The sequence below is a fragment of the Nostoc sp. genome, from assembly GCF_036917315.1.
Classification (GTDB): domain Bacteria; phylum Cyanobacteriota; class Cyanobacteriia; order Cyanobacteriales; family Nostocaceae; genus Nostoc.
Genome location: NZ_JBALDR010000020.1, coordinates 57,672 through 100,726, shown reverse-complemented (window position 1 = coordinate 100,726; position 43,055 = coordinate 57,672). Strand labels below are relative to the sequence as shown.

Genomic DNA, 43,055 nt, shown 5'->3' with positions numbered 1-43,055 from the left:
CCTCTGTTCGTTACTATGCAGCATCGGCATTGGGAAATCTGGGGGAGGCAGCCAAACCCTACGTCAAAGACATCGCTGACATCCTCAAGGATAAATCCGTTGACTCCTCTGTTCGTTACTATGCAGCATCGGCATTGGGAAATCTGGGGGAGGCAGCCAAACCCTACGTCAAAGACATCGCTGACATCCTCAAGGATAAAACCGTTGACAACTCTGTTCGTTCCGGTGCAGCATCGGCATTGGGAAATCTGGGTGAGGCTACCAAACCCTACGTCAAAGACATCGCTGACATTCTCAAGGATAAAACTGTTGACCCGTATGTTCGTTCCGGTGCAGCATCGGCATTGGGAAATCTGGGGGAGGCAGCCAAACCCTACGTCAAAGACATCGCTGACATCCTCAAGGATAAAACCGTTGACTCCTCTGTTCGTTACTATGCAGCATCGGCATTGGGAAATCTGGGGGAGGCAGCCAAACCCTACGTCAAAGACATCCTCGACTTCCTCAAGGATAAAACCGTTGACAACTCTGTTCGTTCCGGTGCAGCATCGGCATTGGGAAATCTGGGGGAGGCAGCCAAACCCTACGTCAAAGACATCGCTGACATTCTCAAGGATAAAACCGTTGACAATGATGTTCGTTCCGGTGCAGCAAGGGCATTGGGAAATCTGGGGGAAACAGCCAAACCCTACGTCAAAGACATCCTCGACTTCCTCAAGGATAAAACTGTTGACTTTATTGTTCGTTCCAGTGCAGCAAAGGCATTGGAAAATCTGGGGGAGGCAGCCAAACCCTACGTCAAAGACATTGCTGACATCCTCAAGGATAAAACTGTTGACCCCTATGTTCGTTCCGGTGCAGCATCGGCATTGGGAAATTTGGGGGAGGCAGCCAAACCCTACGTCAAAGACATTGCTGACTTCTTCAAGGATAAATCCCTTCGCTCCTCTGTTCGTTCCGGTGCAGCATCGGCATTGGGAAATCTGGGGGAGGCAGGCAAACCCTACCTCAAAGACATCCTCGACTTCCTGAAGGATAAAACTGTTGACTCCTATGTTCGTTCCGGTGCAGCAGAGGCATTGGGAAAGATAGAACAACTTAACCTGAATAATATTGTTGTAATTCTGGATAGCATCTATAACGATGGTCAATCAGAATTTGCACAGTGGCGATTTTTGACATATTTCCTGGGTGGCGGCACTGATGAAGTTAAAACACTGCTTACATGGCTAGGACGCCCTGACACTAAAACAATTCCTACTCAATTGAACCACGATCGCGGTGATAAAACTCTCAAAATCTTTGCCCAAGTCTGGGAACCGAGTCGAGATTTTGCACGATTACGCGAAGACTTAGCAAAGCAAATTGCTGTAGTTGCGAGAAAAGTCCATTGGAAACCGCAAGATATTGTTATTTTAGAAACCCACTACAACAACCTCAAAAATGCCGGATTCAATGAAGCTGATTCGCTGCAATCAGTAATAGTTAACCTCAAGGGTAGGCAGTGGTTTTTCAACGCCATAACTACTATTTTGATTCATGCTGCCTTTTGGCTTGCCCTCATCTTTGCCTATCCCAAATTTCCCCAAGTTCAAGCCATCTTCTTCTGGAACCCTTGGGTAAGGCGCATCTTAGGCGTGGGCTACGTCGGCTTTCTCCTCGCCTGGATTCCCTTTTTCCGCCGCAAGTTATTTGAACCCTTCAAGCCTTCCCTACTAGCCGATGCCGGGTTAGATAATTTTAACCCCCAAACATACTTTCCAGAATCTAAAGTGAAAGTTCCCAGTGCAGATGAACCCCAAGCAATTACCCAGGTGCTACCCAGCATCGCAGGGCAAATAGTCTTAGAAGGTGATTCTGGTTTTGGTAAGTCGATGTTTCTCCGCCATCTGGTGAAAACCTCACCGCGCATTGTGGTTTATTTACCCGCCCGCAAGTGTGACAAAGGGGTAATTGAAGCAATTCAAGCCAAGCTGCACGGACAAGCACAAGATGCTGATTTTCTCAAGAATTTAATTTACAGTGGTGCGTTAGATATCTGCATTGACGGACTCAACGAAGTCACAGCCGACACCAGGGCAAAAATTTGTCAGTTTGTCGAAAGCTATTTCCGGGGTAACATCATCATGACTACCCAGCCCCTAGAGTGGACACCACCCTCAACAGCCAAGATATATAAATTACAGTCCCTTGAGCCAGCCCAAATTCAGCAATTTTTGATTTCCCGTCAGCCACGACTGCCCAAAGATGCCAAAGTTCAGGGTAATAATTACGAGCAAGCCTGCACTAGCTATCTAGCAACAGCCCTCAGCAAGCAGCAATCACCAGAGGAGTTAACTCCTAACCAAAGAGTTCTCTCTAACCCAATGGATTTAACTGTTGTGGCGTTAATGATCTCCCAAGGTGAATACCCCGATTTGTTTCACCTGCAACAACAGCAATATAATTTGATGGCAGCCGAATACCTGCAAGAGTGGAACCAGGAATTTCCCTTAAAAAAATTCTCCGATGCTGTCTATCAGATGCGGCTGAACGATGAGCAGGCGCTACCTGGAGATAAATTTCAGCAGGTAGTCCAGTCTTTAGAAGATGAGAAATATAAAATGGTCGTCAGCCGTCAGTGGCAAAACGAAGAAGGTGCAGCCAAGAGAGAATGGCTTTTCCGCCACGATAAGATTATGGAATTCTTTTTAGTGCAGAACTTTCTGGGCGAGAACGATGAAGCGAAAAATCGGCTGATTGACCACATGGGCGACTCCCGTTTTCGCGGTGTCTACTTTTTGCTAGTAAACTTACTGCCTTTAGATGCTGCTAAAGAACTAAAGGAAAAATTAGTTCAATACGCCGCCGATACCAAAGACCATACTGTGAGTGATACCTTTGTGCAATTGTTGCGACCAAGGTCGTGATATTAATTCGTAATTAATAAAGAGACTTATAGTCTGAGGGAAAATTTTTGATTTAATTAAAATGAGTCTTTGATACTCGTGAATGAGTATTTGAACTGGATGAATCCACCTCTGAACTCCGTTAACGAGTCTTTGAACTGGATGAATCCACCTTTGATCTCCGTTAACGAGTCTTTGAACTGGATGAATCCACCTTTGATACTCGTGAATGAGTATTTGAACTGGATGAATCCACCTTTGAACTCCGTTAACGAGTCTTTGAACTGGATGAATCCACCTTTGATCTCCGTCAACGAGTATTTGAACTGGATGAATCCACCTTTGAACTCCGTTAACGAGTCTTTGAACCGGATGAATCCACCTTTGATCTCTGTTAACGAGTATTTGAACTAGATGAATCCACCTTTGATCTCCGTTAACGAGTCTTTGAACCGGATGAATCCACCTTTGATCTCTGTTAACGAGTATTTGATATTAAATATATTGCGATCGCAGCTTAAAACATATAAATTTAGGCAGAGCGATGTCTGATCTCAAGCCGCTCTGCATCTACGCCGACACCAGCCAAATCAACGACTACACCAATGTCTAGCGATCGCAGATGTTCTGCATTCCAATTCCAGAGAGCATCAGCACTTTAGGTGAATCAAACGCGCCAGTACTGAGAATAACTTCCTGATTTACAAAGGTTTGGTGCATCGTCATGAGCGGAAACTAGATTTCCAATTTTGGAAATAAGAGCCATTACTGCCTTTAAATGCTGCGAAATAACTGAAATAAAAATCTGACCTTTCACATCATCTAGAAAAACTAATGCTAAACCTAAACCCTGAGCAAGCTTTCTTACTAGGGAATGGAAGCGAAGTTTTCTAGATAAGAGTAAAAAGTCAGATATTAGAATGAGTGGAAAAAGAGATTGTGTTTGTCCTACTACCAGGTAGAATTAATGCTCAGTTCACCTGGAACTAAGCTTAATAAATGGGCAAAGGAATTAATCACGACCCCAGTTGCGATCGCGCTCATAGCGACGGTTATTGTCATAAATGTTGCGAAGGTTATTATCGCGGTCATCGCGACGATTGTTATCGCGGTCATAGCGACGGTTATTATCGCGGTCATAGCGACGGTTATTATCGCGGTCATAACGGCGATTATTATCGCGGTCATAGCGACGGTTATTATCGCGGTCATAACGGCGATTATTGTCACGGTCATAACGGCGATTATTATCGCGGTCATAGCGACGGTTATTGTCGCGGTCATAGCGACGGTTATTATCGTCACGAATGTTCCGAAGGTCATTCTGGCGGTCATAGTCACCATTTCTGTGGTGACGACTATGAAGTTCGTACTTCCCATCATCATTGCGTTGAGAGATGTAGCTATCTAACTCAGCAGGATAAGATGCTGGTGTATTAGCATCAGCTTTTGGAAAAATAGCCAAAGCTGAAGCAGATGCTATCAAGCCGGCGAGCAAAATAGAAGTAAAGCGGTTCATGATGTGAGTCAAAAATTATTGACAGTAATTTATGCAAGTCCAGTCTGTTTAGGAAGAGCAGATTCCACAAGTCTTTAAATCAATCCTAACAGTGTTGAATAACTCGAAAAGTTTTCTTGGGTGCGGTGATTGAGAAAAGTTTTGTCGTCTGTGATACTTTCTAACTTTCCACAGCCCGTTAAAAGTCAAAATTAAAATAAATCTTTGAACTCCATTAATAGAAATATGAGTGAAAAAAATGTAGAGACGTAGTACTGCTACGTCTCTACAAAAGTTCTGGATAACGCATATTTAATTTCTGGATTCTAATTAAGTTTTTGATTTAAATACGTTACGTAAGCGTACCCTTCGGGAAGCAAGCTACGCGTAGCGTCTCGTAGAGAAGCTCGTCGTAGACATCGCTCCTTTCCCAACACCTAGACCATCGATTCAGTAAGCCTCAATACCCTACTAGGCAAGACGCACACTAATCATAATTAGTGTGCGTCTGCGATTAGATTTTAGAAATTCTCGAACTTAGCGATCGCATCCTTCATTTTATCCACCACTTCATCGACAGGGATAACTCCCAATTCTCCAGAGGCGCGGGTACGGATGCTCAAGGTGTTGGTTTCCACTTCCTTCGCTCCCACCACAGCCATCACGGGTATTTTTTCTTTCTCTGCATTGCGAATTTGTTTACCCAAGCGATCGCCACTTGTATCAACTTCTGCACGGATGCCCAACGCTCTCATCTTCGCCACCACATCTTTAGCAAAGTCTAGCTGTGTATCACCCACTGGGAGTAATCTAGCTTGCACTGGCGCTAACCACAAAGGGAAATCGCCCGCATATTCTTCAATTAAGATCCCAATTAACCGTTCCAGCGAACCAAAAGGCGCACGGTGAATCATCACTGGACGTTTGCGAACCCCATCTTCAGCGACGTATTCCAACTCAAAGCGTTCTGGCAAATTGTAATCAACCTGCACAGTTCCTAATTGCCACTCCCGATCTAGGGCATCACTAAAGATAAAGTCAAGTTTGGGGCCATAAAAAGCCGCTTCTCCAATACCTTCAAAATGTTCCATCCCCAAAGTTTCAACTGCCCGGCGAATTGCACCTTCGGCTTTGTCCCAAACTTCATCATTGCCAATGTATTTATCACTAGCAGGATCGCGGAAACTGAGTCTAGCTTTAAAGTTCTTCAGTTGCAGCTTATTGAACACCGACAAAATCAAATCCACCACACTGAGGAACTCACTATCTAACTGTTCTGGGGTGACGAACAGGTGAGAATCATCCACAGTAAAACCGCGCACCCTTGTTAAACCGCCCAATTCCCCTGATTGTTCGTAGCGGTAAACAGTACCGAATTCTGCCAGTCGCATCGGTAGTTCTCGATAAGAGCGTAACTCACTCTTATATATTTGGATGTGAAAAGGGCAGTTCATCGGCTTCATAACGAAGCCCTGTTCCTGTGCAGCAGCTTCCTCATCATCTGCCATTAGGGGGAACATATCTTCTTTATATTTTTGCCAGTGTCCAGAAGTTTTAAATAAATCTACTCTGGCAATGTGAGGCGTTACTACAGATAAATAACCCCGTTTTACCTGTTCTTGTTTCAGGAAGTCTTCTAAAGTACTCCGTAACAAAGTACCTTTGGGTGTCCACAAAGGTAAACCTGGCCCTACTAGATCGGAAAATATAAATAATCCCAGTTCCTTACCCAGTTTCCGGTGATCTCTCCGTAGCGCTTCTTCTTTGCGTCGCTTATATTCAGCGAGTTGTTCTGGACTTTCCCAGGCGGTGGCGTAGATGCGTTGTAATTGGGCTTTAGTTTCATCCCCACGCCAATAAGCGCCAGCAACGCTTTCTAATTCAATTGCCTTAGGGTTTAATTCACTGGTATTTTCTAGATGAGGCCCCGCACACAAATCCCACCATTCATTCCCCAGGTGGTAAATCGTGATTGGTTCGTTTTTGATATCTGCCAGAATTTCTAGCTTGTAGGGTTCCTTAATTTCCTGAATCCGGCGTTCGGCTTCTTCGCGGCTGACTTCTTCCCGAATTACTGCCAATTTGCGATTGATAATCTTCACCATCTCTTTCTTGATGGCTTTGAGATCGTTTTCGCTAAATGGTTCTGGACTGTCGAAATCATAGTAAAAGCCGTTTTCTATCCAAGGGCCGATTGTAACTTGTGCCTTGGGAAACAGCTTTTGTACTGCCATTGCCATTACATGGGAAGCAGTGTGGCGAATCTTTTTTAAGTTCTCCGATTCGCTGGTACGCGGTAAATAAATTTTTTCAACTTGTTCTGACTGTTGTGACTGATTTGATGAATTTGGCGACATTGGCTGCTGAACCGTTGGCGAAGTGATTACAAAAGTTGATTTATCTGAATCTGTAGGCTTATTCAACTATAACGACTTTGGTTAAGTGGTCATTTGTCATTTGTCATTTGTCATTGGTGCATACCCCATCCCTTGCAATGCCATGAGCAGTTCAACAAAGCTCACTGTAAACTTGCTTTGATGGTGGGCAGAAAAACTTTTTCTTTCATCGGAGTAATTCAAACTATGTTACAGAGTGGGCGTGCTTTCTCTTGGACTAATGACTAATAACTAACGACTTTGCGTAGCGGTTTGATTCTGAGTCCTGGATTTTGACTCCTGAATTCTTCTTCAATCCAAAGATAAAGATAAATTTTTGATTTCTTACCTGAATGTCAAATTCAGGATTGCCCGCGATCGCTAAATTAGCTTATGAATTGCAACTCGGTGTCATATATACCTATAGTTACCTCTCCAAAGGCACTGTACAAACCAGATATCAAGACTATATAATGAATTTTGTGCCCTTTGTTACAAAATTTTACATTACGAAATTATGAGAGAAACCAAAAAAGTATTAAGAAACGTAAATAACGTTAATATTAGTAAGCAAGTTTGAAATATCTCTCTCATTTATGTCAGACTCAAATTTACCAGGGACTGAGTTGCTAAAAACGGTTTTAGATCCGCTGCTGGAAGATTTTCAGCATTGGTTTACGCGATCGCGCCATTTACTCGAAACTGAGGAACTATCATTTATGAGTGACCAAGAGCAATCTGACTTGCTCTTGCGGGTTAAGCAAGCGCAGGATGAACTAAATACGGCGAAGATGCTATTTAATGCAACTGATAAACAAGTCGGAATTGATATGGCAACGTTAATGCCTTGGCATGAATTAGTAACAGAATGCTGGAATGTCGCAATGCGCTTTCGTCAAGGACGTGAAGTCTAAGCGCTAAATTTCGGCTGACAACTTAGCGATGTCTCAAGACTAGCCAAGGAAGCGTCTACGCAAGATGGTAAATCGGTCGTTAAAAAGATAGTAGAAAATTCTTAACAATTTCTTAACATTATCTGGATTAACAAAATAATGTATCCTATGCTACCGTAAGTGGAATAACGGTTGACAAATAGCTCCATATAAATGTAAGCGCATGAAGAGTGCGTAGAATACTCGTCTTAACTGTGAGTCACAGTATCAGCGAAACAAAGCGTTACAAAATAAAGTTTAAAAATTCCTGTTCTGGAGGAAAATCCAATGTTACATCTGCTTTACATTCTTGCTTTTACAATCCTTGCATTTATAGCTGTTGGCAACTTAATTCGTAACCTGATTATGTTCAGTTTCGATCGCGAGCGAACTTACCCGACGAATTCTTCGCCAATGAATAATCAAGGCAACTATGGTTATTATTCATCAAAGAGACAATTTGTACCCCATCCAGAGTTATTAGATAGCGCTGGAAACTTAATTAAAGAGCCACTTTTGGTAATGCGTTCAATCAACGTTGAAGATGCGCGTCAACATCTTGATGCACTTTACGAAGCATCCCCAGGACATAAAAGAGATAATTCTGAAGAAGTATAACGTAGAGACGCGATTAATCGCGTCTGTTAGGAGTTTGGGTGTAAATGATTGTTGTTTTTACATCCTTAATTTTTTTAGTAGAAATTTATTCTCATATCAATCAGTCAATGTAGCTTTTTTGCATTTTGTTAAAAATACTCGCGATCGCAGGCGAATACAATTTTCATTCTATTTAACGAATTTCCAATTCTTTTTTAGCACTTTTCAACTGTCTCCAGAGAATGTGAATTTGTTTGTAAGCCTCTTCTGGGGAAAGTTTACCATTAGTTTGGAGGCTGCAAATGTAGTTTACCCGTTGAGAAAAATCTTGAAGATTAGCGTTAAATACTAGATACTCTGGTTTAAATTGCCCATAATATGGACTACGAGGATATAGAAAATCACATAGTTCGGATAGCAAATCAGATTGTCGGTTCATAAATATTTAGAGTCTTACGGATTAGAAATTATCTAATTGGAAAATTTTAACAAAGCTTTCGCGCACCCTTTTGACAAGCATTACAGAAAGAAGTTTGAGGTTCAAAGTCAAGACAGCCGAACGCTTCCTCAGAACAAGCTTTCATTGGATGTACAGTACACTTAAGGCGATAGTCGTTAGTAAAATATTCACAAGCATGACAAGGAATTTCATGTAGCTTTTTTAAATGATTTATCCCTTGTTTTAAAGTAAACCAGATACTCAAAACAAAGAAAATCAAAGTGGCCCAAGCAAATGAAGCACAAAAAATTGTAGCCAGCATAAGTCATCCTCCTAAAGATTAGAAAAAAGTGCCCGCAGTCAACTGCTTTTAACCGCAGGCATGAAATATTATTTAGCTGGTGTTGAGTGAAACTAAAATAACTAAGTCAGTAGGTAGACATAAATCAATATGTCATTGCCTAAGCAATCTAATTATTAACTTGTTGATATTGGGATTACCGTATGTATGCATTTCTCACTAGGTAGGTTTATTGATATAAATACTGATTTAATCAGTACTTAATTTCACTAGATACTTGACTGTAAAGACGTAGCATTCTACGTCTTTACATCATGGATACTAAATCGAGTTAATTGCGATTGCACCGAATAAAGCAACACTAGTCAATAGCAGATAAGCGAAGATTGCTCCACCAATTCCACCAATCAAAAAGCCCTCAGTAAATTGACTCCATTCGGCGACAGTATTGATGCTCTGTGGTACTTTGGCAACTGTTGCAACCGCAACCGATCGTGAATAGATTTCCTGTTGTCTTTCGTAGCTAGTAGTGCCATAAAGCGAAAAACCAATTGTCAGGATGATAATCAAACTGCCTGTGGCTAGTAAACCAACCAAGCTGCCCACATTAGAATTGCGTAATAAACCTAATGAACCTAACGTAGCAAAGGGGCCAACTAGCCAGTAACCATGAGCCATGCCAATTTCTAATCCCCGCCACAAAGCAGATATACCAGGGCGGTAAATTGGCAAGTATTTGAGAAACTTCAGCGTCAAATCGGAAGAATTGACTACGGTTACTTGATTACTCGTTTGGCGATATACACGTGGAGGCTGAACCATATCACCATTTTTAAAATCAAATCCGCCTGCGATCGCACGAGCGCGGAGAGCGTGCCAAATGTGACCTAACAGAAATATGAGCGCTAGGACAAAATGGAAAGTTACCAACCAACCACGAGCAGAAACTATACCAGCAGAAGTTTCTATAGCTCTAACTGGGCCATAAAAAACTTCGGGATAGACAGTGTTATTGACTGATGCAAAATATGCTGCTAAAAAGCCCATGTATGCTACAGCACCAATGCTGTAAGATAAATACGCTTCCCCTGAGTAAATCAAAACTCGGCGTGCCCAAGCAAATGGCTTAGTCAAGATGTGGAAAATACCACCGCCAATTAACATCAAACCAACCCAGATGTGACCGCCAACAACATCTTCCAAGTTATCAACAGCAGCCAATCCCTCTGAACCCCAAGCCCCAAATAGGTAGCCAAAAATGCGGAATGGGTTAAGTGTCGGATGATTGATTACCCTAACATCTCCACCGCCAGCAGCCCAAGGATCAAACAGTCCACCCCAAAACACCGCCTTAGCAACTAAAGCCAAAGCACCCAAACCTAAAAGTGTTAGGTGAATGCCCAAGATGGTTGTCATCTTGTCCTTATCTTCCCAGTCATAGCCAAAAAATCCAGCCCAAGTGGGATTATCTTGTAACACTTCTGGCCCCAGCAGAGAGTGGTAAATACCACCAGCAGCCAGAATCACTGAAGGTATCAGATGTAAAACGCTGATTACGAAGTAGGGATAGGTGCTAATAACTTGCCCACCAGCACCGACACCCAAACCTAGAGTTGCTAGATGAGGCAGTATGATTAACCCTTGCTCATACATTGGCACATTAGGGTTGAAGCGCGACAATTCAAACAGCGTCATCCCTCCAGCCCATAACAAAATCAATGCAGAATGGGCAATATGAGCGCCTAGTAATTTTCCCGATAAATTAGTGAGACGAAAGTTACCAGCCCACCAACCAACATCAGGTATCTGTTGCTTATATGGGCTATCTTCAATTACTGCTGTCATTTCCAAAACTCCTTGAGAATATTTAGCAATATTGTTGAGCTTATACTCTAGACAATTGCAAACTTATTGCATTAAAGCGAATTTAGCTAATTGGTTGCGGAATTACCGCCTCCTGACTCACCCTACCCTTGCGAAAATCGAACCCACGCGCCCGCAAGGCGTGCCAGATATGACCTTGGAGAAAGAAGAAAGCTAACCAAAAATGGGCATTAGCTAACCAAGTCCGGGCAGTTACAAGGTCAGGGTCAGGTGATGAAAAGTACGGCACGATATTCTGTCTAACCACGAGCGCCGGCCCATAAAAAATTTCAGGATATACAGTGGTGTTTACTGATACAAACAGAGTTGCAATAAAGCCCATCAGTGCCAAAGCGCCCAGACTGTAAGAAAGGTAAGCTTCTCCAGACCAAACAAATAGTGGATGCGTCCAGGTAAAGGGCTTTGTCACAATGTGGAAAAGTCCACCGAAAATCAATATCGCACCAACCCAAATGTGTCCGCCAACCACGTCTTCGAGGTTGTCAACGCCAGCAATCCAGAATTTCCTAATTGCGCCAAACAGATAACCAAAAATGATGCCTGGGTTTAATGTCGGATTTGTAATTACCCGCACATTTTCAACATTTGGGTCGTACAAACCCCCAAAGTACATTGCTTTGGCGACTAACAAGAATGCACCACAACCCAGTAAAACCAGATGTATACCAAGGATTGTGGTCATTTTACCCGTGTCTGACCAGTCGTAGCCAAAGAAAGGAATTCTACCTTCTAATTTTTCCGGGCCACGCAGGGAATGAAAGATTCCTCCGAAACCCAAAAAGGCTGAAGAAATTAGATGCAAAGCTCCAATTACAAAGTAGGGATAAGTATCCACGACTGCACCATTTGCGCCAACACCCCAACCTTCAGTAGCTAAATGAGGTAGCAAAATTAAGCCTTGCGAGTACATCGGTTCCGCTGGATTAAAATGGGCTAGCTCAAATAAAGTCATAGCTCCTGCCCAGAAAACGATTAGACCAGAATGAGCGACGTGAGCGCCTAGTAATTTCCCTGATAAGCTGGTGAGTCTGGCGTTACCAGCCCACCAAGGCGAGTCAGTAAGGTCTTGCTCTACCGACAGCGGACTTGTAGAAGTTGTCATTTTACATCTACCTTTTATTGAGAATCTTATTCAATAACTCTTAAAAAAGAGTCTACACTAAAATTTCAATTAATGAAAGAAAGTCTCATTAATAATCTTCGCTCCGTTTCTAGTGGCGGTTGATGCAAGCCGCAAGGATGAGCAGCGAGATGCTGTGATTGGCTTGGACAGACGATGAAATCTTCTTTACGTCGTCTACATTGAGCGTGAAAACGACATGATTAGGATCATTTCGGCTCGGAAAGCGACGCGCAAGGAACGTGAATACTATGAAAGCTGAAGTTTTAAAAAAGCGACTCGATAAAAATCGTCCAATGACAACAATCACAATTCGCATTCCCGAAGATGTGATTGAGGATTTGAAGCGAGTAGCACCATTGTTAGGGTTTTCTGGTTATCAGCCATTAGTTCGTGCTTACATCGGACAAGGACTTCGAGCCGATCTTGAGCGACTTGAAGGTGATACTGTTTCTACATTGATTGCCAGCCTGAAACGGCATGGTGTGAGTGATGAGATAATTCGTGAAGCACTCAGCGAAGCGACTGGCGACGCAGTAACACTTAGTAACGGCAGTATTCCTCTGTCATGAGTAGCGGGAGTTATCTGCTTGTGTTCTAGGTTACTAGTATAGAATAAACTGCGATCTATTATTTAAAAGTGCATTGACCAGATTTGAGTTCATAGTAGATGGGCCACCAGTATCACAACAGGCTCGTACTCGCGGTAAGGGCAATAGGCTTCAAGATTGGAAAAAGACAGTGCGACAAGAGGCAGAAAAATACTGGTCTTCGGAACAAAAAACAGCTACTGGGTTGGTTATGCTGCAAATAACCTATTTCTATGATTCCGATCAAATAGATGTAGACAATATAGTGAAGCCTATTCAAGATGCAATTAAAGGATTAGCCTACGTCGATGATAATCAAGTAAGCGATCTCCTAGTTAGAAAGAGAAATTTGTCAGGTAACTTTAAAATAGAAAATATGACCTCGACATTGGCGGAAGGCTTTGTTCGCGGCAATGAATTCTTACATATTGTCGTAATTGATGCTCCTAACCAGGAGGTAATTATTTAATGGAAACTTCAACCGCAAATTTAGAAAGAGAGCGATTGCTGAAACTAGCAGAGGAGTATCGCCAGAAGGGTTACGAAGTTTTTTTTCATCCAAATCCAGAAGAGTTGCCTGACTTCCTTAACCACTATCGCCCTGACATGATAGTACGTCGGGGAGAAGAAAATGTAGTTATTGAAGTCAAGTCACGCTCCTCACTGAACTCTTCTTCTAATCAATATTTAGGTAATTTAGCTCAAGCGGTAGAAAAACATGCTGGTTGGAGATTTGAATTAGTAATGACCAACCCGGAGGATACAACGTATTCTCCCAAAGCAGAGACTTCTCTTCAAGAGCATGATATAGAATCACAGTTGCAAGCAGCGAGGCAACTTACAACGCAACATCCAGAATTAGCTCTCCTATATTCCTGGTCCTTAGTAGAAGCAACTTTGAGACTTATTGCCCAAAAGGAAGAGCTAAGTTTACAAAGATTTGATCCACGCTACTTAATAAAGCAATTAGCAACTGAAGGTGTAATTTCAAAATCTGAGTATCAGTTACTAATGAATGCACTCCCATTACGTAATTCTATTGCTCATGGCTTCAAAACTACACAAATTACGCAAAATTCTGTATATGAATTGATCGAGCTTACAGAACAACTCTTGAGAACTCTACACACTGGCGATGAAGCAGGCTAACACTGCGTTGGTTGGAGTGGATGGCACTGCGCGATCGCACTAATCATAAAATAGGGAGTGAGCCATTCACCACTCCCTACTCCCTTCCTATGCTTCAATAACTACCCGAAGATTGCCCCGTTTTTTGGCAACGCGACAAGCAGTCGTAGTCCCAGAACGCTCGAATTCCAAATCAAGAATGGTAGGGCCGACTCGCAAATTATGAAATGACAGGCGATTAATCGATTCTGGCAAAGCAGGGTCGATTATTCGCAAGCAGTTATTTTGAGCATCAGGCACCAAATTTACCATCATTTGCAGTAGTTGGAAAACACTACCCGTAGCCCAAGCTTGGGGAGTGCAAGCAACCGGATACTGTACAGGAGCATTATCACCGTTTCGTTCGTAGCCGCAAAAAAGTTCTGGAGGACGTTGATAGGGTTGCTGCTGAGTCATGTCAAATAAACCTTGGAATATTTCTAAGGCTTGATCGATGAGACCGAGCGATCGCAATCCCATTGCGATCAGAGCATTATCATGGGGCCAAACCGAGCCAATGTGATAACCCATCGGATTATAAGCGGGTGACAAACTACTTAGAGTCCGAATGCCCCAACCATTGAACATATCTGGTGCCCGCAACCGTTCTGCTACACTATGAGCTTTTTCGTCTGTGAAGAGTCCCAAATGCAGACAATGACCAGGATTTGAGGTAATACTGTCTACTGGCTTACCTTCTCCATCCAAAGCCAGGGCGCAGAAATCTTGATCTTCTACCCAAAAATCTCGATTAAACCGAACCTTAAGATTTCTGGCCTCTTCTTGCCAACGATCTGCCAAATCAAGCCGCTTCTTCATCCTAGCTATTTCTGTTAGGCGCATTTTTGCAGCATAGACGTAAGCTTGTACCTCACAAAGGGCAATTGGCCCGTTGGCTAATTCTCCCTTGCGGTCTACAATACAGTCGCCAGAGTCTTTCCAACCTTGGTTAGCAAGACCGCGTTTCGATGTACGGAAGTAGCTGAGGTAACTGGTTTGTTTGGTATTGCGATCGATCCACTCCATTGCCGCTAGAGCATTGGGCCAAAGTTGCTCTAGGAGTTCTCCATCGTGAGTCCAAGCATAATGTTCGGCATAGAGCAGCAGCCACAAGGGAGTGGCATCAACAGTACCGTAGTAAGGTGTATGAGGAATTTCTTGACAACGAGCCATTTCTCCCAAACGTAACTCGTGCAAAATCTTACCCGGTTCTTCTTCGCGCCATTCGTCATCGATTTTTCCTTGATATGTCGCCAGTAATATCAGAGTTTCCTTGGCGATTTGCGAGTTTAACATCAGGCTTTGGGAAGCTGTAATCAGCGAATCTCGCCCAAATAATGTCGAAAACCAAGGCACTCCAGCGGAAACAGTCTTATGCTTACCAAAAGACTGGCGCAACAAATACATATCTTGTTCAGCACGCTCAATCACTCGATTGAAGGTACTCTTATCTGAGCTAATGCGGGTAATTTGTTGTACCCAGTGTTGCTCCTCCATCCACTCAGCAGCTTTTGCCTGTCCTAATGTCGTGGCGGCGCTGACAGTAGAACTGGACTGGTTGTTTCTCAACATATTTACTCGGTAGCCCAGCTTTTGAGTTTCGTGAGAAGCCAACTCAAGCTGCCAAACCGCAGTGTAACCCTTGAAATTGTCTGGTTGCCGATGTTGAAATAGAATCCGAGATTCCATCACTGAGCCATCCAGACCTTGATAGGCGAGTGTTAAGGATTCTTCTCTAGAGGCAGATGGCTCTTTAGGTACTGGTGCAACACCATCGACGTGAGAAAATGTTCCTTCCTCAGTCGTCGGTTCTACTAGACGTAAAAGCCGACCTCGTTTTTCTCTGTCATAGCCCCGGACTTCAAATAAATCTACAAAATCCGCATCAAAGCTGATACTTAGTTCAAAATTGACAGTGGTTGTGCTGTAGTTAGATACTTCTATTTCTTCAAATAGTGCCCCATTCAGCACGATTTCTCGGCGAATTCCGATAGTCTCGGCTTTCAGGCGATCGTCGATTCTGGGGGTAGTACACAAAACTGAGAGTGAAAAACCTTTCTCAGCAGTACTACTGAGGAGTACAGGCGATCGCCCTTCAATTTGTAACTCCAAGCGATTCAGAAATCTCGTATCACAACAAAACAGTCCCATACTGGGATTGCCATCGTTGAGGGAACAGCCAGAAATATTCCCGATAGTATCTGTCACAAAAAATAAATCATCATCTTTAACCGTCAGTGTCGGTTGCGATCTTTCAGCCACAACACAAGGCCACTCCGGGATAGGTAATTGTTCGGCAGGAATAAAAGTTTTTCCATCCAGGAAAATTTTTTCCGGGGTGATGAGTGTATCCGGTGTCATTAGTCAAAGTTCCGTATATGGGTCTATTTTTGAGTAGAAGTCTCTTACCCAAGAGGCAGAGAGGCAGAGGGGTAAAGAAGAAATACCTTCTTGCTTTGGGACAGAGCAGCTAAATTTATTTAGGTCGAAAAAAGTAAGATTTGTGTCAAAATACGCAGTGCAAAAAAATAATACCTTATCATAGAGAGACAGAAGGTGCAAAAGTCCGGTCAGTTATCTCATCCTGCTTTTACAGCCCTTTTCAAGTAATTGAACTATAGCGTTTTCTAATCATATAAATTACATCATAGTCCCCTCCTTGTTTGCGGTGAGGGGGTTCTTATACCTCTACTCAAGCGAGAACCGCCATATACTAATCGTCACTGCCTATTCCCTGTCTTAATCGTGGACTATGCAATCAATGATTCGTGATTATTAGTTAACACAGTAGTTAAAACCATACAATAATTAGTATTTTAGTATCTACTCCTGAAAGATTTTGCCTATGTAGGCATATAGCAAAGTTGGTCAAGAATGTATATTGGGCGTAGTAGGTTGTCAATCAACCAATTAAGTTGTATGTACCCCTCCTAGTTGGTAACGAAGTGTTGCGACTGCTTTGGCGAAAAGCGCTTTTTAGCGTTCTTTACATATTGCAGCTGTCTATTTAACTTGAGAGTCCCTTGGAATTTGTACAATGCAGCTGTGACGTGGATCTGATCGAGGTTGAGCGTTTAACAATAATTCATGAGCATTTCGACTTCTGTGCTGAGTGATCTGCTAAAGTCCCTACCCTACTTGCGGCCCCAGCTATATTTTAAGGCTTCATTAACGGCGCTCTCCCACGCGATGGAAGATCAAGTTTTGGCTGCGACTTTAGCGAAACCCCTTGTAATTGCTAGTTTTCAGCGAGAGAGATTTTACCGCCAAGAAGCTCATCGCTACCAGCGACTTGCTTTGCGAAGTAATCAAATATACGTATTATCTGCTCCAGAAACGGATTTCACCAACAGTTCGGAACACTACGAAAAAGTGGCTTTTGAGCCAACGGATGGCTTAAGTCACGAGTGGCATTTGGTAGTGATTGCTGACAATTATGCTACTTGTCTGGTTTGCCGAGAAAACCTTGGTTCTCTTGCCAAAAACAACCAACTACCGGAACTAAGCCCTAATCTGGATATAGACACAGCTCGAAGATTTGAGGGAATTTGGACATCGGAAAGAGGAGCTAGCCTGAAAGCCGCCGAATTGCTGTTAGATAGGATTTTGGTTTACAGACCAGAACTGACAAGTAAAATTCAAGAGGCACGTCAGAGGTTTGGCATCGGGGAGCCGCGAAACTACTCTGGAGCCGAACAGGTAAACGAGTATGCCTGTGATATTGATACAGATCCCTTTGTGCAGCGGTTAGTAACTTATTTGCAAGCTAGTCAGTACAAATTGCACAAAGCTTACCGTTCTATTGCTGCCCAAGCACGAAAAGAACGATTAGTCAACTCGATTAGTACTGCCATTCGGCGATCGCTCGATCCTCACGAAGTTCTCCAGGTAGCAGCACAAGAATTAGGGCAACACCTAGAAGCTTGTCGCTGTTTAATTTACCGCGCTCAAGCCACAGATAGCCAAGCCATAATTGAACACGAGTTTTTGAATCCCGGTGTTTTATCTGTTTGCGGGCAAACCTGGGAGTTAGAGAAAAATTCCCTATTTCGGGACATCGTAGAACAAGGCGAAGGTGTTTGTGTAAGCGATACGCTGAGTGACCCCCGCGTTACCAAATCGCCAGGACTTTCCACGATCGCCAAAAAGTTTGCCATTCGTTCTTGGCTGATGGAACCAGTATTTTATCAGGGGCGATTATTGGGAATTGTGGAGTTACATTATTGCCGGATGCCACCGCACGAGTGCCAACCTGGGGAATTGGATTTGGTAGAAGCGATCGCTACCCAAGTAGGAGCAGCTCTCATCCAAGCGGAAGCTTACGCTAACCTAGAAGAACTTAACCAGCAGCTAGAAGCCCTAGACCGCACCCGCAGCAATCTCATAGCCATAACTGGACACGAACTGCGTACTCCCCTATCCACAATTCAAGTGTGCCTGGAAAGTCTTGCTACCGAACCAGATATGCCCTTAGAGTTGCAGCAGGTCATGCTCAACACAGCTCTTTCCGACTCAGAGCGGATGCGAAAACTGGTACAAGATTTTCTTACACTTTCCAACTTGGAAAGCGGCCGGGTGGAATGGCATCCAGAATCCCTCACCTTACAAGAATGTGTGGATTTAGCACTCAGCCGAAATCGCACCCGTTCCTCAATGGAAAAGCAGCCCCAAATCAAGACTCAAATTGCCGAAAACCTACCTTTAGTCAGAGCAGATGGTGATTGGCTAGTCGAAGTACTGGCAAAACTCATGGATAATGCTTTGAAATTTACGCCACCCCAAGGAGAAATCACGATTAAAGCGATTTACAACAGCCGTCAAATGGTCGAGGTGACTGTAGCTGACACTGGACGCGGCATTGAACCAAATCGTTTAGAAGTAGTTTTTGACCGCTTCTATCAAGAAGAAGGAGCGTTGCGCCGCACCACTGGCGGGACAGGACTTGGTTTAGCAATTTGCCGTCAAATTGTTAATGGCTGGGGTGGGCAAATTTGGGCAGAGTCAACTGGCAAAGACCAGGGTAGTCAGTTTCACTTCACCATCCCGATTGTTCGGAGTAGCCAAGAGGAAAAGCGGACTAAAGTCAAGAGTAAATAGGGATTGGGCAGGGGAGCAGGGGGGCAGAGGAGAAATAATAACTCCTAACTCAGCACTCCTGAAGGCCATGAGGCATTAATTTTTAACAAATGACAAAGAACCAAGGACAAATGACTAAAAACTGTTACAGTCTATGACGCGATCGCAATATGATCCTGGTTGCGATGTTAGGATTCCCTAAAAACGTTGAGAGAATAGACTTTATGGCAGAAACACTCTCTGGACAAACCCCGCTATTTGCTGGCAGCACTGGTGGCTTGCTGACAAAAGCAGCAGTAGAAGAAAAGTACGCTATCACTTGGACTAGCCCGAAAGAGCAAGTTTTTGAATTGCCTACAGGTGGTGCTGCTGTTATGCGTAAAGGTGAAAACCTGCTGTATATAGCTCGTAAAGAATATGGCATCTTTTTGGGCGGTCAGCAACTTCGTAAACTCAAAATCACAGATTACAAAGTTTACCGGATTTTACCCAACGGAGAAACTACCTTACTTCACCCAGCTGATGGTGTCTTCCCCGAAAAAGTAAATGAAGGTCGTGAAAAAGTGCGTTTTCTCCCACGCAGGATTGGGCAAAATGTTAGCCCATCAAAGGTCAAGTTTAGTGGTAAAACTACCTATGATGAATAGGGAGTAAGACTGGAGAGCAGAGGAGCAGAGGAGCAGAGGAGCAGAGGGGAAGTTACAGCAAATCTTTTCCCTCTGTCCCCTATTCCCTCTGCCCCTCTGCTCCTTATGCCCCATGCCCTTCAGGAGTGCTGAGTGCTGGGTTAGGAGTGCTGAGTTAGGAGCTAGGAGTTATTATTTCTCCTCTGCTCCCCTGCCCCTCTGCTCCTCTGCTTCTTATGCCCCATCCCTAAGCAATTTATGGTATTCCCCGATTTCTCCGAATTTTCTCAACTAGCTCTACAAGGCAACTTCGTCCCGGTATATCAAGAATGGGTGGCGGACTTAGATACGCCCGTATCTGCTTGGTATAAAGTCTGTGCGGGTCAGCCTTATAGCTTTTTGTTGGAATCCATCGAAGGTGGGGAAAAGCTGGGACGCTATAGTTTAGTGGGCTGCGATCCGGTGTGGGTTTTGGAAGCAAGAGGCGATCGCACGACTCAAAAAAACCGCGATGGTTCGCAGGTGGTTTTTGCTGGCGATCCATTTACAGCTTTAGCCGAATGTTTAGCACCTTATCACCCAGTGAAATTACCACAGCTACCACCAGGAATTGGCGGTTTGTTTGGGTTTTGGGGCTATGAATTGATTCAGTGGATTGAACCACGTGTGCCAATTTATCCACCAGATGAGCGGAATATCCCTGATGGGTTGTGGATGCAGGTAGACCACTTGTTGATTTTTGACCAGGTGAAGCGGAAAATTTGGGCGATCGCTTATGCTGATTTACGCGATCCGAATGTAGATTTGAAAGCAGCATATCAACAAGCTGGCGATCGCGTCACCCAAATGCTCGAAAAGCTATCTCTACCCCTATCGCCGGAAAAAACTCGATTGGAATGGAATCCGCCTGGAAGCAGGGGAGCAGGGGAGCAGGGAAGCAGGGGAGCAGGGGAGCAGGGGAGCAGAGGCGCAGAGGAGTATAACAGTAATTTTACCCGTCCTGATTTTTGTGCCAGCGTTGAGAAGGCGAAAGATTACATTAAAGCAGGTGATATTTTTCAAGTAGTAATTTCTCAGCGACTATCAACAACATACACAGGCGACCCTTTTGCCCTTTATCGGTCGCTACGTCAGATAAATCCTTCGCCTTACATGGCTTACTTTAACTTCCAAGATTGGCAAATTATCGGTTCCAGTCCTGAAGTGATGGTGAAAGCCGAAACCGATTCAGATGGTGGAGTAATAGCGACGGTACGCCCAATTGCTGGGACGCGTCCGCGAGGTAAAACTACTAAGGAAGATGCAGCCTTCGCTGAAGATTTACTTCAAGACCCCAAGGAAATTGCCGAACATGTAATGCTTGTGGATTTAGGGCGGAATGATTTGGGGCGTGTTTGTCAGAGTGGTAGCGTCAAAGTTGATGAGTTAATGGTGGTTGAGCGCTACTCCCATGTAATGCACATTGTTAGCAATGTTGTGGGTAAATTAGCAGTTGGTAAAACAGCATGGGATTTACTGAAAGCTAGCTTCCCAGCAGGTACGGTAAGCGGCGCACCCAAGATTAGGGCGATGGAAATTATCCACGAGTTAGAGTCTAGTCGTCGGGGTGTTTATTCCGGTGTGTATGGCTATTACGATTTTGAAGGACAATTAAATACTGCGATCGCAATTCGCACAATGGTAGTGCATGATAAGACAGTCAGCGTACAGGCTGGTGCAGGTTTGGTAGCTGATTCTGAGCCAGAAAAAGAATACGAAGAGACGCTGAATAAAGCTAGAGGTCTATTAGAGGCAATTCGTTGTTTGCGTTGAACTGGTGACTGAAGAAGGGAATAGGGTAAAGGTTAGAGGGTACAGATTATTCTCTGTAACCTATCACCTCTCCCCTAACTCCAATCCCTTCTACTGTTTGTATAGTTCCTTTCGCATACAATTAATTGCACACTGGTTTTTGTTGCTTAATTGTAAAACTGGGCTTGATATAAGTACAGTAACAGTTCGATCTGCGGTATGAGCATCCAGACCAGACTTTAAAAGTTGATGTATCAATACCCTTCTATTTTGAATTACATAGGTTTTATTTTGAACAGCAAGATGTTTGGAAACAATTTGTGCTACTTCTAAGCCCACGTATCCACAATACCGTGACAAATTGGGAAGCTTTATAAATCCAATCAACATCAAACTTTTTCCAAAGCTAAATAGAGTTTTTAAACTTAATTGAAAATTTAAAAGAAGTCCTGGTATTCAAATCCAAGACCTCTATTGAAGTTACTACACACTAGAAATGAACAAACTTACTTATCCTAATTGGCTGAAGTAAATCGCCCAAATAATTCCAGTTACTCCAATGGCAATTAAAAGGTTAGTGAAAAATCTGCCGAACTCAATTTCTTGTCCCAGTCCTTTGTCATCTTGACCGGCAGTAAAAAACAATGACCAGGCTTGATTTGCATTGATCATCTCAAAGTTGTTGAAATCAGGTCTAAAAACAACAGGTCCGATTAAATCCTTTTTGGGATAATCAAAATCAGTTTTCATAAGTAAGTTTGCCTCTAAATTGCTTTATTCGTCAAGTAAAGAAAATTAAGAAATCTCAAAGTGTCTTCTTTAAAGGCTGGTTAGCCATCCAATCAAACCATGTCCAGTAATAACTTCTACAGCTATGAGTGAAACAAAAGCAATCATTGCCAAACGCCCATTGAGTTTTTCGGCATATTTGGTGAATCCTATCTGCGGAGTTTCATCAACATAAACCTTGGGTTCAATCGCAAATCTATTGATTTGACCGCGTTCGTTAATGGTAAAGCCTTTACTTGCCATTTTTGATTCTTTGTTTTTGCTCTCTGTAAACGAATATTAACTATTGTAAATATTTTGTGCAACTACTTGACATACAAAAAAAGGTAGTGGGAACCGTACCAAGTGAGTAGGGTATTTCGGATTTGTGGGAGAACTAGGCGTGTCTACAGTCGGCTCAATACAGTTCGGTTCAGGCAAGAGACGCAATGAATCACCGCCAAGACGAAAGACTGATTATTGTAGAGACGGCGATTTATCGCGTCTTTGTGATGATTTATCGCATCTTTAGCGATCTAGAATTTTCATCAAAAAATCTTAACCGAACCACATTGACAGTCAGCTGTGACGCTCGTGATGTTTGATAGCGAATAGGACAGCTAAGGATTATGGAAATTTGATGCACACAAAAGTACCAATTGCATTAAATTGAACATCAGTAAAACTTATGTTTTTTATAAGCAGAAATTATCAATGTATAACTGAGAAGGTATTGCTAATTTGTAACGAACTTGTTATGTTTCTTTACATAAAGATACAAAAAGAGCATCAATGCGTTAAACCACCGTTAATCAGGGCTTTCTAAATAACTTAACTATGCAGTTGAGGCTGCAATGTGCTTTGCCAAGTATCTAAACTCAACGGCAACAGCATCACTATGCCTTTATTAGAGCTATGTCTACAACAAGCTTTCTAGTGATGCCAAAACTACTGAGTGCCTTTATTAACTTTTAAACGCATTTCTCCTCGGTCTTTGCACATTTGATTTTTCACATTCGGTAGAACTGTAATTTTCTTTTTGGAATTTCTGCTATGTCTTTTACCATCCAGTCGGCTCAAAGTATTTTTCCCGGCACCCTAGTTGCTGACGTTGTTCCAACCATCGTCGAATCATTCTCTAAACTCAATGCTGAAGATCAACTAGCATTACTTTGGTTTGCTTATACCGAGATGGGTAGAAGTATTACAGTTGCTGCTCCTGGGGCAGCCAACATGATCCTTGCACAAGGCTTACTCGAACAAATTAAGCAGATGCCTTTTGAGGCTCAAACGCAAGTCATGTACGATTTGGCTAACCGTGCTGATACTCCTCTGTGCCGTTCTTATGCATCCTTCACCGTGAATATCAAGTTGGGTTTTTGGTATCAGTTAGGAGAATGGATGGCTCAGGGAATCGTTGCTCCAATCCCACCAGGTTACAAGCTTTCTCCTAAAGCTGCCGATGTGTTACAAGCCATTCGCAATGCAGATTCAGGTCAACAAATTACCATCTTACGTAATACCGTCATTAGCATGGGATTCGATCCGAATGCTCCTGGTAGTTATAAAAAAGTCTCAGAGCCGGTAGCTCCTCCCACTGCACCAGCATTTCGGACTAAAGTCACCATTGAAGGCATCAACAATCCTACGGTACTTGGCTATATCAACAACATGAATGCCAATGACTTTGATGCTGCGGTTTCTCTGTTTACCTCCGAAGGTGCTTTGCAACCTCCCTTTGAAAGACCAATTGTTGGTCAAGACGCAATTCGCGCTTATATGCGTGAAGAATGCCAGGGATTGAAGATGCTTCCAGAGCGCGGCGTATCTGAGCCTGTGGAAGATGGCTATACCCAAGTTAAAGTTACAGGCAGAGTCCAAACCCCTTGGTTCGGTGCCAGCGTGGGCATGAATATTGCATGGCGGTTTTTGCTAGATCCCCAAGGCAAAATCTTCTTTGTAGCGATTGACTTGCTGGCTTCTCCAAAAGAACTGCTGAACCTAGTACGTAAATAGAGGGCTAGATTAGTTGCTGCTTAAGCGTGGATGAGTGAAGGAGCAATCGCTACCTCACCACGCTTAAGCAAAAGAAACTGATAGCGGCTTCTTTGGTATCTTAATGTTGCGATCGCTATTGAAAACAACCGATTCCATCAGCGATATTTTAGTTTTTAAAGTCTCAAAATATACTAAATTAGAATAAGTAGTATTGACTTCTAGAACCTTTCTCGCTCAAGAGCATCTCAACTATTCTTTACTTGTTTATATTTAAATAACAATATATCTTTGGATAGAGTAATAATTTATTCATCTACCAAGGGTAATAGATTATCAATGACTTTTTTCAATTCCTCGGAGCCGCTCCTGCGTGAAAAACAGCAAGAGCTAGATTTTCAAGATATTCAAGGTTTAGTCTGTCTCAACTACCAAATTGGAAATTTCATCCTCTTTTCAAAGTTTTATACTCGCGTCGATCAAGCATTTCTTCTCTGGGGACTAATTTCATCTGGAATTTTCGTAACCGCCCAGTTTCTACCTATTAGCTGGAGTAGCCAAGCAATTTTGTGGTCAGTGCTTACCTTATTCGGTGCAGTTGGCATGGTAAGTTTAACTTGGTTTTGGGCAACTGTAGAACAGCTACGCTGGGTTGTTTATAGCTGGGCGATTTTAATCTTAATGGGTTTAATCTTGACCGATCTGAGCATTTTTTTGGGATGGGGAGAGGTGTTGATCCGTTTGTGTCCACTGTGGTTAGGATTAAGTGCCATCGGCTACTTTTGCACCGGGGTAGGAATGCGTTCGCGCACATTTATTCTGACGGGGTTTATTCATTTGCTGGGAATTTTAGTTTTGCCATACTGCGGTGTTATGCAGTTTCTCTCAACGGGGCTAATTATGACCGTTAGTTTACTGTTACTAGCAGAATTACAATGGGATATGCAATCTTCAAGTGATTACAGCCAATTAACACTACAACAAAAGCAGTTTAACCAAGCACAGTCCCAACGGCGTCAAATGAGTAGCTAAAGTTATAAAGAATTAAAATCTTACTTTAGACAAGTTTGTATAAACAATATAGCTATATCTCTTGACTAGGTAGTGTTTATACTTGAGAGAGAGAGTTTTTCACCCAACTGTTAGCTATTCTATTTTATGAAAACAGACAGCACTGTATGGGTGTTATGCCGCTGTGGCCCAATATCAAACATCGAAGGAGAGCGATCGCAGATGTTTGAACAGTGTAAGTCAATAAAAATCCTTGACGGTGTGGAGTTTTTGTCGCTTCCTCCACTTTATTATCACTGAAGGGAAGGTTAAATTCTTCATCAGAGCGGTCTAAGGTGATAAACGTCCTGTGTTTTTTACGTTACAAGTTAGTTTTGATACTTCAATATCCTTGATTCAAAATAAATTAGGGATACTGGAGTTTCACGGCTAATGTAACTATCTGTTAGTTGGCGTTTGTGTGTCAAAATATTCACGCCAACGACTAATTTGACTATCTTTGAAATCTACAACAATTACGTCATCAGCTTTATTACGAAGACCTGTCGCCTTTTCTGTATCTTCGTAGTACCACTCTACTGCTGCCTGATTTTCTCCAATGATAATCCGGTGGATGTCTATTTTTACATCTGAATACTGTTGTTTAAAATTGGCAAGTCCTTCTCGAATTTCTTCTTGCCCCCGCCAGCATTGACTAGGCACGATTAGTTCTCCGTCAACTGTAAAGAATTGTGTAAGAGCATCGATATCTTGAGCAACCCATGCATCTTTAGCTTTTTCTATTAATATCTGGATATCTTTTTGGTTCATAGACTGACTGGCAAATAAAGGTGTGCTAAAAGTTAAGCTAACAAATATAGTTCCTAACACTAGCCATTGAAATAACCAAAGCATCTAGATTTTTCTACCCTCTAAAGTATTAAGCTTATAGAGCATTAGTAAAATTTAACCAGAAGTTGTTTGCATTGTGATCGCTCTTGCGAAAAGTCATGTTTTGATTGGATGCAGAATGTCTGTAGCGTTGATGTTAATTCTACAACCAAAATTGGCGATCGCCTTCCATCTGGCTAGGGCGAATACCTTGCAAACGTAGATAAGCCATGCGATCAGATCCATATAATGGCATAGGTAAGCGAGGTTCTTTTAAAGCTCCATGATGCAATAACGTAAGTTTTAGAGTAGTTTCCAAAACACTTTCTATTGAGATTTGGTGTCCTTTCTCATGAATTGTTAAACGTATAGGACGAGCCAAACCAACTTTATCAGGAACTTTAGTTGTTACCAGAATTGCTTCACGAGATGATAAACGAAGTCCTAAGCCTTGTGAAGGTGCTATGACAACTTTTTGTTTTAAGTTATACAGTCGAGGAATACCAGACTTTTTACATTCCACCAAAATAAACTTAGCTCCTATTGCCTTAGCTCTATCTACTAAATAATCAGCTTCATTCCCAACAAAGGAACCATCACGATAAATTAAGACTGTTTTGTTTGCTAATTCAACAGCAGGTAATAATCGCTCCAATAGTTTAGGTGGTATTTCTTCACCATCAATTAAATCATCTTCTAGTTGATAACGAATAAACTCCCCTTGTTTGCCATAGAGACGTATACTAGCACAGGCATTTCTTGTACCTGGTTGCCTTTTTTTGGAAATTCTAGAAACATCCAAGCCAATAAAATAATCAGCATCTTTTAAGTTTTCTGCTAGAACGAAAGGTAAATTACCTAACTTTGCTAGAATTCCAGGAATTACCTGATTCAAGATATACTGATAATTTCCAGGCTGATTCAAAGTATCTTCATAAATCATTTGGCTAGCAATTTGACGGCGGAGTAACAAAGAGTAGATTTGATGGTAAAAACTTCCCTCATTTGTATCATCATTATGACGATCGCTTTGAGGTAAAAAAGTTACAACAATGTCATGTGGTATCTCAATTAATTCATTTACTTTCTTCTCAACTTCTGCTCTTGCCTCAGTCTTAGTCAGGTTATCCAGTGACAAAGGTTGCTTAGTAATAACTTCACTTTTAAATCCATATAGTTCCAGACGCTGCTTAAGTAAATTAAGGAAAGGATCTACTTTTAAATCACAAAGCTTGAGTGCTGCAATGTGAATCACTTTGGATTTATCTTTAAAATCAGAGTGACGGCGATAAACTCCACCTTTTTTAAGACCATTTAGAACATCACTTCTTTTGGTTATAAAGTTATTACCAAAAAGTAGAGGAGTTTCCTCTATAGGAAATTCAGGTTTCCAGAATAAATTTGGATGTTGAATGCTATTGATACTACGTTCTAGTTCAATTCCATAAGTACTTAAAGCGTCTGCTGCTATTTTTTTATAAGATGCCAAGAGACTTGTTCTGTCTTGATGCGAAATTTTAGTAGCCTTAAGTAGTTTTCCGTATTCAACTTCAAATTGATCGGCTGTGGCAGATGTAATACAGGGACGTAAAGCTGCCATAGCATAGTGAAACTGTTTTGTATCTTTACCGAACTGTACAGCAACAACAGGTTGATCTTTTGGGGCATCTCGTAGTGCTTGTTTACTGGTTGAACCAGTAGCTTTTGCTAAGAGTTCATCTCTATGCTCTTCGATAGTTCCAATAATACCGACAATTGTTGCGTTACTACCTCGTTCAATTTCTTGAACTTTTAAACCAATTAAAAGCTGTTCTGAATTTTGTCGTTTAGGGTGTTTTTCGTAGAAATCAGCCAAATTATCACGAAACACAATGCTACTGCACACTGTCAAACTAAGAGCAGGTTGAAACTCACCTTGTAATTCGATAATTTCTGACCAAAAATCTGGTTCTCTTTTGACCATAACTCCATTATCAGACAGAACAATTGGAGAATTAAATTTGGTTTTATTCAAAACCTGAATAGCTAACATAGAATAAATAAAAGGTGTAGGTTGAGGCTGACGTACTGATTGGAAGCCGAATAAGCGCTCATTAAAATCTTCTACTTCCTTTTGAATACTTTTCAGTGCATCTTGTAATTCTTCTTTGCTAGGTAAATTTTTATGAGATGCTGCCAAAATCCAAAAGTAAGGCTTGTACCATATAACAACAGTCTCAGGTAATTTTCGACTAAAATGATAGCTCAATCGGTTGCCATCTTTTTTGTCAATTTCAGGTGTGAGCCGAAAACACATTAACTTAAGCTGTGAAGTTTTGATTGGGAAAATTTCACTAAAAGAGGTATAAGTTTGGGTAGGTGCAATAGCAACAGTCATGCAGAAACCTCCAATGAATAGAATTTACAAATTGATGTGAATTGACAATTTCGACAGGGTATTCCAGGATTAGCAGGAAATATTTCAGCAAATGTAGATGGATTTTGCTTGTAACGACCCAATTCTTTTTGATGTTCTTGAGCTATTTGAGCTAATTTAGATTGAATTGCCTTGAGTTGAGCATGAGTGGCGGTAATTGGCTCAGACCATTTACTAGTTTCCAAGTTATAAAATGAAGCAACGGCTTTTTGTCCAGGGAACATATAAGTAGCTGCCAACAGGTAGACAAACGCTTGTCGCCTATCAAAATTAGATGTGCCTGTTTTGAAATCTAAAATGTGCAGTCTGTTGCCTGATTCAATAAAAATGCAGTCAAGAGCTACAAATAAGTTAAAAAAATAATTACCTTGCTGAATCAGAATTGGCTCTGGAATTCCTTCATCACCTCGACTAAGTTGGATGATATTTTTTTCACAGAGAATTGGTTCCTGATAGTAGTTGGTCAAAATTTTAATAACTCGCTGCTTAACTTCTATAGGCTCTTGGTCTAATTTCAGCTTCTCTGCTACTATCTCTACACCATTTAATTGGTGCAATAGTTGAATATTTTGGTGAAATTCGTAAATGCCCTTCTGTGCCTGCAAACCGATATGTTGAGGAATAGTGTCTTGCTCCAACAGTGCTTTAACTAATGATTCTTTTTTTCGCGCTCTGGAAAAACCTCGTTTCATATCACAATGCCAATATTCTTGCCCAACAGATGAAGCGAACTGTGACCAAATGTTAAAGCTCACATACGGCCGCCACACCATAACTTGTATCCTTTTTAGCTTTGTTGATTTTTTCTTCAACTACACCCTAACGTGTATTGATTTTTTAGTCAACACTCTGTTATCATGTTTAGTTAAGTAGGAAAAAAAGTGAATCAAAGTTTTGGTCAGCTTATTCGTGAAGCCCGCAAAGATAAGGGATTTAGTCAGCGTGAGCTAGCAAAACTAATAGGGCTAGATTTCACTTATCTGTCTAAATTAGAGAATGATCGCGCGGACTATCCTCCAAAAGAAGATGTCATTCGTTCTCTGGCACAGCATCTTGATTTAAATGAGGAAGAGTTAATTTTTTCGGCTGGTCGTATTCCCCAGCGTGACGAGGATTTTATCAAGCAAAACTACAAGGGAATGCCTGCTTTGTTCCGTCGAATGCAGGAGAATCCTGATTTTGCTAAAAGAGTCTTTCGAGAAGCTACACAACCAGAAAATGAGGAGAAGCAAGGTTGAGTATCATCAAGCGGTATCGCTATATTCCTGATAGCGAAATTGAGTCCAGGGCTAATAATATTCTCAAGCGTATGCAGGAAACACCCAAATATATTCCTAAGTGGCCTTTAGATGCAACACGTGTGGCAGAGTTTTTAGGGTTGGATGTTGTTTGGGATAGGATACCGCCTGATGCTGAAGGACAAATAGCAGCAAGAATTCTACCATTAGAGCATTTGATCGAAATCAATGAAGATATTTTAGAACTTCCTAAAGGGTTTGAAGAATCAACGCTAGCTCATGAACTGGGACATTGGGAACTACATATTGATCAAAAGAGGGCTGGCCAGTTTGAAGAACTGATGAAGCAGGGTGGTAAAGCTGAAATAGATATGCAGCCTTTTTTGTGCCGTGCTGTTAGTGGCCAATTGCAAAAGATGGAATGGCAAGCTCAACGTTTTGCTAGTTATTTGCTAATGCCTCATTCTATTTTAGAACAAATGGCAGCAGAACACGATTTAACTAAATGGTCTCACCTTTATGCAATGCAAAAGGATTTGGGCGTAACAATAACTAATCTTAAAGTTCGTCTAATACAGCTAAATTGGATTATTCTCCCTCCAGGTGACAATACAATTTACTTGGGTAAAGCTGCGCCTATTCGGAAAAAATAAAGATTGAAATGAAATGCGATCGCACTCCATTATCTCATCATGCGATCGCACCCCACAAACTACTAAACTAGAAACTAAGATGCTCAAAATAGCCTATGAACGCCACAACCACTTTCCCTTCTACACTTAAATTGAAAATTGACTTGAGCGATGAGCAATTTTTCCAGATGTGTCAGAAAAACCGCGATTATCGATTTGAGCGTACAGCATCAGGGGAATTATTAATTATGCCACCTACAGGTAGTGACACTGGCAACCGTAACTTTGATATGGTTGTTGAATTAGGAATCTGGAATAAACAGACTAAATTAGGAAAAGGTTTTGACTCTTCAACTGGTTTCACCCTACCTAATGGCGCAGAACGTTCTCCTGATGCTTCTTGGGTGAAAATTGAGCGTTGGAATGCTTTAACTCCAGAACAACAAGAAAAATTTGCCCCTATTTGTCCTGATTTTGTCGTAGAGTTGCGTTCTCGTACTGATTCCTTGAAAGAATTGCAAGATAAAATGCAGGAGTACATCGAAAATGGTACTCAATTAGGCTGGTTAATTGATCGGAAAAACAAGCGAGTAGAAATTTACCGTCCAGGTAAAGATGTAGAAATATTAGACAATCCTGCTAGTTTATCTGGAGAAAATGTACTTCCTGGATTTGTGTTGGATTTACAGCAAATTATGTAATTTTATTGATTAGGATAGATATAGCGCATTTCAAAACGACTTTTTTCCCAAAGTGGGATTAAAGCTTGTTTAGCAGCACTTAACTGACCTTGTGAAAAAGATATTCTACCATTTTCTATAATCCAAATAAATATCCGAACGATCAAATCTGCCTTGAAACTATTCTCGTATTCACTATTATTTATTCTTACTACTTGCCGATCTAAGCAATCTATAGCATATTTAAAAGTCAAGTTTTTCCAGTCTGTGGAATTGCTATAATTTTCTTCTGGCGTATTTTTCCACTCAACTCGCCGCAAATTTCCGAAAATATAGTCTATGCCTGTTATGGAAGAGTCTGTGTTACGCACTAAATTTGTATAGGCTTGGTAATATGGCTTCAATAGCGAAGCTGCAATATTTTCCACATAGATATGTAGCCAAGATTGGATGTCACGAAGATAAGGTACTAAATCTCTAATATTATCAATTTCTTTAATCAGCGCACGTTCATTTCTGTAATTTGTTATTTTTGCTAGCAATTCAGATTCAGATAATTGAGATTTTTTTGAGTAATAATTAATAACTTTGGGAATATATTTATCTAATAACCATTGTTTGGTATATCTAGCTGTCCAAGTTCCTCTTACTCCAATATCTTGCTGCCACAAGCCAAATTGAGCTGCTTCAATAGATTGTAAATTGATATCATTTAGTTCGTAGATTATATTAACTTGATTGCTAGGTAATAAAGATAAATCTCTGTCAAATTTGGGGAAGAAAAATACATGATCGCGAATTCCTCGACTGACTCGAATTGATATATTTTCTCTATGAAATAGATGCCATTCTGACTTGCCTTTCTTATAATCAAATTCTTTAACAAACTGCTGCATTAACTCCCATAATTCTTGCCTAACAGAAAAAAGTATAAAACCACGAACTTCTGAAAAGTTTACAAATTCAAAATTCCATGTTTCTAAAGCATTTTCAAATTCAATTATTGAATTTTTATATTTTTCGCAAACTTCATCAATACACAAACACAAGTCTATTACTTCTAGCTTTGATAAAATAACTGTTATTTGACCCAAATTTACTGTAAAACTATCTTTATCTATCTGTTTTAAAAAACGACGACACCCCCAATCCGGTTGAGTGTGCAATCCAGTCATTAATTGACCTAAAATATCTTGATGATTTAAGTGAATTTTTAAACCTTTAAAAAGAATACTACTGAATTCTATTTGACAATTACCTTCTCCAAAAGCTTTGGGTAAATTACAGGCGATCGCTACTTTTTGTTTAACAACAACTAAGTGGTAGCCTTCTAGTGTTATAGAAGGCTCAAAATCACATTTTTCTAAAAAATACTGTAAATCTGGATTGCGTAAAATTAATTTTTCTATTAAGTTACATTTAGAATATGTCAAAATACTGGCTGTGTTTTTATCGATATTTTTGACTACATCAAAATTGAGTTTGTTATAAAACTTTGAGGCAATATCGTTATTTTTTAAGGTATCTATATTTAGATCGAATACTAATTCTTCTCGATTGTTATGTAAACGCTGAAAAACCTTGATTTTATATCCATTAGTGACAATAAAAAATAGTGCTTTAAAATAATTACTATAAAATCTACCTTGCTCAATAGCCTCATTTAACTTAATTTTTTCTGGTTCTATCGCTTTAACAAAAATCAGTGATGTATCTGTATTTTGTTTCTTAACATCATCTGTAGCAAAATAAATCTGAGCAATTTCTAGATTTTTGGTGTGGGTTTCTGATTGATATGTTTTCAAAGAGTATTCACGATGACATATCTCTGGATAGCAGAGATAGTGAAACATTGGCAAAATCAACTTTTCTTTTACATCATCTTCATTTTGTAAAACACGACGGTCAAAACCTTGTATCCATGTAATAAACTTTTTAATTGACTCTGGAATAGTCATCAGATAATCTACCTGCTTGTATAAATTTGCTATGCTTTATTTTGTTCGTGTAATTAGCAATTTATCAAGTCAGTTTGGATTATGTCGTGATTGTAGATACTAGAATGGAAGCATTCGGCTGAAATTTAACTTTGACAAAAGCTACATTAATAAAAGTTACTGCCGTTAGAATTAAACATCTGGTGAAAATCAGGTAGGCAAAATTAATGAATTGTGTATAACAAGGATTTTGGGCAACGCGTAATAAATTGCTGAAGATGTCTATTAGACAAGAAGGAGTTAGGAGTCAGAATATAGAATTTTCCTGACTCTCTGAACTTCTGATGCCCAATATATCTTTTTATTCTCTTTGGGTAGCGATCGCTAATTTAGCCCCCGGAACCTGACGTACCCGATCCATCACCGCCACCACCCGGCCATAATCAACTTTTTCATCAGCATTAATAATCACTAACACTTCTGGATTAGAACCAACTAAAGTCCGCACTTGCGCTGTCAAATCATCAACTGCAATTGGTTTACGGTTCAGGCTTACCTGTTCTTTTTCATCTACCGTAATGGTAATTTTAGTGGGAACTTGCTGTTGTTTAGCGGTGGCAGCCTTCGGTAAATTTACTGGCAAACCTTCCGAACGTGTTAAAAACAGAGTTGACATGATGAAAAATGTCAAAATTGCAAAAATCACGTCAATCATCGGCACGATGTTGATCTGTAGCGGAAGCTCTGGCTCATCTGGTAGACGCATAGGTTTTTTCTCCTCGTTCATAGCGACGGCGGTAAAGTAATTCTAGCTGTCCCCCATACTCCTGAATTAGTGCAATTTGCCGTTGGTACAATCCCCGGAAGGTATTGGCAAACAGGAGTATGAATATAGCAACGATCAATCCTGATGCAGTTGATACCAGGGCTTCACTAATCCCAGACGTAACATTTGTCGTTTTGCTACCTCCCACATCACCAAGATTTAGGGAGGCAAAGGAGGCTATCAATCCTAACACAGTGCCGAGAAGACCCAATAGTGGGGCAAGACTAATGATTGTCTCGAAAAGGTTTTGAAAACGTTTGAGTACAGGTATCTCAGCTTGCGATTCACTTTCTAAGGCCAAACGGAATTCCTCTGGATTTGGCTCTTCTAATTCTAAAGCCGCCAGAAAAATCCGAGCGAGTGGCAAATCTGCGTTTTTCTGAAGTTTATCCATTGCACCGACAACATTATCAAGACGGTAGAGATTCAAAACATCTCGCACTACACGGCTTTGACGCTGATTGATTCTTACCCAAAACCTGATCCGCTCGACGATCAGTGCTACACCCAATACTGAAAACGCCAACAGGGGCCACATGACCACACCGCCTGCTGCAAACAAATTTTGAATTCCCATGTAGTGCCTCTATAACGTCATCCACAATACAAAATTAGACTACCAGAATCTAGAGAAAAGCTGAAACTTATTCTCAACAAAATATAAAATATAATGAGAATTTTTTCAAATGAAAGGCTCATGATTTTTATTTACTAGTTCGTTTGTTTTACATAAATTAATTTAATTTAATTGCAATAAAAATTAATTTTGTCCAAAAACCATGATATTGGTGGTTCAAAAAGATGTTTGTGCTAGTTCGGGTTCCGTAACGCGATCGCAAATAATTTGAATTGTTTACTTGATATTTGTAACCTTGCATTCTAAGATAGCTAAATTAGTGAGAATAGGTAGCAATAGCTATGAGCTTTTCCGGCACTACTGTCGAGCAACGTTCCAAAGAAGTTGAGGCTCTCAAGTCTTTTCTGACTTACAGTCTAATAGGTTCACTGGCGCTGCATATCGGCGTACTGTCTTCTGGCATAACTAATTATTTGACGAGAGTGCCTACACGAGAAGAAGAACCAATAGAATTTGCGATCGTGGATTCTCCGACTGCGGAACCAGAAAAACCAATTGCAGAGATTCCAGAAGAAATAAAAAAAGAACCAGAGATTGTCCAAAAACAGCCTATAGAAACTCCACCAGTAGAAAAAATTCAGCAGCAAGAACAGATTACAGCAGTTGCTCAGAAGCCACAGATCGTAAATACACCACCAAAAGCAATTGCTACCAAGCCAGAAGTACCTGTGAAATCTGCACCTATTCCACGATCGGTACCAGAAGTACCTGTGAAATCTGCACCCATTCCACAATCAGCTCCGTCTGAAGATTCCAAAGCAAGTTCGGCAGGTGGTGGCGGTGGCGGTGGTGGTTCCGGTGTTGGTTTAGGCTCAGGTAGTGGTATTGCTGTAGGTACAAGTAGCGGTACTGGCACTGGTGGAGGTACTGGTACTGGCACTGGCGGTGGCATTGGCAGTGGTACTGGCACTGGTATTGGTAGCGGTACTGGCAGTGGAATTGGTAGTGGCGCTGGCACTGGCATTGGTAGCGGTACTGGCAGTGGAATTGGTAGCGGTACTGGCAGTGGAGTAGGAAACCGTCCGACAGTAGCAACAGCGCCAACAGCACCAACACCTCCAAAAATTAACAGTTCAGGTAATGGTAATGGTCGTGCAGCTTGCCGCGAATGTAATGCTAAGTATCCAGAAGCCGCAAGACGGCGAGGAGTTGAAGGCAGAGTAGAAGTAGCTGTAGATACTGATGCAGAAGGCAATGTTACTAATGTGCGGATTGCTCGCTCTAGTGGAAACCGCGACTTGGATGAAGAAACCAAGAGACAAGCGCGTGAGTGGAAATTAAAACCCGCAGAAGGTGGTAGACAAGGGGTATCTATAGCCACTGAATTTGCCATAAAAGGTTCACGACGATCGCGCCAAGTTCAAGAACGGCAAGCACAAAGACAAGCACAAGAGAGAGAGAGAAGCCAGCAAACAACGGCTGCTAACTCTACACAGGAAACTCCAAGACGTAGGCGCAGAGAGTTGGCACCCCCATCAAGACCAGCCATATCTGGATTTAGTCGGCGACTGGAACCTCAAAGAGCAGAAAGTCCTGCGAGAAACTCATCATCTGAAGCTAGAACAACTCGTACTCAAGGAACTGCAAGAGAGTCCCTACGCCGCATCCGGCGCGAGCAAACGGCTACCGATTCCTCACAAAAGCCACAAGAAACTACAAATCGGCGGCGGCGAAGAGATAACACTAGCCAGAATAAATTGCGGGACTCTTTACGCCGTTTACGCCAACAACCTCAATCACAACCTGCTGCTCCCAGTCAGCAGTAGTCTGTCAAATTGAAATTGATGGGTTAGTAATAAGCGCTTGAGCGCTTAACAAAAGGACTAAATTCCTAACTACAAACTTATTGACCCCGTGAAGTTGACTTGACATACTACTAGTAGAGGGATAAAAATTATTGTAATCATACTTTGATGAACAACGATCGCCGCCTCCTCTTTTTAGGAGGCGGTTGTTCTTTAGACAGAAATGGCTCCATTAAGCATTACCCATTTAGCGTGAGGAAGAGGGGTTAGAAGTGCGGTAATTTTATGATGGGCAATTATATAGGCTGGCGATCGCTTGATTTGCCAATCAAAAGTAGTGGAAGTAAATAATCCTGCACTTTCTCCTACCAACTTTTATGAGCGGGGCAATGTAAATCGCCTGCGTCTGAAGAATGATAGTAGTGTTTGCTCATCACCAATTATATGCTGAGAGATATAGTCAACGGCTAACTCTCAAATTGCTCATCTGCACTTTATGTCTAGATGTGAAATTCACTGATTTGAATAAAACTTCTACATAAACACACACTGATGCGGTTTGATTTGCTTGAATAGCTATATTGATAGGACATTGATAACGTCGGCAATTCACAATTCCTTATTATGGCAAGTAAATTCATTGATGTTAGAGAATATACTGTCAGGGCGCACAAAAGACAGATTCATACTCGTGTTTTCCAGTTTGTCTGTAAAGAGTGTAACGATCTGACAAAACGCGAGACTTTCGGCCCTCGACCTTTATATTGTGAGAGATGTCGCCCTCCCCAAGCGCCTAAGAAATCCCAGCCAGCATCTCACAAGGCAAAACCCAGAGCAATGTCTTATAAAAGTGACATCGATTTAAATTGATTAAAGCCCTATGACTCAAAATGGACAATTAGAACCACCTCCGGGAACCTTTCTCTCACCACTATTGGAATTACGAGACTATTATGCTCGCCTGACAGAAGAGTATGAACGCCTCTTTGTGCAGGCGCGATCGCAGCTCGATCATGTAGAAGCGTTGTTGTCTAACTGGTCTTTTTCTGATACCAACAAGCAGATATCAAGATTAACGGCGACTGATGAAACCTCAAATCTTTCTGGGGAAAGTTCTTTGCGGTTTTTATCACCCCTTGATGACATCGGCGAAATCAACTTGGTGGAATCTTTAGAGTCAGTACAAAAAGACTTAGAGCGAGTTGAGATAAGTAATTCTTTTTCTGCTGCTGTTGATACAAAAGAGAGTCAATCTCAAACGACATCAACAGATCCAAAGATCGCCCTAGAGAACAACGATAGTTCAACGAAGGTAGTGGAAATTCCGATGCTACCTCAGTATCAGCACGCTATCTCGCGAATGGAAGCTATAAAACAGCTATTGCAAGAACAGATAGGTACTGTTTGTCATATCGATTTTATCGTGCGATCGCTTTATGGAGAGTTAGATTCCAATCTATTCAAAGTAGTTAAAGGTAGGGTGCAATCTTCCCTCACCCAAGGCAGAGAAAGGAATTACTGGGTAACTATTCCCGATGAGCCAGGTTGTTATACTCTGGATTTAAGTTTGGTAGCCCCAAGTAATCGCAATGGTGCTTCTAGGAATATCAAGAACAAAAATAAGAAGCCTTTCGTTCCCCCGACAAAAACAGTACCAATGCTCAACGCCTTTGAGGGTCAATTCTTAATTGATGCCCTCACCTCTCTGTTAAAACAAAATCCAGGTAAAGTTTTCAGCGTGGCTGAAGTCATCGCCGGAATTTATGGAGAACTAGATTCTCAGCAAATTAGAGAGATCAAAAATAAGGTGCTGAATGAACTATCTAGAGGCTATCGCACAGGTAGATTCGCTAGGGTTCCCAATCAAATCGGCTTCTATACTTGGGACTCAAATCTGATATTGAAGGGGAGTTCTCGTTAAATTGGGCATTGGGATTAGGTGACAGGTGATAGGTGACAGGTGATAGAGAATAATCTGTAACCCTGTACCCTGTAACCTGTAACCTATTCCCTTCTTCACTACCCACCTATCCCAAAAACAGCTTGTATGCCGGATTCTTATTCTCATCCCAATAGCGATAGCCCAGGCGATCGAGAAAAGCTTGCCAATCTTCCATTTCGTGGGGGGGAACTTGGATACCAACAACGATTCGTCCGTAGTCTGCGCCGTTGTTGCGGTAGTGAAAAAGACTAATATTCCAGTCGGGACTCATGGAAGTAACAAATTTCATCAATGCGCCGGGACGTTCGGGAAACTCAAAACGGTAGAGTAATTCATTGTTAGCTAGGGGAGAGTGTCCACCCACCATGTGCCGCAGATGTAGTTTAGTTAGTTCGTCGTCGGTTAAATCAAGGGTTTCAAATCCATGAGCTTCAAAGGTTTCTACCATCTTGACAGCATCGGCACGATTTTGAATTTGCACGCCGACAAAAATATGGGCTGTTTTTTCATCGGCAATACGATAATTAAACTCGGTCAGATTACGGTTGCCAATACATTCACAAAACTGGCGAATACTTCCCCGTTGCTCTGGAATTGTGACTGCAAAGATCGCTTCGCGACGTTCGCCGAACTCTGCCCGTTCTGCCACAAAACGAAGGCGATCGAAATTCATGTTTGCACCACAGGCGACAGCAATTAAGGTTTGTCCCTCGATTTGTTCTCGTTCGGCGTAGGCTTTGGCAGCTGCGATCGCTAATGCACCCGCTGGTTCTAAAATGGAGCGCGTATCCTCAAATACGTCTTTAATCGCAGCGCAAGTATCGTCTGTATCCACCAAAATAATTTCATCTACATACTGCTGACATAAACGGAAGGTTTCTTCACCTACTTCCCGCACCGCTACGCCATCAGCAAATAACCCCACTTGAGACAAGCGCACCCGATGTCCGGCTTTAAGTGATTGAGACATAGCATCAGCATCTACTGGTTCAACACCAATAATCTTGATTTCGGGACGCAACCGTTTTACATAAGCCCCAATCCCAGAAATTAATCCGCCCCCTCCAATTGCCACAAAAATTGCATGGATGGGTTGCTGATGTTGCCGTAAAATTTCCATCCCGATTGTTCCCTGTCCAGCAATTACATGGGGATCGTCAAAGGGATGAATAAAAGTCAATCCTTTTTCTACTTCTAATTCACGCGCATAGCTATAAGCATCGTCATAAGTGTTTCCATGTAACACCACTGCTCCGCCCCTCATTCTCACCGCATCCACCTTCACTTGAGGTGTGGTTACTGGCATGACGATAATTGCTTTGGTTCCCAAGCGATTGGCTGCCAGGGCGACTCCCTGAGCATGGTTCCCCGCAGACGCGGCAATTACACCCTGGGCCAATATATCTGGCGGCAGTTGCACCATCTTGTTATAAGCACCCCGCAGTTTAAAGGAAAATACTGACTGCATATCCTCACGTTTTAACAAGAGTTGATTATTCAGCCGCGCAGACAAATTTGGAGCATACTCCAGTGGTGTTTCCTGGGCAACATCATATACACGGGCAGTCAAAATTTGGATGAGGTAGTCGCAAAACATGGGCGTCAAGGTGTTAGCAAATGCTGGATGGAAACTAATTTTACGTTACAAGCGATCGCACTGGTTTTATTGGTTTGTTCTCTCTCGAAATTTTGATTGAACAAAATCTAAAAATTACCAATTAATATTCTTTGAAGATAAATAAGTTCAGTTATGGAAACTTTTCGATCGCTGCAAATTTCATGCGATCGCTGGTAGGTTGATTTGAAACTAGTTTTGCCAACTATCTGAGTACTTAGATCGACAGATTAAGTATAGTGTTACTTACGAACATAACTTCTCCATTTATGTTAAAGTATGCGTGGAAGATGAAATTCGGCTGTACAGTTTGTTTTTATATATACTTGTATTACAGACCTCTCCGGATCTAAATCTCTACACCCTTTGATTCTGGAGACATTCTATGTCAATTTACGTCGGCAATCTATCTTATGAGGTTAAAGAAGATGACCTCCGGCAAGTCTTTGCAGAATATGGAACTGTAAAAAATGTTCAATTGCCTGTCGACCGAGAAACAGGTCGGATGAGAGGTTTCGGGTTTGTGGAATTGGAATCAGACGCACAAGAACAAGCGGCGATTGATGCCCTTGATAACGCTGAATGGATGGGTCGAAGCTTAAAAGTTAATAAAGCCAAGCCCAAAACAGATGGCGGTTCCTCTGGTGGTAGACGAGGAGGCTATGGTGGCGGTGGCGGTGGTGGTGGCCGCTATTAAGGTCTAAAGCCAAAAATTTAACTCTCAGGTCTAAAGGGCAGACAAGGAGTCTGCCTTTTTTGCGTTTTGGGACTGGTATTTTGACTCAGCACTCAGCACGGGCTAAACCTTAGCTATCCGCTTAACAGCACTCAGCACTTTCAAGTCAGAGAGCAGGTGGTAACAGAGCTTGTCCTGAGCGTAGTCGTTGGCGTGGTAACAGAGCGTAGTCGTACCCCTCCGGGGAAGCAAGCTACGCGCAGCGTCTCCAAGAGTTGTGCAGCCTCTCGTAGAGAAGTGATGCAGGAGGTTTTAGGAAATAATTCTTATGAAGCCATGCGTTAGGGTAGCTTACCGCAGGTATCGTTTTTGTAATCGGTGTAGCAACAATGACCCCAGAAGCTAAACATATTGTTAACGAACTAAGGCATAAGTTCTACTCTAACTTTGCTGCTGCGATGAGTATGCCAGTACTTATAACTGGTACATCTTATAGTAGTAATTCACCGATCGCATCTTGGATGGATAGTAGGCAGAGACTCAACTATATAAATGTATACGCTTATACAGCACCCGATGAATTTGTCCCATTCCGCCCATTCATTCTGCGAGTGGCTATTAACAAAAGTGCTGGTAGAGTGACAGTGACCAGAAAAGGACAAGTCTGCCGAGGTATGAATTTGATGTGGGATTTTGAGTTAACTGTATTACCAAAAGAAATTTTAGACTTTCTTCCCTGGATAGTTAACTTAGTTGAGGCCTATGATAAAGGTTCGCCTTTGTTGCTAGAATCACCACCCCATTCATTTGAATTAAACGTGTCAGAGGTGGGGTTATTTAATAACGCCTGGACTCAAAAAGCTTGGCTCTTGGCAAATCCGACCATGTTCCCTAATAGCAGCCTGTCAAGTTGAAATTAATGAATCAAGACTACAGGGTGGTTATAAATATCTCAAATTTTCACGAATGATTTCGGACTGCTATATATGCCTGATAATTAATAAGGCAATCTACAAACAGCAAAGATGCAGACTCTCCAAAAACTCTCACTCCCAAGCATGGGCTGCGGCACTTGGGCTTGGGGCAACCAACTGCTTTGGGGATATGACGAAAGTATGGATGAGCAGTTGCAAGCCGTCTTTAACCTTTGTGTAAGCAACGGTGTAACTTTATTTGATACAGGTGATTCATACGGAACTGGGAGATTGAATGGTCGGAGTGAGTTGCTTCTGGGACAATTCAACCGAGAATATGTAGGTTCAGGCAAAGAAAATATTTGTATTGCGACTAAGCTTGCTGCTTACCCGTGGAGATGGACGCGTCAATCAATGGTAAAGGCTTGCCAGTCATCTGCTCAACGCTTGGGAAAAAATGTTGATTTGGTACAGATGCATTGGTCAACAGCAAACTATGCTCCTTGGCAAGAAGAAGGACTTTTAGATGGTCTTGCCGATTTGTATGAGCAAAGACTGGTTAAGGGCGTGGGATTATCCAATTATGGGCCGAAACGGCTGATGCGAGTGCAGAAGAAATTCGCCGAACGAGGCGTTCCGATTACAACTCTGCAAGTTCAATACTCTCTGTTATCTACATATCCTGTCACCCAACTCAAGCTCAAAGACCTTTGTGATGAGTTAGACATTAAATTGATTGCTTACAGCCCTCTAGCTTTGGGACTACTGACAGGAAAATACTCTGAGCAAGGCCCTTTGCCTAAAGGCATTCGAGGTCTGTTATTTAAGCAAATATTATCAGGAATGCGTAGAGGCGGAACGGCTTCTGCTGGTAAATCGCTTTTGGAATGTTTGCGAGAGGTGGCACAGTTCAGAAACAAAACTATGTCACAGGTAGCAATTAATTGGTGCATCTGTAAAGGAACTATTCCCATCCCTGGAGCAAAGAGCGTAGAGCAAGCGAAGGAGAATCTTGGGGCGTTGGGTTGGCAATTAGACGCTGGTGAGATTGCAGAGTTGGATAAGGCGGCGGCAAATTCAGACAAAAAAATGGTACAAAATATCTTTCAAACTAAGTGATTCAAGGTTGCTGAATTTGAACAGTATTAAATGTAACGATAGACCCAGCAATATCAACTAAAATAACGATGTTTGTAACGAAAATCGTAGTGGTGGTAACTAAATTCGTTATTTTACTAAAAAATTAACAATATTGTAACGAAAATAATGATGTTTGTAACAAAAATCGTAGTGCTAGTAACTAAACTCGTTATTTTAGTAATTTAAAGCCTGATATTAGTGGCGATGTTTAGTAACGACAACTGGTTTCAATTTAAAAAACCTAGATATCACAGGCAATTAATTGAGCAAGTAATGCTGAACTCTGCAAAATCTGTAACACTGAGTTAAATCTAGGTTTTTTAACTTAGTTGCGGAATTTAGAACAAAAGCGGTGTGTTAATAAGTAAATAAAATACACATAGTCAAGGCAGGATGATGATACTTGAAACTGCGGCGATCGCGATCGGCTCTATAATTGCCACTAAAGCCTTAGAAAAAACTGGCGAAAAAGTAAGTGAAGCTGTATGGGATAAGACTGGCAAGTTTCTTGTTACACTCAAAAAACATTCTCCTTATACTGTAGCTGCGATCGAGAAAGCACCAGAACAACCACTCGATTATGGCAAAGCTGTACTAGAGGTTGAATCGGCTGCCAAAGCTAATCCTGAAGTGGCTCAAGCTGTACAAGAATTGGCCGCAGCAGCTAAAGCGGAACCAAATCCTAAACTTGCTGAAATTCTGGCTATGCCTAACCTGCAAAAATTGGCA

44 protein-coding genes (1 of these 44 only partly in view) are annotated in these 43,055 nt (G+C 41.7%); 26 read left to right on the top strand and 18 right to left on the bottom strand.

The features are described from left to right. The 3 genes from V7K84_RS11100 to V7K84_RS11090 form a co-directional block, all read left to right on the top strand. Positions 1-2,909 (top strand): HEAT repeat domain-containing protein (locus V7K84_RS11100; RefSeq protein ID WP_334838047.1); only part of this gene is annotated, 2,909 nt, incomplete at its 5' end. Between the two features lie 99 nt (positions 2,910-3,008). After that, positions 3,009-3,302, top strand: coding sequence for a hypothetical protein (locus V7K84_RS11095; protein ID WP_334838045.1), 294 nt, complete (start codon positions 3,009-3,011; stop codon positions 3,300-3,302). Next, entirely contained in the window at positions 3,303-3,440 is a 138-nt protein-coding gene (locus V7K84_RS11090) for a hypothetical protein (protein WP_334838044.1), read from the top strand. 57 nt (positions 3,441-3,497) lie between these two features. On the opposite strand, the gene V7K84_RS11085 is transcribed toward V7K84_RS11090, so the two are convergent. The 3 genes from V7K84_RS11085 to thrS all read right to left on the bottom strand — a co-directional run bounded on the left by V7K84_RS11085 (position 3,498) and on the right by thrS (position 6,743). After that, entirely contained in the window at positions 3,498-3,614 is a 117-nt protein-coding gene (locus tag V7K84_RS11085) for a GMC family oxidoreductase N-terminal domain-containing protein (protein WP_334838043.1), read from the bottom strand. 286 nt (positions 3,615-3,900) lie between these two features. Next, a complete protein-coding gene (locus V7K84_RS11080) occupies positions 3,901-4,407 on the bottom strand; it encodes a hypothetical protein (protein ID WP_334838042.1) in 507 nt (168 codons plus the stop codon). A 500-nt stretch (positions 4,408-4,907) separates the two neighbouring features. Next, positions 4,908-6,743 carry a threonine--tRNA ligase gene (thrS, locus tag V7K84_RS11075; protein WP_334838048.1) on the bottom strand — a complete coding sequence of 612 codons (1,836 nt, stop codon included), beginning with the start codon at positions 6,741-6,743 and terminating at the stop codon, positions 4,908-4,910. A 614-nt stretch (positions 6,744-7,357) separates the two neighbouring features. Between thrS and V7K84_RS11070 the strand changes: the two genes are divergently transcribed. Together V7K84_RS11070 and V7K84_RS11065 are read left to right on the top strand one after the other, a co-directional pair. Further along, a complete protein-coding gene (locus V7K84_RS11070) occupies positions 7,358-7,675 on the top strand; it encodes a DUF2605 domain-containing protein (protein WP_322677914.1) in 318 nt (105 codons plus the stop codon). Positions 7,676-7,981: 306 nt separating this feature from the next. Further along, the gene (locus V7K84_RS11065; RefSeq protein ID WP_334838041.1) at positions 7,982-8,311 is read left to right on the top strand and encodes a DUF2973 domain-containing protein; all 330 of its coding nucleotides are present in this window, start codon (positions 7,982-7,984) and stop codon (positions 8,309-8,311) included. Positions 8,312-8,483: 172 nt separating this feature from the next. On the opposite strand, the gene V7K84_RS11060 is transcribed toward V7K84_RS11065, so the two are convergent. The 4 genes from V7K84_RS11060 to V7K84_RS11045 all read right to left on the bottom strand — a co-directional run bounded on the left by V7K84_RS11060 (position 8,484) and on the right by V7K84_RS11045 (position 12,016). Further along, positions 8,484-8,729 carry a DUF7219 family protein gene (locus tag V7K84_RS11060; protein ID WP_334838040.1) on the bottom strand — a complete coding sequence of 82 codons (246 nt, stop codon included), beginning with the start codon at positions 8,727-8,729 and terminating at the stop codon, positions 8,484-8,486. A 46-nt stretch (positions 8,730-8,775) separates the two neighbouring features. Continuing rightward, positions 8,776-9,051: a hypothetical protein gene (locus V7K84_RS11055; RefSeq protein ID WP_334838038.1), complete on the bottom strand. Its 276-nt coding sequence runs from the start codon at positions 9,049-9,051 to the stop codon at positions 8,776-8,778. Positions 9,052-9,351: 300 nt separating this feature from the next. After that, positions 9,352-10,875: a chlorophyll a/b binding light-harvesting protein gene (locus tag V7K84_RS11050; protein ID WP_334838036.1), complete on the bottom strand. Its 1,524-nt coding sequence runs from the start codon at positions 10,873-10,875 to the stop codon at positions 9,352-9,354. An 82-nt stretch (positions 10,876-10,957) separates the two neighbouring features. Further along, the gene (locus tag V7K84_RS11045) at positions 10,958-12,016 is read right to left on the bottom strand and encodes a chlorophyll a/b binding light-harvesting protein (RefSeq protein ID WP_334838035.1); all 1,059 of its coding nucleotides are present in this window, start codon (positions 12,014-12,016) and stop codon (positions 10,958-10,960) included. A 269-nt stretch (positions 12,017-12,285) separates the two neighbouring features. Between V7K84_RS11045 and V7K84_RS11040 the strand changes: the two genes are divergently transcribed. The 3 genes from V7K84_RS11040 to V7K84_RS11030 all read left to right on the top strand — a co-directional run bounded on the left by V7K84_RS11040 (position 12,286) and on the right by V7K84_RS11030 (position 13,773). After that, positions 12,286-12,606 (top strand): hypothetical protein, encoded by a 321-nt coding sequence (locus V7K84_RS11040; RefSeq protein ID WP_334838034.1) that lies wholly within the window; start codon positions 12,286-12,288, stop codon positions 12,604-12,606. A gap of 73 nt (positions 12,607-12,679) precedes the next feature. Continuing rightward, entirely contained in the window at positions 12,680-13,093 is a 414-nt protein-coding gene (locus V7K84_RS11035) for a RusA family crossover junction endodeoxyribonuclease (RefSeq protein WP_334838032.1), read from the top strand. Further along, a complete protein-coding gene (locus V7K84_RS11030; RefSeq protein WP_334838031.1) occupies positions 13,093-13,773 on the top strand; it encodes a hypothetical protein in 681 nt (226 codons plus the stop codon). The genes V7K84_RS11035 and V7K84_RS11030 overlap by 1 nt, the downstream gene beginning before the upstream one ends. Positions 13,774-13,860: 87 nt before the next feature. Here the strand turns inward: V7K84_RS11030 and V7K84_RS11025 are convergent, their stop codons facing one another. After that, a complete protein-coding gene (locus tag V7K84_RS11025) occupies positions 13,861-16,152 on the bottom strand; it encodes an amylo-alpha-1,6-glucosidase (RefSeq protein WP_334838029.1) in 2,292 nt (763 codons plus the stop codon). 726 nt (positions 16,153-16,878) lie between these two features. On the opposite strand from V7K84_RS11025, the gene V7K84_RS11020 reads away from it, so the two are divergent. The 3 genes from V7K84_RS11020 to trpE all read left to right on the top strand — a co-directional run bounded on the left by V7K84_RS11020 (position 16,879) and on the right by trpE (position 21,305). Next, entirely contained in the window at positions 16,879-18,888 is a 2,010-nt protein-coding gene (locus tag V7K84_RS11020) for a DICT sensory domain-containing protein (RefSeq protein ID WP_334838028.1), read from the top strand. Positions 18,889-19,091: 203 nt separating this feature from the next. Continuing rightward, entirely contained in the window at positions 19,092-19,514 is a 423-nt protein-coding gene (locus V7K84_RS11015; RefSeq protein WP_334838026.1) for a photosystem I reaction center subunit II PsaD, read from the top strand. 237 nt (positions 19,515-19,751) lie between these two features. Then, positions 19,752-21,305: an anthranilate synthase component I gene (gene trpE, locus V7K84_RS11010; protein WP_334838025.1), complete on the top strand. Its 1,554-nt coding sequence runs from the start codon at positions 19,752-19,754 to the stop codon at positions 21,303-21,305. A 489-nt stretch (positions 21,306-21,794) separates the two neighbouring features. Here the strand turns inward: trpE and V7K84_RS11005 are convergent, their stop codons facing one another. Together V7K84_RS11005 and V7K84_RS11000 are read right to left on the bottom strand one after the other, a co-directional pair. Next, positions 21,795-22,034 (bottom strand): hypothetical protein, encoded by a 240-nt coding sequence (locus tag V7K84_RS11005; protein ID WP_334838023.1) that lies wholly within the window; start codon positions 22,032-22,034, stop codon positions 21,795-21,797. Between the two features lie 69 nt (positions 22,035-22,103). Continuing rightward, complete coding sequence (locus V7K84_RS11000; RefSeq protein ID WP_334838022.1) at positions 22,104-22,316, bottom strand: chlorophyll a/b-binding protein; 213 nt, start codon at positions 22,314-22,316, stop codon at positions 22,104-22,106. Between the two features lie 185 nt (positions 22,317-22,501). Here V7K84_RS11000 and V7K84_RS10995 point away from each other — a divergent pair, with 185 nt between their 5' ends. From V7K84_RS10995 to V7K84_RS10980, 4 genes are all read left to right on the top strand, one after another. Next, positions 22,502-22,657 carry a hypothetical protein gene (locus tag V7K84_RS10995; RefSeq protein ID WP_334838020.1) on the top strand — a complete coding sequence of 52 codons (156 nt, stop codon included), beginning with the start codon at positions 22,502-22,504 and terminating at the stop codon, positions 22,655-22,657. A 448-nt stretch (positions 22,658-23,105) separates the two neighbouring features. Further along, the gene (locus V7K84_RS10990; protein ID WP_334838019.1) at positions 23,106-24,068 is read left to right on the top strand and encodes an orange carotenoid protein N-terminal domain-containing protein; all 963 of its coding nucleotides are present in this window, start codon (positions 23,106-23,108) and stop codon (positions 24,066-24,068) included. A gap of 318 nt (positions 24,069-24,386) precedes the next feature. Next, positions 24,387-25,079 (top strand): hypothetical protein, encoded by a 693-nt coding sequence (locus tag V7K84_RS10985; RefSeq protein WP_334838018.1) that lies wholly within the window; start codon positions 24,387-24,389, stop codon positions 25,077-25,079. A 126-nt stretch (positions 25,080-25,205) separates the two neighbouring features. Next, positions 25,206-25,358, top strand: coding sequence for a hypothetical protein (locus tag V7K84_RS10980; protein WP_334838016.1), 153 nt, complete (start codon positions 25,206-25,208; stop codon positions 25,356-25,358). A gap of 138 nt (positions 25,359-25,496) precedes the next feature. On the opposite strand, the gene V7K84_RS10975 is transcribed toward V7K84_RS10980, so the two are convergent. The 3 genes from V7K84_RS10975 to V7K84_RS10965 form a co-directional block, all read right to left on the bottom strand. After that, complete coding sequence (locus tag V7K84_RS10975; RefSeq protein WP_334838015.1) at positions 25,497-25,952, bottom strand: nuclear transport factor 2 family protein; 456 nt, start codon at positions 25,950-25,952, stop codon at positions 25,497-25,499. A gap of 139 nt (positions 25,953-26,091) precedes the next feature. Further along, positions 26,092-28,305 (bottom strand): Piwi domain-containing protein, encoded by a 2,214-nt coding sequence (locus tag V7K84_RS10970; RefSeq protein WP_334838013.1) that lies wholly within the window; start codon positions 28,303-28,305, stop codon positions 26,092-26,094. Next, a complete protein-coding gene (locus tag V7K84_RS10965) occupies positions 28,302-29,117 on the bottom strand; it encodes a PD-(D/E)XK nuclease family protein (RefSeq protein ID WP_334838012.1) in 816 nt (271 codons plus the stop codon). The genes V7K84_RS10970 and V7K84_RS10965 overlap by 4 nt, the downstream gene beginning before the upstream one ends. A 108-nt stretch (positions 29,118-29,225) precedes the next feature. Between V7K84_RS10965 and V7K84_RS10960 the strand changes: the two genes are divergently transcribed. The 3 genes from V7K84_RS10960 to V7K84_RS10950 all read left to right on the top strand — a co-directional run bounded on the left by V7K84_RS10960 (position 29,226) and on the right by V7K84_RS10950 (position 30,915). Then, positions 29,226-29,582, top strand: coding sequence for a helix-turn-helix domain-containing protein (locus V7K84_RS10960; RefSeq protein ID WP_334838011.1), 357 nt, complete (start codon positions 29,226-29,228; stop codon positions 29,580-29,582). Next, a complete protein-coding gene (locus V7K84_RS10955) occupies positions 29,579-30,235 on the top strand; it encodes an ImmA/IrrE family metallo-endopeptidase (protein ID WP_334838010.1) in 657 nt (218 codons plus the stop codon). Before V7K84_RS10960 ends, V7K84_RS10955 begins: the two co-directional genes overlap by 4 nt. 95 nt (positions 30,236-30,330) lie before the next feature. Further along, positions 30,331-30,915 (top strand): Uma2 family endonuclease, encoded by a 585-nt coding sequence (locus tag V7K84_RS10950; protein WP_334838008.1) that lies wholly within the window; start codon positions 30,331-30,333, stop codon positions 30,913-30,915. Between the two features lie 2 nt (positions 30,916-30,917). Here V7K84_RS10950 and V7K84_RS10945 read toward each other — a convergent pair whose 3' ends face one another. From V7K84_RS10945 to V7K84_RS10935, 3 genes are all read right to left on the bottom strand, one after another. Continuing rightward, complete coding sequence (locus V7K84_RS10945) at positions 30,918-32,852, bottom strand: hypothetical protein (protein WP_334838006.1); 1,935 nt, start codon at positions 32,850-32,852, stop codon at positions 30,918-30,920. A gap of 340 nt (positions 32,853-33,192) precedes the next feature. Beyond that, positions 33,193-33,597: an ExbD/TolR family protein gene (locus tag V7K84_RS10940; protein ID WP_094352241.1), complete on the bottom strand. Its 405-nt coding sequence runs from the start codon at positions 33,595-33,597 to the stop codon at positions 33,193-33,195. Continuing rightward, positions 33,581-34,234, bottom strand: coding sequence for a MotA/TolQ/ExbB proton channel family protein (locus V7K84_RS10935; protein ID WP_334838005.1), 654 nt, complete (start codon positions 34,232-34,234; stop codon positions 33,581-33,583). Before V7K84_RS10935 ends, V7K84_RS10940 begins: the two co-directional genes overlap by 17 nt. Positions 34,235-34,575: 341 nt before the next feature. Here V7K84_RS10935 and V7K84_RS10930 point away from each other — a divergent pair, with 341 nt between their 5' ends. Further along, entirely contained in the window at positions 34,576-36,060 is a 1,485-nt protein-coding gene (locus tag V7K84_RS10930) for a TonB family protein (protein WP_334838004.1), read from the top strand. A gap of 192 nt (positions 36,061-36,252) precedes the next feature. On the opposite strand, the gene V7K84_RS10925 is transcribed toward V7K84_RS10930, so the two are convergent. Beyond that, positions 36,253-36,411, bottom strand: coding sequence for a hypothetical protein (locus V7K84_RS10925; RefSeq protein ID WP_334838003.1), 159 nt, complete (start codon positions 36,409-36,411; stop codon positions 36,253-36,255). Positions 36,412-36,663: 252 nt separating this feature from the next. Here V7K84_RS10925 and V7K84_RS10920 point away from each other — a divergent pair, with 252 nt between their 5' ends. Beyond that, positions 36,664-36,909, top strand: coding sequence for a hypothetical protein (locus tag V7K84_RS10920; protein ID WP_094352238.1), 246 nt, complete (start codon positions 36,664-36,666; stop codon positions 36,907-36,909). Between the two features lie 10 nt (positions 36,910-36,919). Beyond that, complete coding sequence (locus V7K84_RS10915) at positions 36,920-37,960, top strand: hypothetical protein (protein ID WP_334838001.1); 1,041 nt, start codon at positions 36,920-36,922, stop codon at positions 37,958-37,960. A gap of 106 nt (positions 37,961-38,066) precedes the next feature. Here V7K84_RS10915 and ilvA read toward each other — a convergent pair whose 3' ends face one another. Beyond that, entirely contained in the window at positions 38,067-39,578 is a 1,512-nt protein-coding gene (gene ilvA, locus V7K84_RS10910; RefSeq protein WP_094352236.1) for a threonine ammonia-lyase, biosynthetic, read from the bottom strand. A gap of 403 nt (positions 39,579-39,981) precedes the next feature. Here ilvA and V7K84_RS10905 point away from each other — a divergent pair, with 403 nt between their 5' ends. From V7K84_RS10905 to V7K84_RS10885, 5 genes are all read left to right on the top strand, one after another. Beyond that, positions 39,982-40,293 carry an RNA recognition motif domain-containing protein gene (locus tag V7K84_RS10905; protein ID WP_289798627.1) on the top strand — a complete coding sequence of 104 codons (312 nt, stop codon included), beginning with the start codon at positions 39,982-39,984 and terminating at the stop codon, positions 40,291-40,293. Between the two features lie 156 nt (positions 40,294-40,449). Then, complete coding sequence (locus V7K84_RS10900; protein WP_334837998.1) at positions 40,450-40,617, top strand: hypothetical protein; 168 nt, start codon at positions 40,450-40,452, stop codon at positions 40,615-40,617. Positions 40,618-40,661: 44 nt separating this feature from the next. Then, on the top strand, positions 40,662-41,186 hold the full coding sequence (locus V7K84_RS10895) for a hypothetical protein (RefSeq protein ID WP_334837997.1): 525 nt from the start codon (positions 40,662-40,664) through the stop codon (positions 41,184-41,186). 111 nt (positions 41,187-41,297) lie between these two features. Beyond that, entirely contained in the window at positions 41,298-42,305 is a 1,008-nt protein-coding gene (locus tag V7K84_RS10890; RefSeq protein WP_334837996.1) for an aldo/keto reductase, read from the top strand. A 414-nt stretch (positions 42,306-42,719) separates the two neighbouring features. Beyond that, positions 42,720-43,055 carry the 5' end (the start) of a tetratricopeptide repeat protein gene (locus V7K84_RS10885; protein ID WP_334837994.1) on the top strand. The gene runs 2,874 nt beyond the window's last position, so 336 of the gene's 3,210 nt are visible here — the first part of the coding sequence; it begins with the start codon at positions 42,720-42,722; the stop codon falls past the right edge of the window.

Coding starts and splice junctions, on each gene's coding strand:
- V7K84_RS11095 (WP_334838045.1), top strand. CDS start 3,009: ATGAATCCACCTCTGAACTCCGTTAACGAGTCTTTGAACTGGATGAAT.
- V7K84_RS11090 (WP_334838044.1), top strand. CDS start 3,303: ATGAATCCACCTTTGATCTCCGTTAACGAGTCTTTGAACCGGATGAAT.
- V7K84_RS11085 (WP_334838043.1), bottom strand. CDS start 3,614: ATGACGATGCACCAAACCTTTGTAAATCAGGAAGTTATTCTCAGTACT.
- V7K84_RS11080 (WP_334838042.1), bottom strand. CDS start 4,407: ATGAACCGCTTTACTTCTATTTTGCTCGCCGGCTTGATAGCATCTGCT.
- thrS (WP_334838048.1), bottom strand. CDS start 6,743: ATGTCGCCAAATTCATCAAATCAGTCACAACAGTCAGAACAAGTTGAA.
- V7K84_RS11070 (WP_322677914.1), top strand. CDS start 7,358: ATGTCAGACTCAAATTTACCAGGGACTGAGTTGCTAAAAACGGTTTTA.
- V7K84_RS11065 (WP_334838041.1), top strand. CDS start 7,982: ATGTTACATCTGCTTTACATTCTTGCTTTTACAATCCTTGCATTTATA.
- V7K84_RS11060 (WP_334838040.1), bottom strand. CDS start 8,729: ATGAACCGACAATCTGATTTGCTATCCGAACTATGTGATTTTCTATAT.
- V7K84_RS11055 (WP_334838038.1), bottom strand. CDS start 9,051: ATGCTGGCTACAATTTTTTGTGCTTCATTTGCTTGGGCCACTTTGATT.
- V7K84_RS11050 (WP_334838036.1), bottom strand. CDS start 10,875: ATGACAGCAGTAATTGAAGATAGCCCATATAAGCAACAGATACCTGAT.
- V7K84_RS11045 (WP_334838035.1), bottom strand. CDS start 12,016: ATGACAACTTCTACAAGTCCGCTGTCGGTAGAGCAAGACCTTACTGAC.
- V7K84_RS11040 (WP_334838034.1), top strand. CDS start 12,286: ATGAAAGCTGAAGTTTTAAAAAAGCGACTCGATAAAAATCGTCCAATG.
- V7K84_RS11030 (WP_334838031.1), top strand. CDS start 13,093: ATGGAAACTTCAACCGCAAATTTAGAAAGAGAGCGATTGCTGAAACTA.
- V7K84_RS11025 (WP_334838029.1), bottom strand. CDS start 16,152: ATGACACCGGATACACTCATCACCCCGGAAAAAATTTTCCTGGATGGA.
- V7K84_RS11020 (WP_334838028.1), top strand. CDS start 16,879: ATGAGCATTTCGACTTCTGTGCTGAGTGATCTGCTAAAGTCCCTACCC.
- V7K84_RS11015 (WP_334838026.1), top strand. CDS start 19,092: ATGGCAGAAACACTCTCTGGACAAACCCCGCTATTTGCTGGCAGCACT.
- trpE (WP_334838025.1), top strand. CDS start 19,752: ATGGTATTCCCCGATTTCTCCGAATTTTCTCAACTAGCTCTACAAGGC.
- V7K84_RS11005 (WP_334838023.1), bottom strand. CDS start 22,034: ATGAAAACTGATTTTGATTATCCCAAAAAGGATTTAATCGGACCTGTT.
- V7K84_RS11000 (WP_334838022.1), bottom strand. CDS start 22,316: ATGGCAAGTAAAGGCTTTACCATTAACGAACGCGGTCAAATCAATAGA.
- V7K84_RS10995 (WP_334838020.1), top strand. CDS start 22,502: ATGAATCACCGCCAAGACGAAAGACTGATTATTGTAGAGACGGCGATT.
- V7K84_RS10990 (WP_334838019.1), top strand. CDS start 23,106: ATGTCTTTTACCATCCAGTCGGCTCAAAGTATTTTTCCCGGCACCCTA.
- V7K84_RS10985 (WP_334838018.1), top strand. CDS start 24,387: ATGACTTTTTTCAATTCCTCGGAGCCGCTCCTGCGTGAAAAACAGCAA.
- V7K84_RS10980 (WP_334838016.1), top strand. CDS start 25,206: ATGAAAACAGACAGCACTGTATGGGTGTTATGCCGCTGTGGCCCAATA.
- V7K84_RS10975 (WP_334838015.1), bottom strand. CDS start 25,952: ATGCTTTGGTTATTTCAATGGCTAGTGTTAGGAACTATATTTGTTAGC.
- V7K84_RS10970 (WP_334838013.1), bottom strand. CDS start 28,305: ATGACTGTTGCTATTGCACCTACCCAAACTTATACCTCTTTTAGTGAA.
- V7K84_RS10965 (WP_334838012.1), bottom strand. CDS start 29,117: ATGGTGTGGCGGCCGTATGTGAGCTTTAACATTTGGTCACAGTTCGCT.
- V7K84_RS10950 (WP_334838008.1), top strand. CDS start 30,331: ATGAACGCCACAACCACTTTCCCTTCTACACTTAAATTGAAAATTGAC.
- V7K84_RS10945 (WP_334838006.1), bottom strand. CDS start 32,852: ATGACTATTCCAGAGTCAATTAAAAAGTTTATTACATGGATACAAGGT.
- V7K84_RS10940 (WP_094352241.1), bottom strand. CDS start 33,597: ATGCGTCTACCAGATGAGCCAGAGCTTCCGCTACAGATCAACATCGTG.
- V7K84_RS10935 (WP_334838005.1), bottom strand. CDS start 34,234: ATGGGAATTCAAAATTTGTTTGCAGCAGGCGGTGTGGTCATGTGGCCC.
- V7K84_RS10930 (WP_334838004.1), top strand. CDS start 34,576: ATGAGCTTTTCCGGCACTACTGTCGAGCAACGTTCCAAAGAAGTTGAG.
- V7K84_RS10920 (WP_094352238.1), top strand. CDS start 36,664: ATGGCAAGTAAATTCATTGATGTTAGAGAATATACTGTCAGGGCGCAC.
- V7K84_RS10915 (WP_334838001.1), top strand. CDS start 36,920: ATGACTCAAAATGGACAATTAGAACCACCTCCGGGAACCTTTCTCTCA.
- ilvA (WP_094352236.1), bottom strand. CDS start 39,578: ATGTTTTGCGACTACCTCATCCAAATTTTGACTGCCCGTGTATATGAT.
- V7K84_RS10905 (WP_289798627.1), top strand. CDS start 39,982: ATGTCAATTTACGTCGGCAATCTATCTTATGAGGTTAAAGAAGATGAC.
- V7K84_RS10895 (WP_334837997.1), top strand. CDS start 40,662: ATGACCCCAGAAGCTAAACATATTGTTAACGAACTAAGGCATAAGTTC.
- V7K84_RS10890 (WP_334837996.1), top strand. CDS start 41,298: ATGCAGACTCTCCAAAAACTCTCACTCCCAAGCATGGGCTGCGGCACT.